Raw genomic sequence first — 40,866 nt, forward strand, 5'->3', positions numbered from 1 at the left:
CTTTTTCTGATCATGTAATGTCTTTAACATACCAAATAATATGGCTACACTCATTTTATCATCAAGAAATCTTGATTTAATAAAACCTGAAGGAGTTATTTCTGTTTTAGGATCAATTGCAATATAATCACCATTATTGATACCTAATGCAAGAACATCTTCTTTAGATTTCACAATCTCATCAATACGAATATGCATTGTATCACAAGTTCTTTCTCTATCTTTTGCATCCTTGAAAACATGAGCTGCTGGTGATGACGAAAGAATTGTTCCCGTATATACTTTATTATCCCTTGTTAATATGCGACAGTATTCTCCATCTAAGGTAGGAATGATAGGACCACCAACATTGGTAAAAGCTAAAGTTCCATCACTATTAATACTTCTTACCATTAATCCCAAAGTATCAACATGAGCACAAAACCCCACTGTATAATCATCATTACCCTCAATATGTATTTCTAAATTTCCCTTATGAGTTTTTGTTGTTTTATAGCCTAATTGCTGAGCTTCCTTTTCACAATATTCAATAACTTCTTTTGTATATCCAGATGGACTATCAATATCCATAATACTTCTTAAAAAATGACAAATATATTCTTTCATTAATTTTCTCCTTTATACATACTATATATGGTGAGCTGACTTAAAGATATGCTCAAGCGTAATTTCTTGAAGTTTTGATTTATATTGTTTTTCAGCAGTATTGAGATAATCAACAATAACTTGTTCGGTTTCTTTTACTTTTAAAGAAGGATCAAATACTTTTTCAACAAGATGTGTTGTTTCAACAAATTTCTCTTTTCCTTCAATTGCTTCAAAAATATCTAAAAAAGATATTTCTTCTAGATTCTTATTTAATACAAATCCACCTAACTTACTCGCTTTTGATGTAATTAATCCAGATATTACCAATTGTCTTGTGACTTTTTTTAAATAAGAATCAGAAACATCTAACTTCTGACTTAATTCATGACTTTTAATAGGTTTTTCGCTTGCGCCTATTAATAATAGTATACAAATTGCTTGTTCAAAACTTTGTCTAATTTTCATATCAATTCACCTTCTTATTCTATTTTAACAAAAAAATTTCATTTTGTATCTAAAAGAGTTGACTTTTATATACTTTTCACTATAATACTCTATAGACATTATATATCCATAGATAAATAATGTCTATAGATAAAATGAAGAAAGAAGGATTCTTATGGTTAAACAAGAATGGAAGAATGTTTTCCATAATGCTTGGATTATAGTTGTAATGGTGGCGGTTATTGCAATACCAAGTATTTATTCATGTGTGTTCTTAGGATCTATGTGGGATCCCTATGGAAATTCAGGAAGTATTCCTGTAGCGGTCGTCAATGAAGATAAAGAAGTCTCATATAATGACTCAAAATTAGGTGTAGGGGAAGAACTTGTTAAGAATTTACAAGATAATGAGTCTATGGATTTCCACTTTGTTAATGAAAAAAATGCTATGGATGGTCTAGAGAATGGTGAGTATTATATGATTATTACTATTCCAGAAGATTTTTCAAAGAATGCAACAACACTTTTAGATAATCAGCCACAAAAAATGATTATCAATTATACAACCAATCCAGGAACAAACTATATTGCTTCTAAAATGGATGACTCTGCTATTGCAAAAATAAAAGCAGAAGTTTCTTCTAGCGTAACAAAGACATATGCTCAAACTATTTTTGATTCAATTGATGTACTGTCACAAGGATTGGGAGAAGCAAGTGATGGAACTGGTCAATTATCTGATGGGGTTCATCAACTTATTGATGGAAATAAAACAATTTCTGATAATTTAAAAGTTCTGGCTTCTAGTTCACTAACTTTTAAAGATGGAGCAGATACTTTAACTCATGGATTAAAAGATTATACTGATGGAGTCGTTACTGTTAATAATGGGGTATATACATTAAAAAATGGGTTGAATACTTTAAACCAATCAACAGGTGCATTATCTCAAGGAGTAAACGATTTAAATGATGGAGCAGTTGCTTTAAAATCTGGTGTTAATGAATACACTAATGGTGTTAATCAAGCTTATGCTGGAACTCAACAATTAGTTTCTAACAGTACTAAACTTGTGAATGGTGTCAATCAGTTATCAACTGGAACACAACAACTGGTAGAAGGGAATCAAAAAGTTGTAGATGGTGTTTCCAAGTTATCAAGTACTTTAAGTAGCAGTCAAGAACAGTTAAATAAGTATCAACAATTAATTGCTGGACTTCAAAAAAATGGAAAAGGTGAATTAGCTCAAAAGATTACTTCAGAAGGATTAAAATTAAATGAGCTTGATGAGGGAACGAAAACACTATTAACAAGGTTTGGAATTACGAATGATTTACCTTCATCATATCAACTCATTCAACAAGTCAGTATAGGAATGAACGATTTAAATATAGCTATTAATGGTGGTACATTATCTAATGGTGATAAAACTGATGGTTTAGTTGCTGGAACAAAACAAGTTCAAGCTGGTTTAGGACAAATGAATGCTAATATTAGTGGTGGAAGTTATATGACTATTAATCAAAAAGGTCAGCCTATGAATGGAAATGTTGATAAAAAGGATTCTTTACTAACTGGAGTTCAGACATATACAGCAGGAGTCAATCAAGTGAATTCAGGATTATCACAACTCGTTGATAATAATAAAAAATTAAAAAATGGTGTTTCTGATTTAGCTAATGGAACTGGAACTCTTGTTTCACAGACACCAACTCTTGTTAGTGGGATTAAAGCATTAGATACTGGAGCAAGCCAGATTTATACAGGAACTTCTCAATTAGTCTCTAATAATCAAACATTGCTTTCTGGAACTAGTCAATTAAATGGTGGAGCAGGACAAATTAGCAATGGTGCACAACAATTATCTAATGGATCTATGACTTTAGGTAATGGACTAAGTGAAGTCAATAAAGGTGTGACAACATTAGATACAAGTTTAAAAGATGGTGCAAAGCAAAGTCAAATGAATACAAATAATTCAACTTTTGATATGGTGGCTGCACCAGTGGATACAACTCATAATGAAATATCTACTGTTGAAAACAATGGACACGCAATGGCACCTTATATGATGAGTGTTGCATTATATGTGACAGCATTAGCCTTTGTACTTATGTATCCAATTAGACATGGAATTAAAAATGCTGAAAATGGATGGAAGTATTGGTTATCTAAAGCAAGTGTTATGTATACAATTTCAACTGTAGCTGCTATTGTTATGATTACATGCTTAAGAATGATCAATGGTTTTGAACCACAACAGTTAATGATGACATATCTTTTTGCAATTCTTGTTTCAGCAGCTTATATGTCAATTGTGATGTTGTTAAGTATGACAACAGGATATATTGGAGATTTCTTATTACTTGTCTTTATGATAGTTAATCTAGGTGGATCTGCTGGAACTTATCCATTAGAAACATCAGGTGCATTCTATAAAACTATCCATGCATTTATGCCTTATACTTATAGTGTCAATGGATTTAGAAAGGTTATTAGTATGGCAACTGCATCATTGACAACAGAAATATGGGTATTTGTAGGAATATTTATTGTATGCTCTGCTTTGACAATTGTTTATTTCCAAGTGAAAAATAAAGAAGATAAACATCTTATTCCTCAAGCATTTGAAAATGTCAATGAAGAAAAATAACATGAATCATTACGATTCATGTTTTTCTATTAATATAGTATATAATTCTCTTAAATCTGAAATGGTATAAGTGATAGGTAGCTGTTTTGTGTTTTCCAGATATTTAGGATTATACCAGCATGTATCAATACCAACATTGATTCCACCTTGTATATCGCTAGATAAAGAATCACCAATGATTAAAGTTTTATCAATATCTAAATTCTTAATTCTTTGAAAACAGTAATTAAAATATTCTTTCATTGGTTTTTGATAACCTGTATCTTCAGATACAAAAATATCTTGAAAATATACATCTAGTCCACTTTCTTTCATACGACTATATTGTGTTTGTGATACACCGTTCGTTACTATATAAAGCTGATAATCTTTGGAAAGTGTTTGAATAACTTCCTTTGCATATGGTAAAAGATTATGACCTAATCCTAAAGAGTTTTGATAATCGTCTTCAAAAGCTATACCATCTGCATGAATTTTGAATTCTTGAAATAGTTGAACGAATCTTGTATAAACGACTGTTTTTTTGTCAATGATTCCATCTTCAAATTGTTTCCATAAAGAAGTATTGATTTTTTCATATGCTTCTTTTAACTGTGATGTAAGAGGAATTTGATATTTTTGAAACGTATTGATTAGTGCTTGTTTTTCAGCTGCATGAAAGTCTAAAAGAGTTCCATCTGCATCAAATAATAAAGTTGTATATTTTGTCATATTAACCTCCAATTCTTTCTTATTATAAACAAATTTGTTATGATTATGAATAAGAAAAGAGGAAAAGTATGAAGAAGTATAATATTATTGTTATATTTGATAAAAATTATCAAAATGTTTTAATGTGTTTAAGAAGAAAAGATCCATTTAGTGGTTTATATAATTTTGTAGGTGGAAAAATAAATGATGATGAAACAAGTGAACAAGCAGCATATCGTGAATTATATGAAGAAACACATATTAATCGTAAGAATCTGACTTTAAAACATGTTCATGATATGATTTATTATTTTGAAGATATGATACTAGAAGTATGGACGGGGAAATTAGATAAATTTATAGAGGTTTATGGAGATGAAAATGATTTGGAATGGATTTCTTTAAGCGAGAATTTTTTTGATGTTCAGCGTTTTGCAGGTTATGGGAATATTGGACATATTCTATATAGTATTCATTTGAATAAAAAAGAGATATTATGATTGGTATGAATTGAAGGACTGTTGCATATAGTGAGTTGGTGATGCAAATGGAAATAAAACCAACAAAAATGACAAGTCATATTTTAGCAACTGTGATTAATGAAAAACCATATGCTTTTGCATATGTCATGGGTGAAAATATAACTGGAACAGTATGTTTTTATCCTTATTTAGCTGGGACTATTATGGTGTATGAAATCATGGGTTTACCAAAAATAAATCAAAGTGGATTTTATGGTTTTCATATTCATGAAGGGAATAGCTGTATCAATGATACAAAAACGGCTTATGAAAAAACCAAAGGACATTTTAATCCTACAAAGCAAGAACATCCTTTACATTTAGGAGATTTACCTCCATTATGTGCTGTAAAGGGAAGAGCATGGGGTATTATATATGTAGATAAGTTTAAACCAAAAGATATTATTGATAGAACACTTGTTATTCATGAAAATGCAGACGATTTTCATAGTCAACCGGCAGGTAACGCTGGTGAAAAAATAGCTTGTGGAGAGATTCAACGTTTTTCTTAGAAAATGTATATTCTTCTATATAATGAGCATGATAATTATATGGAGGTAAGAAAAATGAAAAAATTATTAATGCTTTTATTATGTTTAACAGTATTTACAGGATGTAGTAATGATACTCCAAATAACAATAAGGACAATAATTCTTCTAATAGTAATGTCACTGATAACAGGAATAATACAAATAATCAAAATGATGATTGGTATACACGTTTTGAAAGTGGATTAAAAGATAAGAATATCACTTATTCTTCTAAAAATGTATTAGACGCTGCTTCTATTGGTGGTGCTGAAGGTTATCGCTATGTCACTGAAAATGGTAATATTGATGTTTATCGTTATGAAGATGGTGATGATTATGATCGTATTGTTAAAGAGAAGAAATTAGGAGAAGATGGTCGTAAGGTAGAGGTCAATGGTCATATGATAATTGTTTCTGATGGATTATCTGAAGATGTTTTAGGTATATTTAGAGGTTTAAAATAGGAAAGTTTATCTTTCCTTTTTCTTTTGTCATAGTATAATGAACTTGGTGATAAAAGTGGAAAAGATTAAGGAAGTTATTGTTGTAGAAGGGAAGACTGATACAGCCATTATTAAAAAGTTATTTGATGCGGACACAATAGAAACACATGGACTAGCAATAGATGATAAAATATTGGATTTGATTGAGCAAACTAATCAAACAAGAGGTGTCATAGTATTGACAGATCCGGATTATCCAGGAATGAGAATTAGAAATATGATTATGGAAAGAGTTCCTCATGTTAAACAAGCATTTGTTGATAAAAAAGATGCTATTGGAAAGAAAAAATTAGGAATAGCAGAGGCAAGAGAAGAAGCCATTATTGAAGCATTACAGAATGTTGTAACTTTTACTAAAGATATTCAAACAATTACATGGCAAGAATTTATATCGTTGGATATTATTGGAGATAAAAAACGAAGATTAGAGATATATGATTTATTTCATTTGGGATATGGCAATGCAAAAACTTTATATAAAAGATTGAATATGGCTCATATTTCAAAAGAAGATATTTTAAAGAAGTTAGGGGAATAAGATGAATTATATAAAATTAGGAAAGGAAATCTCTTTTGCATTAAGACACCATCCTGAAAAATACCATTTAGATATGGATGAAGAAGGCTGGGTTCGGGTTGAACAGCTTTCTCATGCTTTAGAAGATAAATATGGAGTATTAACAGAAGCGGATATATTGGATATTATGGAACATTCTGATAAACAAAGATATGAATTAAAGAATCATAAAATAAGAGCTTACTATGGGCATTCATTGAAACAAAAAATTAAAAGGATTCCTATGGAACCACCTAAAGTACTATATCATGGAACAGCAAAACGATTTCTTGATTCAATTATGAAAGATGGTCTTTTACCAATGAATAGACAATATGTCCATTTATCTGCTGATCAAGAAACTGCCATAAAAGTAGGAAAACGTCATGATTCACATCCTATTATTCTACGGATAAATGCTATTGAAGCTTATCGTAATGGGATTAGTTTTTACTTAGGCAATGAAACAGTTTGGTTATCAGATTCTATACCTATACAATATATAAAAGTGCTTGATTCCTAAAAAAGGAATCTTTTTTTATTTTTTTGCAAATAAAAAAAGAAAAATGGAAAATAAATGCGTATATATATAGTAGAGGGGTATTTTTATCATTGATAATTGTTTTCTTTAAGCAATTATTGTATAATATCCTTAAGATATACCTCACAAATATGTATGAATCCTTTAACTATAAAAACAAAAAAGGGAGGTATATGAATGACTATATTAAAAACGAAACCATCGCATGTCTTTGCTGAGTATATTAAGAAGCCTGAAAGGTTTGCTGACTTTGCCAATCTTGTGCTTTTTGGTGGCGAAGAAATCATTAAGCAGGAGTTGCTTTATCCTTGGGATACCGATAGCTCGACAGTCCTCCATGACAGCAATGTCATTGAGTCTGTAGAGCGAAGAAGGGATAACATGATGCTTGCTGAGATTGATGGAATGTCTGTTCTCATTGCGATTGAACATCAGCAGAGGATAGACTATTCTATGTGCAAGCGTGTTCTCACCTATGATCATGCAACCTACAACCAGCAGTTCAACTTATGCGATATAAGCAAAAGACAATCTCTGCATCCTATACCAGTTGTGACGATTGTCATCTACACTGGTGAAGCATACTGGATTAAGCCAAAGACCTTTAAGGACCGTATGTTTATTCCAGAAGTGATTGATGATAAGATTAATGACTGGAATGGGAATATTATGGATATGAAGGAGATGGATACTGTAAAACTAAGATGCAGTGACAATGAGAAAGTTGTTATGGCAGTACAGAGATTCTATGCCTGGGATAAGGATATAAGCAGTGTAGCAGATATGACGTTAAGCAAGGAAGAGGCAATAGTTGTTTCAACTCTTATAAGAGTTGAGGAATTGATTGACTATATAGAAAAAGAAGAAAAGGAGGAAATTAACATGTGTACAGCAATTAGAGAATTTAGAGCAGAAGGTGAAAAGATTGGAGAAAATCGAGGGATTAAGATTGGAGAAGAACGTGGAATTGGAATTGGCGTAAAACTTGGGGAAGATCGTGGAATAAAGATTGGAATTGGTAAAGGTGAAAAGTCTGGATCAATCAAGACATTGGTAGATTTGCTTAAGTTAAAGCTAGGTAAGCTATCACCAAATATTGAAATAGAAATAGGAAGAAGTACAGATGAACAGCTTAATCAGTTAAAGGCTAGAATCTTTAGTATCGAAAAAGAAGATGATATTCTAGATGCATTAAAATAATAGAAAGATTCTATGCTTAGGATATAGATAGTATAAGATATATTGTTGAACAGTTGGTGTTATCGACAGATTTTCTTTTTGATTTTATAGCGAGGAAAATATATTGTATAAAAAAGTAGTGAATTCATAAGTATTTATTTACTTATGACTCACTACTATTATTTTATGCGTTTTTAATAAGATATACAGTTTTTACATTAGCAATATTAGCAATGCTTGAATTTTTAGACAATACTTTCCAAACAACTAAAGAAATAACAAAGTCAACTGAACTATGAATAATTGTGCCTAATCCAACAAGACCAAAGACCATATAGAAGAATGCTTGTACATCCATACCAGCTCCCCAATAGAATGGAATAACAACAACCATTTCTCCAATCGCATGAAGAATAGCAATGGCTAGATTAAAACCAAAAGTCTTAACAGGTGATTGAAATAAATCTGTATTTTTCTGAATATAATAAGCACCAATACCTGCCCAAATAACATGAGATAAAGCACGTAACACAACAATAATAGGGAATCCTGCTAATAAGAAACCTAAAGTTGTTCCTAATGCTACAGCAATTGCAACCACAGGTGAAACAAATAATGCTATCATAATAGCAACATGTGATGCTAAAGTGAATGACATTGGTCCAACTGAAATCTTAATTGGTGAAATCATTGGAATAACAATTCCCACAGCAATCAATAATGCTGAAAGAACCATAGTCTGTATTTTTTTATGTGTATTCATAATACCTCTCCTCTTTACTATATGTTTTACATGTGTCATGACACATGTTATGACCTATTATATACACAAATGAAAGGTTGTCAAGATAAAAATAAAAGATAGCACTTACATGCTATCGAGAAGGTTATTTGGTAAAAAGATATCCTTTTTCATCTAATGTTTTTATAATTCTTTGATAAACATCTTCATTTTGACATTGAATAGTATGAAGATGCAAACCATCTGTTAATTGGCTTAAAGGTTTGGCTTTTCCATGTTCTACCTTTTTAAGAAATTGATCAACATCATAACGTGAAGAAATATGAAGTTTTCCTGTTAGTTGTCCATAAATAGGATGATCAACAATCACATCAATAATAGAACCCCCTAAATCAACAATAGTATACAATTCATCGCCTAAGGATTGTTGATCATGCTTTACAGCAATTGTATAAATATATTCATTATTTTGTTCATCTAGTATATATCCTCTAGGTGTCGCAATAATATTATATCCACTTGCTCTTAATAAAGCGACATCACCTACAATAATTTGTCGGCTGACTCCAAATTGAGATGCTAATTTACTTGCGGAAATGGGTTTATCACTTTTTTTAATTGTTTTTATAATTTTTTCTTTTCTATCCATGGTACTCACCTCTTTTTTCAATTATATATGATTTTTTAATTTTTTCAATGAAGAAGATGTTGTTAATGTCGATTTCTAGTCGTTGAGGTCAGAGGTATTTTCTTTAAAAATTATGTGCGTATAATGAAATTGTAAGGAGGATATTTATATGTATAGAATAAAAATATTTTTAAGTAGTGAAGGTATGGAAAGGTATTTAAACAAGTATGCAAAGAAAGGATATGTGTTGCAATCAATGATACCAATGGCTTTATTTGTTCCGCTTGATATTCAAATTTTGCAGTTTATAAAGGCTCCTCATAAAAATAGAATATATCAGTTAATCAGCAAGGAGTCAGAACAATGGCAACAACTTAAAGAGGAAGAATGGCACAAATTTGTTTCTCACAATAATACAAACTATGATATTATTTACAAAGATACACAAAATCGAAATGATGTTTTTAAAGAAGATATATCTCAGCAGAAACATCAAAATCTTGCAGCGCTTGGGTTAAAAGAAGGATTATTCTTATTGATTATTTATGGCTTTATGACAATCCTTTATCCATCTGCTTCATATAATCAATCATTTATTGGATTTCTTTTACATCATAGTTATTTGATTATTGCATTGATTATGGTTATTGTATCTGGATGGATATATATACGTAATAAATAAATATATTTAAATAGGAAAGAGAGATTGTTTATGGAAAAAATTGTTGGAAGACCAAAATTAAAATCAGCATTAATTTATACCGTTCTTACTCTAGTTGCGGCATGGATTTTATTTGATAGTCATGCATGGCAAGGAATGAGAATTGTTGCATTGGTATTAGTCATCGTTGCTTTTGTAATTATTTTGCCTGGTGTTAGTTATTGTCAAATGATGTGGAAAGTAGATGAACATCATTTACTGTATACTTATCACCATACATTTCTAGATAAGATTATCAGTTTTTATCAGTTTATATGGCATCGTCAACCTATTTATCAAATGAAGCTTTGTTTAGATCAAATAGATTATATTTATGTCACATATAATGGAGTTCCAAGATTTCCTTTTGGTGGTATAGGATATGATTTATTATTTGAAACACATATGTTTGATGGATCCATATATACTTTTGAAGCTTTAGTAACAAGGGATAGAAAATCATTTAATAAAGCTATTGTCTTTATGCAGTCTAAAGGTATAAATTTCAAAGATCCCTACGATATTTTAGAATATTTAAAAACAGGACAGTATTTATCTTATTATTTAGAAGAACTGGAGGCTAGTCATCATGATTAGAACAACAGTCATATCCACAGATAAAATACATTATCAAATCGTCCAATACTTTATAAAAAAGGATATTAAAGAATGCGAAATACAGAAATTTGATATAAGCAGACAATATGATATTTATTTTATAGAAATTAATAAGCAAGAAGATTTTCAAAAATATCAAAATATTAAACGTAATCAGGATACTCTTATTTATATCATTGGACCAGAAGAGTTTTCAATTATCCAAACAAGTTTAGAATATCATATACAATATTATTTTAGAGTTAATCATTTAGAATCTGAACTCATTAAACAAAAAGAAAATATATGTCAACAAATACAGAAACATTTTCGTTTTTATGTTTATCAAAAAGGAACAATGCAAGTTCAAATAAGATTATCAGATATTTATTATATAGAGTCATTACGTCATAGGATTATTATTCATTCTATTAATGGTGAACTGCAAGAAAGAAAAAACTTAAAAGATTTAATGGATGAAATAGGAATGTTTGATTTTATTCAGATTCATAAGTCGTTTGTTATTAATAAACAAATGATTTCAAAGTATGATTCAAAAGTAGTATATTTGAAAGATAGTAGTGAAGTTCCAATAGGAAGAGCATACAAAAATATTTTAATGAATCAACATAATGAAGATATATTCTAATGAGTTTGTTTATGATATAATAGTTTCAGGTGATGAAATGAAAGACATAGCGAAAAAATCAAATACGGTCTATTTATTGGATAAGTATCAGATACAGGCATCTAAGAAATATGGACAGAATTTTCTAATAGACCTTAATACAATTAAGAAAATAGTCAATACAACAAATATTGATAAAGACACATGTGTCATTGAAATTGGTCCAGGTATAGGAGCATTAAGTGAACAATTGAGTTATCATGCAGGACATGTATTATGTTATGAAATAGATACAAGATTAAAAGACGTTTTAGAAGAATCTTTAGGTGAATTTAAGAATATTGAGGTTATATATCAAGATTTTTTAACTGTTGATTTAAAGAATGTTGTTGATGATTTGAAAAAGAGATATCACAGAGTTTGTATAGTCGCAAATCTACCTTATTATATTACATCTGATATTTTAGAACATATTATAACTTCTAATTCACAATTATCAAGTATTCATGCAATGGTACAAAAGGAAGTGGCAGTTAAATTAACTGATCAAAATTATCATAGCCCATTAACGTTTATGATAGAAAGTGTAGGATCTATTTCTTTAGACATGATAGTATCTAAGAATGTATTTTCTCCAGCACCCCATGTTGATAGTGCTATTATTAGAATTGAATTAAATAGAGAATATAATCCTTTATTAAATTTTATATTAAAACCTGCTTTTACACAAAAAAGAAAAACAATATATAATAATTTAAAAGGATTGTTTCATGAAAAAACAAAAGATATTTTAGAAGAATGTCATATTAAAGAAAACAAAAGACCAGAAGAATTAAAAATAGAGGATTATTTAAAACTCACACAATTTTTATAAATTCATATATTAATATGGTGAGTTTATGAAAATTGGAGATTATGTTGTTAGAAAGAAGTATCAAAGGGATATTCTGTTTGAAATTTTTGATATTAAAGATAATGTGTATTATTTAAGAGGTGTTGAACTGAGATTGATTGCTGATAGTGATATTGATGATCTTGAGTTAAGTGAAGTTCAGTCAAGACAAGAAGAAGATTTTACGATTGAAAGACAACCTGTCATAAGAGGAAAAGTATTACATCTTGATGGTGATCAGAAGTATCTGAATATGTGCCAAAAGAAATATGAGGAATTAAAGATAAGAGCAGATTGTTATTACATGCCAGAGGGTGAAATGAAAGATCATGTTGTGGAATTGTTAGAAAAGCATAAACCTCAAATTTTAGTGATTACTGGTCATGATGCGTTAAGAAAATCTAGAGATAAAGCCGATATTAGTCAGTATCAGCATTCTTATGATTATGTTGAAGCAATTAAGAATGCAAGAAGCTATCAGGAAGATAAAGATGCTTTAATAATTATTGCAGGAGCATGTCAGTCATATTATGAAATGTTATTAGCGAGTGGAGCAAACTTTGCATCAAGTCCTAAGCGTATTAACATACATGCTTTGGATCCGGTATATGTAGCAAGTTTGGTTGCTAATGAAAGTGTTAGAAATTATTGTGATATTGAAGGTATTATTAATCATACCTCACATAAACAAAGTGGAATTGGTGGTATTGATACAAAGGGTGTTGCCCGTAAAATATATCCAACGAGAGGATGAAGAAAAATGAAAGTCAGAGCTTATGCAAAGGTTAATTTAGCATTGGATGTTGTCAGAAAAAGAGCAGATGGTTATCATGAACTAGATATGATTATGGCACCTATCACTTTGCATGATTTAATTTATATTGATCGTATTGATACAGGCATTGAAATAACTTCTAATACCTATCGTATGCCTACTGATGAAAAAAACATCATGTATCAGGTTGCGCAAATATTGATTGAACGTTATGATATTCAGTCAGGAATTAAGATTCATATTTATAAGCATATTCCAACACAGGCAGGATTGGCTGGTGGAAGTGCTGACGGAGCAGCTGTATTAAGAGCAATGAATCAAATGTTTCGTTTAAATCTCTCATTAGAAACTCTTGCAGCGATAGGTAAAGAAGTAGGTGCTGATATTCCGTTCTGTATTTATCAGCAAATGGCATTAGTTAGAGGTATTGGTGAAAAACTTGACTTTATTCATCATCAGTTTCATTGCTATCTATTATTGGTTAAGCCAAAAAAAGGAGTTCCTACAAAAAAATCATTTGGTATGCTTGATTTAAATAATGCAGTTCATCCCAATATATTAAAAATGAAACAGGCTATTGAAGATAATGATTATCCATCTGTTATTCAAAGCTTAGGTAATACTCTAGAAGCACCTTCATTAGAAATTGTTCCGGATATTCAATTAATAAAAAAAGAAATGATAGAAATTGGTTTTGATGGAGCATTAATGTCAGGCAGTGGATCATGTGTCTTTGGTATGACAAAAGATAAAAAAGTACTAGAGTTAGGGTATGAATATTTTCAAAATAAATATAATTTTGTCAGAAAGACTGAAATCTTACAGGAAGAGGAAGAAAAATATTGAAAATAAGGTAAGTATTTCTTCTTTCCTCTTTTTTTTTATCTAATATTTGTTAGAATAGTGGCGTTAAGGAGAGAGAGATATGAAAGTATATGCTATTGTATTGGCTGCAGGTAAAGGGACTCGTATGAAGTCTGAGAAACCAAAAGTTGTACATGAGGTCTTATATAAGCCTATGATTAATCATGTTGTTGATGAATTAAGGGCTATGGGCGTTGATGAAACAATTGTTGTTGTTGGACATGGTGCTGAGCAAGTTGAGGCAATTGTTGATGGTGTTACATTTGTTTATCAAAATGAACAATTAGGAACAGGCCATGCGGTATTACAAGCTAAAGATAAACTTGCTGATCAAGAGGGAATGACACTTGTATTGAATGGTGATGCACCATTAATTCGTAAAGAAACTTTACAGGGTATTATTGATTATCATCAGCAAAATCATAATCAAGCAACAGTTATGAGTGCCGATTGTGATACATCTACTCATTATGGAAGAATTGTAAAGGTTGATGGACAGGTTAAAGGTATTGTTGAATTTAAAGATTTGTTAGATACACAAATGAATATTACTGAAATGAATACAGGAGAATATTGTTTTGATAATCAGTCATTATTTAATGCTTTATCTAAAATCACAAACAATAATGCTCAAAATGAATATTATTTAACTGATGTCATTGGAATCATGAATGATGAAGGGTTAAAGGTTGATGCTTATAAGATTAATGATTTTAATGAAGTTGGTGGTATTAATGATCGTGTTGCTTTAGCAGAGGCTACACAGATTTTAAGAGATCGTATTAATAAAGAACATTTATTAAATGGTGTTAATATTGTCGATCCTGCCAATACTTATATTGGAAGAGACGTTATAATTGGTACGGATACAACAATAGAACCAGGATGTATTATTAAAGGAAAGACAGTCATTGGTAATCATTGTCATATAGGTCCTTATTGTGAATTTACCAATATGGAAATTAAAGATGATGTTATTATTAAATTTTCTGTATTAAGCGATTCAATTATTGAAAATGGTGTTGATATCGGTCCTTATGCAAGATTAAGAACAAATTGTCATATTATGGAACATGCACATCTAGGTAACTTTGTTGAAATGAAAAAGGCTGTTTTTGGAAAAGGCAGCAAAGCTTCACATTTGACTTATGTTGGAGATGCTGAAGTTGGCGAAGATGTAAACTTCGGATGTGGAACGATTACTTCTAATTATGATGGTAAAAATAAATCATTAACAAAGATTGAAGATAATGTCTTTATTGGATGTAATACGAACTTGATTGCTCCAGTAACAGTAAGAAAGAATGCTTATATTGCAGCAGGATCAACAATTACAAAAGAAGTTGAAGAAGATGCTATGGCTATAGCAAGAGCAAGACAAGAAAATAAAAAAGGTTATAGTAAAATATTAAAAGAGATTAGAGAAAAAGAATACGAACGAAGAAATAAGAAAAAATAAGGAGAAAAAGAGGTAAACATGAAAAATAACATAACTATTTTTGCTTTATCATCAAGTCAAGATTTAGCAAAGTCAATCGCTGAACAATTAGGTACTGAAGTTGGGAAATGTGATGTTCATCATTTTGCAGATGGTGAAATTTTAGTTGAAATTGGTGAATCAGTAAGAGGGAGAGATGTTTTCATTGTTCAATCTACATCTAATCCAGTAACTGAAAATTTAATGGAAATCTTAGTATTGGCTGATGCATTAAAAAGAGCCTCAGCAAAAGAAATAACAGCTATTATGCCATATTTTGGATATGCTAGACAAGACAGAAAAGCAAAACCTAGACAACCAATTACATCTCGTCTTGTTGCTGATTTATTAACAGTAGCAGGTGTAACAAGAGTTGTGACTATTGATTTGCATGCTGCACAAATTCAAGGATTCTTTGATATTCCTGTGGATGAGATGCAAGCATTACCTCTTATTTGCAAATATTTCAAAAATAAAAATATTGAAGATTTATGTATTGTTTCTCCAGATCATGGTGGGGCAACACGTGCCAGAAAAATGTCAGAAGCTTTGGATTGTCCAATTGCAATTATTGATAAAAGAAGACCTAAACCAAATGTTGCAGAAGTTATGGGTATTATTGGTGATGTTTCAGGTAAAAACTGTATCTTAATTGATGATATGATTGATACTGCAGGAACAATTGTTGCTGGTGCATCAGTATTAAAAGAAAAAGGTGCAAAAGATGTTTATATTGCTTGTACACATGGTGTCTTATCTGGACCAGCAATTGATAGATTAAAAGATTGTATTGCTAAAGAAGTCGTTATTACTGATACAATTGCTATACCAGAAGAAAAGAAATTTGATAATTTAGTTGAAATTAGTGTTGCTGAGTTATTAGCACATACAATCGAAAGTATTGAAAATAATTTACCTGTAAGTGACGTTTTTATTCAATTTGATTTTAAAGATTAAGAGTTCAAAAAGAACTCTTTTTTTCTACTAAAATAATAAAAAAGTGACATAATATATGAAGAATGTCTGTGATTATAGGAATAGTCTACAATCTTAGAGAATATATTCATAATAATGGATAATGTGAATAAATTGTGATAATTATTTGTTAAATGTACAAATAAGTATGGTTCTTATATGATTAAAAAATAGAAAAATGTCGATAAATAGCATACAATTTATAATTATTATATTTAGAAATTTGACAAAGAGATTCATTTCTGTTATTATGCCCTAGGGTGAGAAAAATGTACTTCAATACACATACACATTTAAATAGTGAAGAATTATATCCAAACAGAGATATATTTATCCAACATGCACTAGCAAGTCAGGTAGAATATATTGTTGTAGCAGGATATGATCTGAGCTCATCAAAAAGAGCTGTAGAGATTGCTCATGAGTATCCCTTTGTTTATGCAACAGTAGGCATTAGCCCTAATGATTGTAAGGATACAACAGATGATGATTTAAATGAAATTGAAACATTACTTCAAGACCCATGTGTTGTTGCCTTAGGTGAAATTGGGCTGGATTATTATTGGGAAGATGTCCCACATGATAAACAAAAAGATATCTTTCAAAAACAGATAGATATTGCAAGAAAACATGATAAACCTATTGTTATTCATGCAAGAGACGCCTATGAAGATACTTACAGTATTTTAAAGCAAGCAGCACACCGTGGCATTATGCATTGTTATAGTGGATCAGTTGAAATGGCGAAGAGATATATTCAAATTGGATTTGAAATCTCATTAGCTGGACCCGTGACATTTAAGAATGCAAAAGTACCAAAGAAGGTTGCTACGGAAATTGGTATTGATCATTTAATGATCGAAACAGACTGTCCTTATTTAGCACCTCACCCATTTCGAGGAAAGTTGAATGAGCCAGCAAATGTTGTGTATATTGCCCAGGAAATAGCAAAGCTAAAGAACATGGAGATAGAAGACGTTGCTAGAATCACAACATTTAATGCCAAAAGAATGTTTGGGATTAAATAAGGAGGATATTTATTTATGTTAAAAAAAGCTAAGGAAATCGTTGTCTCGGCGGACAGCCGTACAAAAGGAATTTTAGCTGTGGCTTGTGTTTATGCTATTGTTATGTTAGCGACAGTGTCATCAGGAGCCGTTGAACAAATTAAGAATTTTATTCCAACTGTGGATATCAAGTTAAAAGATGGTGTTCAAGAGGAAAAAGATTATTTGGTTAAGCAGGACACAGTATCAAATGTTTTAAATGAATTAAATATTGAATTAGACAAGAATGATACTTTGAATAAAGATAAAGAGGAAATTGTTCAACAAAATGATTTTATTAAGATTACAAGAGTTGAAACAAAAACAATGACTCAAGTAGAAACATTAGAATACTCAACTGTAACCAAAGGTAGTGGAAGTTGGACAAAAACAGTTGAACAAGAAGGTAAAGATGGAAAAATCAAACGTACTTATTTAATAACTTATGCGAATGGAAATGAAACAAGTCGAAAAGTTATTAAAGAAGAAATTGTTGAAAAACCAGTTGATAAAGTCATAAGATATGGTGGAGTCAGTGAAGGTACAACATTTACAGGACGTTTAACAACTTATGGTGGAGATTGTAACGGTTGTGGAGGAACTTCTTCTACAGGGATTAAATTATCTGCAAAAACAGGTGTTAATGGATCAAATTCCCCATACCTATATTATAAAGGTCGTAAGTATTTTTGTTTAGCTGCTGATCGATCTATTCCATTTGGAACTGTTATTAAGATTTCTAATCATAATCTTAATATCGATAGTACTGCATATGGGATTGTTGTAGATCGTGGTGGAGCAATTAAAGGAAATAAGATTGATATTTTTAAAGGTAGTGAAGGTTCTGGTCGATCATATTTTGGTGGAGGAACTTCATACAATACAAAATTTGAGGTCGTTTCATTAGGTAGTGGAAATGCTAACTTTTGGAGATAGGAATAACTGATATGTTATTCCTTTTTCTTTTAGAATAATAATGGTAACGAATCTCTTTACCAATATTTTTATTTTATAAAAGTTTGGTATAATGGTTAATGAAAGTTAACGAAAGAGGTCATACTATGATAAATCATGTTATAACAATTAATCTAAATAAATGTATAGGATGTCAAATGTGTATTAAAGACTGTCCAGCTAAAAATATTAGACTCGATAATAAAAAAGCAAAGATTATTGATCAAGAATGTATTATGTGTGGACACTGTGTTGCCATATGTCCAAAAGTTGCTGTATCAATATCGGGCTATGAAGAAGAACCGATGACTAAAACAAAAGAAAGTTTATTAAATCCTCAAGATATCTTAATTACAATTCGTATGAGAAGAACGATTAGACAATTTCAAAGTAAAGATATAGATCAGTATATTATAAATAATATTCTTGAAGCAGGAAGATTAACACATACAGCTAAAAATGCACAAGATATTTCATTCGTAGTTTTAGATCAAGAAAAAGATATATTTGAAAAAATAGCAGTACATTTATTTAGAAAAATAAAACCTTTTGCTAATCTATTGAGTTCAATGGCTAAAAGAAATGAAATCACAGATAACTTTTTCTTTTTCGATGCGCCCATAGTGATTATGATTATATCTCAAGATTCTGTGAATGGAGCATTAGCTGCACAAAACATGGAATTTGTTGCAGAAGCATATGGATTAGGTGTGTTATATAGTGGCTTTTTTACGATGGCTGCGAATCATTCAAGACAAATAAAGAAAATGATTGAATTACCAAAAGGTAAAAAAGTTGTAACAACGCTTGTTTTAGGGTATCCTAAAGTGAAGTATCAGCGTAGTGCACCAAGAGAAAAATTAGATGTGAAGTATATGTAGAGGAGATTATTTATGAAAGATGAATGTCAGGATCGCATAGAACAAATTACACATGGATTTCAGAATTGTCAAAAGGCTTTAACAGCAATTGGTGATGAAACAAGACAACTTATATTATTAGTTCTTTTACAAAGTGATTTGAATGGGATAAGAGTTGGTGAAATTGCTAAAAAAGCACATTTAACAAGACCGTCTGTATCTCATCATCTACAAATTTTAAAAGATGCAGGAATAGTTAATATGAATAAAGTGGGAACAAGAAATTATTATTATATTAGTGGCAATGAAACACGATGGAAAGAAATTGCTGATTTAGTAGAACTTATTTATGATGGAATTTTACATATGAAGAAATAGGAGAGAAAATATGATATTATATTTTACAGGAACAGGAAATAGTGCATTTATTGCAAACACTATAGCAAGTCATCTTAATGATGAAGTTATGAATCTTTTTGATAAGATTCGTGATCATGATTATAGTGAATTAAGTTCAGAGCAACCATGGATTATTGTCACACCAACTTATGCATGGAGAATTCCACATATTGTCAGTGATTGGATAAATAAAGTATCATTAAAAGGAAATCGCAATATATATTTCTTTATGACATGTGGAGGATCAATTGGATATGCAGAAAAATACCTAGAGGAAATTTCTCAACAAAAAAAACTAATTTATAAAGGTTGTGCTGAAATTGTTATGCCCGAAAATTATATAGCTATGTTTGAAACAACACCATCAAATGAAGTAGATGGAATGCTTCAAATTGCCAAAGAGAAAACTTTAGAAATTTCAACGTATGTCAAAGAAAACAAATCGATTCCACAAAAGACAATGACTTTAAAAGATAAACTTAACAGTGGAATTGTTAATAATCTGTTTTATCCATTATTTGTGCATGCAAAGAAATTTTATGTTACTGATCAATGTATTTCATGTGGTCAATGTGAACGTGTTTGTCCTTTAAAAAATATTCAATTAAAAGATAGGAAACCAGTATGGGGACATGATTGTACGCATTGTATGGCATGTATTTCTTATTGCCCAACAAAAGCAATTGAATATGGAAAAAAGACAGTTGGAAAACAGAGATATGTATGTCCAAAATATTAAGATATATTGAGAGATATATCTTTTTTTGTTTGTTAATTCAAAAGGTAATTGACATTATGATAATAGAGATGTATTATAATGTTGACATGACATCATTACAATATAAAAAAAGAGGTGAAATAGTGAAACAAATAAAACTAAGAGAGAATGTCTTTATCCCTGAGATTGGGTTTGGGACATGGAAATTAGAAGATCAGGAGCTAGCTAAGAATAGTGTATTGTTTGCATTGCAACTAGGTTATCGTCATATTGATACAGCAATGTCTTATGGAAATGAAGAAGCAATTGGTCAAGCAATTAAAGAAAGTGGCATACCTCGAAGCGAGATATTCCTAACAACAAAGTTGAGTAATGATTTTAGAGGAAGAGATGCAACATTTCGTGCATTTGAACAAAGTCTTCAACGTTTACAAACTGATTATGTTGATTTGTTTTTAATTCATTGGCCATCTCCTAAAAAATATCGTGATCATTATAAAGAACTCAATAATGAGACCTATAAGGCAATGGAAGAATTATATTTTTTAGGGAAAATCAAAGCGCTTGGTGTTAGTAATTTTTTAATTCATCATTTAGAAGAGTTATCGACACAAGTACCAGTAAGTGTTAATCAAATAGAATTTCATCCTTATTTTACTGATTGGGAAACAATTGAATATTGTCAAAAACATAACATGACTATAGAAGCATATAGTCCATTAGGAAGAGGACAAATTTTAAAAGATCCTGTTATTATAAAGATGGCTGAGAAATATCAAAAATCAACGGCTCAAATTTGTATAAAGTATGCATTACAAAATAACATTGTTCCTTTACCAAAGTCTCAAACAACAAAAAGAATTCAAGAAAATCTCAATGTATTTGATTTTGAAATAAGTGAAGAAGATATACAAATATTGAAAAGTTTAAATAAAGATGATGGAAAAATTGGCAGTCATCCTGATTATGCGGATTTTTAAAGGAGAAGAATATGAAAGGTATATTATTAGTAACACATGGTTCAATGGCTCAAGGTATTTATGAAAGTTGTCAAATGATTGTAGGTGAAAAGGAAAATATTTTGACTCTTTCATTAGATGAAGAAGGAGTAGAGAAGTTTAGGTATCAATTAGAAGAAAAATTGATTCAAATGGAATCAATGTATGAAGATGTTATTATTGTGACAGATATTCCTAATGCAACACCTTATAATGAATGTTGTCGCTATATATTGAGTCATCAAAGTTCGATAAAACTTCTTTCAGGAATGAATCTTGCTATGGTGATTGAACTTGCTATTTATGCTGAAATAGATATAAAATCTGAAGATTTATGTCATCAAGTCTTGGAAAGTGCAAAACAATCACTTACAAAATTTGAAAAAAGTATGTAAGCACTTGCAATTTTATGTTGGATGTGCTAATTTAATAGTGTAAGATGTCATGACAACACGACAACACGATAACTTGAGAAAGGAGGAATAGATATGTCATTAAGTTTAGTGAGAGTTGATGATCGTTTAATTCATGGGCAAGTGGTCTTAATGTGGTCTAAAGTAAGACAGGGAGATGCCATTATTCTCTTGGTTGATGATGAATTAGGATATGATGATTTTTTAAAGGAAGTTTTTGTGAATGCTGGAAATGCAATTGGTAAAAAAGTTTATATCTTTACTGTTGAACAAGCAATAGAAAAAATTCCTAAGGCTGTTTCAAGCAAAAAAAGTTATTACTTAATTGCAAAAAAGATTGAACAACTCTATCAGCTGAGTGTTAAAGGTGTTGAATTTGGTAATGAAATCATTTTTGGAACTGCTAGTAAGGCAGAGGGGACGCAGAAGGTTTATAACAATATTTATCTTTCTCAAAAAGATTTTCAATATTGTGATGAATTGACTGCAAAAGGAATGAAAATACATTTTAAGTTGATTCCTGATGAACAAGGATTGAGTTGGGAATCAGTAAAGAATGGATTATTGAAGGGAGAGTAGTTTATGGAAATTACTGTTATACAAGCAATATTAATTGGAGTTGCTTGTTGGCTTGGTAGTGTTGAGAATCCACAACCATTAGGAGTTGCTTTTTCAGATGCTTTATCTAAACCAATAGTTGGTGGAACTATTGTGGGTATGATCTTAGGCGATATTCCTACTGGAGTTACAATTGGTGCAGCCATACAAGCTATGTACTTAGGACAAGTTCTTATTGGTGGAGTTGCAACTGCAGATATGGCATTTGTTTCTTACCCATCTATTGCTTTAGCAATGTTGGCTGGAGCAGATGCAACAGTTGCAGTCACATTAGCTGCTACAGTTGGTGTATTAGGAGCAGCAGTCTTTACAGGTTATGAAATCTTATGTTCTGTATTTTATCAATTAGGTGATAAATATATTGCAGAAAATAATATTCAGAAAATGAAGATGGCTTATATGGTTTTACCTCCAATAACAAGTTTTGTAATCAGATTTGGTTTAACATTTACAATTGTTATGCTAGGAAGTGCTTATGCAGCTGATTTATTAGCTTCTATTCCTGAATTGGTATTACATATTGCAAGTGTACTTGGTGGAATTTTACCTGCAGTTGGTATTTCTATATTGGTAACATATACATTAAAGGATTTCAAATTTATTATTTACTTTTTAATTGGTATTGTATGTATTACATTTTTAGGTTTAAACATGGTAGCAACTGCTGTTATTGGAAGTTGTTTAGCAGTTATGTATTATATGTTTATGGGAAACCAGTCAAGTAATCAGTCTAGTCAATCTGAAGATGAGGAGGACGAATTATTATGAGTGAAAAAATAGATCAAAAAGAAGAATTAGAAAATGGGAAAATAACACTTACAAAAGAAGAAGTCAATAAAAGCTGGTATTCATGGTTTAAATATTGTTTAACAGTTTTTGGTTATGAAAGATTACAGGCTCCTGGTTTTATTCTTTCTATGTTGCCTATTTTTAAGAAATTTTATGGAAATGATCCAGAGAAAATGGTTGAACGTCTCAAATGTCATGCAGTATTCTATAACACAAATCCTGTATTTGGTGCAGTTGTTAATGGTATAGTTGCTTCTATGGAAGTAGAAAGAGGTAATGGGACAGAGATGACTGATGAGTTCATTAACAGTATTAAAGTTGGACTCATGGGACCTTTGGCAGGTATTGGAGATGCAGTTACACAAGCAACACTTCCTCCAATTATCTTAAGTATTGCGATTGGACTTTCATCAGGTGGAAGCGCAATGGGTGCTGCCTTTGCAGTAATTGCTCTCTACGCTGCCAATATCATCCTATCAAGATTATTTTATATGCAAGGTTATAAATCAGGGCGAGAGGCAGTTCATGTTTTATTGGGAAAACAAATGTCTAGAATTCAAGATGCAATGTCAGTTTTGGGTTTAACAGTTGTTGGTGCTATTACTGCTAGTTATGTTAACTTTACAATTACTGCTCAATATGTGAGTGAGTACAGTACGATTAATTTTCAGGAAATATTAGATGGAATTTTTCCAAAACTGATTCCAATGTGTTTAGTATTCTTAGGATATTATTTATTAAAGAAAAAGAAAATGAGTGCTGTCAAATTAATTGGAGTTTATCTAGTAATTGCAATTGTCTTAGGTGTATTAGGAATTGTATAAATGAGGTGAGGGATATGGTTAAAGTGATATTTTGTGATTTAGATGATACATTGTTACAACCTAAAACAAAAGAAATAACTTATCAGGATCAGCAGTCTATTAAAAGATGGTTAGATAGTGGACATTTATTTGTGCTTGCTACTGCACGCCATCATTCCTTCTTAAATAACATCTCAGATAAGTTTCATGAATTTGATTTTGATTGTATTGGCTGGAATGGTGCAGAAATCTATATGAATCATAAAGTCACAAAACTATATCCCTTTTCTTCATATAAATTAGAAGCGTTATATCAAAAGTTAAAGTCTTATCAAGCTATGTTAAAAGTCACAAATATTGAAAACATGTATATATTTGGTGAAATAGATTCTTATGCCTACCATTTGTTTAATAGTGAAATAAAACACCAGTGTATATATCCATATTCAATAAATGAATATTTACGCAATAAAAACAAACCTATTGTTCATGTGAATTATATTTTTCAAACTGCTCAACAAGCTCAATATTTTATAAAAGATTATCAACAGTTATTCAAGGAAGATTTTCTACAATGTAAAGTCACATCACCTACAAGTTTTGACTTAACTATGCCTAATGCAACAAAAGAAAAAGGAATTCAAGCATATTTAGAATACAATAATATACCCATTACAGATGCAGCGGTTATAGGAGATAGTCAAAATGATATAGGTATGATGCAACTTGTACAAAAAAGTTTTTGTATGCAACATGGTCATCCAAAAGCTAAAAAGGCTGCTTATAAAGTTGTTTGTTCAGTAAGTGAAGCAATAGAGTGTTTGGAAGGAGATGAAAAATGAGTGAATGAGAAATATATATTTTTAAAACCGACTTTTTCTACAGCAATATGGGGAAATGGAAAATTAGTCTATCAATATCATGTTGAAAAATATGTTCCTAAAGGTATGCCTATTGATGAAATTACAGGCCTAGGAGCAATGAGTGGATTACCAGAAGATGCAAATGAAATCTTAACAGGTCAATATCAGGGAAGAAAGTTAAATGAATTATATAATGAACATCCTGAATTATTTGGAACGCCTTCAACTTTAAAATGGGAACATCTTCCAGTATCTATGGGAATTGCTCATGCTTGTGCTGATTTAAGTGTACAAGTCCATCCTACAGAAGAATTTGCCATGAAGAATTTAGGAAGACATGGAAAAAGTGAAAGTTGGTATATTGTAGATTGTGACTCTCATGGAGATATTGTTATGGGTCATAATGCCAAAACATTGAAAGAGTTAGAGAATTATATTGATAGGAAAAATTGGCAGGGACTATTAAAACGATATCCAATTATGCCAGGAAGTTTTTATAATATACAAGCTGGAACATTACATGCCATTCAAAAAGGGACAACATTTATGGAGGTGTGTAATCCTTGTCCTATTACATATCGTTTTTATGATTATGATCGATTAGATCGTCAAGGGAAACCAAGAGATACACATATTCAACTTGCAAAAGAAAATATTTTAATACCTTTTGTTTGCCAGGATACACATTATCAATATCGTCAAAATGGTGGTGTTACTGAAATAAAATTAACAGATAATGAAAATTTTTCAGTTTTTAAATATGTTATTGCAGGTGTTGGAGAACTGTCTATGCCTAAACCTTATTTAGGAGCTTTTGTTATTGAGGGTCATGGTGAGATTGATGGTGTTTCTTTAAAAGCAGGAGATAGTTTCCTGATTACAGCCAACACAAAAAAATTATTATGGAAAGGAGAAATGACTTTATTGGCTTATTCTGGCTAATAGAGTAAGTATGTATATGTATGAAGTAGAAGAAAGAAATCCTAACTTTGAATTATATCCTATGAAAAAGATTGATTGTAAATATGTTTTTTCAGGGTTTCAAGCAATTGTTGATGAGTTGAAGAAACATATTGTTAAACCTTCAACTGTCATTTGTATTGATTATTATTATGGTGTCAATCAAACACTTATAGAAAAAGAGATTATAAATGCTTTAAATCCAGATCATGTTATTTGTGTAGATGAAGCAAAATATCCAGAAGAAGTGATATCAAAGAAATTTCATTGCTTTATAACAGATGATAGAGTGAATGGTGTCTTTAGTTTTGCGAAGATACAGGAATTCTTCGATCCAGATAAAATAGCTTTATTACAAAAGCAAATACATGAAGAAGAGGGATTGATTATTGTCTATGGAGTAGGAGCAGGCTTAATACACACAGGTGATTTATCTGTTTATGGTTCAATGAGTTATCAGACAATTAAGAATCGTTTTATGGATGGAATGGATAACTGGGGAGCACAGAATTATGAAGAAGAATATTTACGTAAAGAAAAACGTTTTACTTTCTTAGAGAGCCGAGTTTTAGATAAACATAAAAGAGCGATATTGAAAAACTGTGATTATGTTATTGATTGTAATCGTGATAATGATTTTGTGATGTTAACACATAAAGATTATGACTATATGATTCATCAGTTTGTAACAAGTCCATTTAAACCTATTCCTATTTTTTCTAAAGGAGTATGGGGAGGACATTGGTGTCAAAAGGTCTTGGGAGCAGGTTTAGAATTAGAAAATACAGCATGGGGAATCACAGGATTTCTTGATTGGCAGGCAGTCGCTGCTGAAATTAACCATTGTGTATTTGAGTTTCCTTCGACTGATTTAATTCAGTATGCTCCAAAAGAGTTACTGGGATATAAGATTTGGTATTTATATGGATATCGTTGTCCTTTACATGTTAATTTCTTAGATACATGGGGAGGAGAAAACTTAAGTTTGCAAGTTCATCCAACTCTTGCTTATGCTCAAGAAGAGTTTAACTCCTCTTGGGGTCATTATGAAAGCTATTATTTCTTAGATGCTAATGAGAACAGTTCCGTTTATTTAGGAACTAAGGATGGTGTTCAATTAGATGAATTGGTTGATGCCTTTGAAACGGCTCAAGTAACAGGTCAATTTGATGATGAAAAGTACATAAATAACTTTCCTGTTCAAAAACATGATCATGTTTTTATACCTGGAGGAACAATCCATTCATCTGGAAAAGATACCTTAACATTAGAAATAGATATGTTTTGTTTTACAACTTTTAAGTTATGGGATTGGGGTCGTTTGGATTATGATGGAAAACCACGTCCAATTCATATTGAACATGGAAAGAATGTTATTCAAGAAGAATTTCAAACTCAAATGATAAAAGATCAATTTATATCTCAACATCCTGAGGTGGATTCAGGATATGGATGGCGAAAAGAAAGAAGTGGAACAATGCCATTTGAGGCACCAATGGAAGTCAATAGATATTGGTTTAAGAATGTTATTCATTTTGATACAAATGATTGTATTATGATTCATGTTCTTGTTGAAGGTGAAGAAGCTATTATTGAAAGCTTAGATGAAAGTTTTGAACCTATGGTTATTCATTACGCTGAAGCTGTTTTTGTTCCAGCAGCAGCTGGCCAATATACAATAAGACCATATGGAAAATCTCAAAATACTGAATGTGCTCTGTTAGAAATTTATATGGATATTTAAAAGGAGGATAAAAATATGTATGAAAAAATAAAAACACGCTCACCTAACTTTGATTTGCATCCTGTCTTTGAAATACCTCAGACAACAGCATATTTGGGATACGAGGAGATTTTCAATGTTATATATCAACAAGTTCAAACATTTAAAAAACCATGTGTTGTGGTGATTGATTCATATTATGATGTCAATCACCAACAGCTTAAAAACAAAGTTATTGATTTATTAAATCCACAATTATTTATTGATATGAATGAAATCAAATACAATGAAGCTATGATTCAACAAAGACTAGGACAGTTTATTACCGAAGATCGTATTAATGGTGTTTTTGTAACAGGTGATATTCAGCAATACTTTGATTTAGATAAAGTTGTCTTGGCACAACAGAAAATTCAAGAAGCGACAGGGTTGGTTGTTATTTTTGGAGTTGGTGCAGGAATAATGACTCATGGCGATATTTTCGTTTATAACAATATAACTATTCAACGTATTAAAGATGGTTATTTCTCAGCATTGTCAAACTGGGGAGCACATAATGAGAATGAAGATCCACTAACCAAAGAAAAACGGTTTAACTTTGTAGAATCACGTTTGTTGGATAATCATAAACGACATATGTTTCCTCATATGGATTATGTTATTGATGGGGATGATGAAGATGCTCCTGTTATGATAAGTGGAGATGATTTTAGAAAAGCATTAAATTATTTTGCAAGTCATCCATTTAAGTTAGAACCATTCTTTAACCGTGGCATTTGGGGAGGACATTGGTGCAAAGATGTCTTAAATGGAGGATTGGATAAGGAAAATACAGCATGGGGAATGACAGGCTGGATGAACGCACAAAATGCCTTAGCGAAAATTGGTGATCTTGAGTTTAGAATTGTTGGAAGAGATATTATTCAATATCAGCCATTAAACTTTTTAGGGCACCAAAATTATTTTTGGTTTGGATACAATTGTCCAGTTGGCTGCGATTTCTTAGATACATGGGGTGGAGGAAATTTGAGTTTACAAGTTCACTCTGATATAGCATATGGACAAGAAGTTTTTAATTCTCAATTTGGACATTATGAAAGTTACTATATGCTTGATACGAATGAAAATTCTTGTGTTTATTTGGGAACAAAAGATGGAGTGAAAAAGGATGAAATTGTTAAAGCATTCGAGCAAGCTCAAGAAACTGGAGAATTTGATGATAAAAAATATATAAATTGTTTTCCTATGAAAACACATGATCATATTTATATACCTAGTGGAACAATTCATGCTTCAGGTAAAGATACATTAGTGTTGGAAATTAATCCGATTGGCTTTCAAACTTTTAAACTATGGGATTGGGGACGTATTGATGCTGATGGCAAACCACGACCAATTAACATTGAACATGGAGCAAAGGTTATTCAAGAGGAGTATCAAACTGAATTTGTTAAAAATCATCTAATTTCTAAGAAAAGTGAAGTTGCAAGAGGAAGTGGGTGGCGTAAAGAACACAGTGGAACAATGGAATATGAATTATTAAAAGTAGATCGATACTGGTTTCATAAGCCTATTTTCTTTGAAACAAAAGATCATGTAAAACTTCATGTTTTAGTAGAAGGAGAAGAAGCACAAATCATCAGTCCTTTACAGAAGTTTGAACCTATAACTATTCATTATGCAGAAGCTGTCTTTATACCTGCAAGTGTAGGTCAGTATGTGATTAAACCTACTGATACAAATCAAGAAGAACTTGCAATTTTGGAATGCTATATGGATATGGGAGATGCTTATCATTAAAATCAGGGTATTTTATACCCTGATTTTTAAGAAATATATATATAAACATTATGAAAATTACCAAAAAATGGTATAATTATCAATAAGTAGAAATCAATCAAGGAGATGAATATATGCAATATCAAATAGATAAAAATTTACCCTTACCACTATATTATCAACTTAAACAAATCATTATGAATTCCATAGATGAAGGAATCTATCAAGAGGATACAGCAATTCCTACTGAATTTGAACTTATTCATAAATATGATGTCAGTAGAACAACAGTTAGACAAGCATTGAACGAACTCGTTAATGAAGGTTATCTCTATCGAAAAAAAGGGATTGGAACATTTGTATCACCACAATCAAAAATAGATGAAAAATATGATGCATTTAATACAAGTATCTATAAAATAGATCGCGTTATTAATAGAAATGGTTTTGTTTGTAAAACAGAATTTTTAGATGCAGGTGTGACTCTCGCAACACATGATGTTGCGGCCTATTTAGAAATAGAAGTTGGAGAGGAAGTTTGGTTTATGGATAGAATTAGATATGCTGACAATAAACCCGCTTCATTTTCACGTTCATATTTTGATAAAAGACTCGTTGATAATTTTGATAATGACGCAAAAAAAGCATCACAGCATTTTTATCAGTATTTAGAAAGCAAAGGATATAAAATATCAATTATTAGAGAAAAATTGAAACCTGGATTGCCTGATAAAGATGTGAAGAAAGCATTATCACTAGATGATAAAACACCTATTATGTTAATTGAAGATATTGGTTATTTGGAAGATGGAACACCTATGGAATTTTCTGTATCAGTTCTTGATGTGTCATTTGTAGATTTTTCAGCTACATTTAAACGTAATTAAAGATGAAACCATATATTATATTTGATATGGATGGTGTCATTATAGATAGTGAGACGTGGTATTATAAAATTTTGCAGAAGTATCTAAGAGAAAAACGAATCCTAATATCTGAAAGTAGATTAGAAAAATCTATTGGTTTAAGTACAGAGGATTTCTATCTTCAAAATGAGGATATGATAAATATATCACTTCAAGACTTTATTAATGATTATCATACATATATTAATGAATATGGAATACCACGATATGAAGAACTCGTATTCCCACATATTAAAGATTGTTTTTTTGAACTTTATCAAAGAGGGATAGATATTATTATTGCATCATCTTCATCTAGGCAGACAATTCAAGATGTTTTATCAGAAATAAAACTACAGAAATTTGTTGAATTTTATTTGGGTGCTGAAAATGTTGAGAAGAAGAAACCAAATCCAGAAATATATTTGAAGATAGTTGATATCAAAGGTTATAAACCTTTATTTGTTGTAGAAGATAGTTATTATGGAATTCAATCAGCAAAGGCAGCTAAATTGAAAGTTATTGCATATTCTCAAAATGTAAATAATTTAAATCAAAGTGAAAGTGATCTTATTGTTTATGATCACTTAGAAATATTAAAATATTGTTAATGAGTAATTATAATGGAGGATAATATATGACAAGTGATGAATTAGCAAGTATGTTTGATCACACATTTTTAAAGGCATATGCAACTGATCAGGATTTTGAAAAATTATGTGGGGAAGCAAAGACAATAGGTGCTGCTATGGTTGCGATTAATAGTGAACCTGTAAAGTTATGTAAAAAATTATTAGAAGGGACAAATGTTCATGTAGGAGCTGCTATATCATTTCCATTGGGGCAAACAGCAATAGAAGTAAAGATTGCTGAAACAAAGAAGGCAATTGAAGATGGCGCAGATGAAATTGATTATGTCATTAATGTTGGTAAAGCGAAGATGCATGATTGGGATTATATTGAAAAAGAAATGAAAAGTATTGTATCAGTTTGTAGAGAACACTATGTTTTATCTAAGGTTATTTTTGAAAATTGTTATTTAGAGAAAGATGAAATCAAACAATTAGCTTTAATAGCAAAAAAAGTAAAACCAGATTATATCAAAACAAGTACTGGATTTGGTACTGGTGGTGCATTAGAAGAAGATGTTCGTTTAATGAAGGAAACGGTTGGAGATGAAGTCCAAGTCAAAGCAGCAGGTGGAATTCGTGATTGGAAAACATGTGAAGCGATGATAAAAGCAGGCGCAACGCGTATTGGAACAAGCAGTTCATTAAAAATATTAGAAGAATTTGAGGATGACGTTATATCTGATTGATATAGCGTTTTTTATTTCCTCCTACTTTTTTGTAAAAAGTATATTTAATATCTTCCAAGTATAAATATGTAAATTCTAGAGTTAAATATTACCATTGAGGTGTTTTTGACACTATATTACAATAAAGTTGTAAAAAAACTTAGAGGAGGAAAAGAAAATGAGCTTATTACAAGCACTATTACTTGCACTTTGGGCTGGATTTTGTTCTTACGATGATCAAGGACCCCAAATGTTTCGTAGACCATTATTAGTTGGTCCAATTGCAGGTATTATTTTAGGGGACATTACATCAGGGCTTATCGTATCAGCAACATTAGAATTGATGTGGATGGGATTAGGTAATATGGCAGGATATAAAACACCTGACATGATTATTGGAACAATAGTAGGTATTACAGTATCTATTCAAACAGGAACAGGTACAAGTCCTGAAGGAATTGCTGCAGGAGTCGCTGCTGCAACAACAGTTGCAGTCTTAGCACAACAATTATTATTAGTCTTTGATTTTATTAGACAAGCATTTGCACCTTGGGCAGATCGTTTAGCATTAACTGGTAACTTTCATTCTATTTTAAAGATCAATGCAGTTGCAGTATTATTACAAGCATCTGTAAGAGCTGTACCAACTTTCCTTGTTGTATATTTTTCAAATGGGGTAGTTGAACAATTATTAAAAGTAATTCCAACAAATATTTTATCTGGTTTAAGTGTTGCTTCAGGTTTACTTCCAGCTATAGGTCTTTCTATTTTAATGACAATGATGATGAAAGGTTTCTTCTGGCCATTCTTATTATTAGGATTTGCTTTAGCAACATACTTAGAATTGAATATTTTATCAATTACATTAATCTCTTTAGCATTCGCAATGATCTATTCATTAATAATGGAAGTGAAAGATAGGCAAAATGATATGCCAAAAGCAGTTAATCAAATTGATGATGAGGAAGGAGAATATGATCTATGAGCAAGACAAATGCAAATGAAGTCAAAGGAACTTATCGTATTCTTTCTAAAAGTGATATTAGAAAAATGTTCTTACGTTTACAGCTTTTTGGATTAGGGATTACGGCAACACAATCAGGTTATCAGGCGATTGGATTTATGACAGCTGTTGCACCCGTTTTAGATAAACTTTATAAAGATGCTGATAAAGAGACAAGAAAACGTGCAATGCAACGTCATTTAACAATGTTCTTATCACAAAATACAGCAACTGGTATGATTTTAGGCATTACAGCTGCTTTAGAAGAAACAACAAGTGAAGATGAAAAAGAAGCAGTTGTAGCAGTTAAGGCAGGTATGATGGGTCCATTAGCAGGAATTGGAGATAGTGTTTTTAAGATTACAATTTAAGCAATTGCTGGTTCAGTAGGAGCAGCTTATGCTTTACAAGGAAATTTTATTGGACCAATCTTAATGTTCTTAATTTATAATGTAATTAATGTTGGTATTAAATATTATGGAACGGTTCTTGGTTATGAAAAAGGTGTTGAATATATTAACAGTGGTGAACAGGCCAAAGTTATGCAAAAGATTATTAATGTTGCTACAATGGTTGGAGTTATTGTTATTGGAGCTTTAATTGGATCATATGTTAAAGTGAATATTGGAACAGAATTGAAAGTTAATGAGACAGTTGTCAGTATTCAACAATTATTAGATGGTGTTATGCCTAAATTATTACCATTATTATTAACAGTTGGATTGTATAAAGTGAATACAAAAATGCCTAGAAAATATTTAATTTTCTTAATCTTTGGATTATTAATTGTAGGAACAATCTTAGCTGTGTTAGGAGTGTTGGTATAAGATGAGTTTATATTTATTTGTTGCAAGTCATGGTGAATTTGCAAAAGCTACAGTCGCAACTGCAGAAATGATTATTGGAAATAAACAGGATAATGTTGATACCATCTGTGTGACAGAAGGTCGTTCTTATGATGAATGTTTAGTAGAATTACAAGAGAAATATGATAGAATAAAAGATAGTGTGGATGGTGTTGTGATATTAACTGATATTTATGGTGGAACACCTGCGAATATTGCAACTTATATGGCTTTGTCTTTTGATAATATTCTTGTTTATTCAGGATGTTCAGTTCCACTCTTGTTAGAGTATCTTTTGAGTCATCCACAAACATTACAGGAAGCAATGCAAACGATAGATAATGCTATACCTAATGTTGTTATTAACATTAGTCAAAAATTAAAGGAGGTTAATGAAAATGCCGATAATATCGACTCGTATTGATGATTGCTTGATTCATGGACAAGTTGCTACATCATGGTTAAGCCATGTTGGTGCAACTCAAGTTATTTGTGTTAGCGATAAAGCTGCTAAGAATCCAGTTCAGGCACAAGTTTTAAAAATGGCTGCTCCAGAATATATTGTTCATGTCTTTGGAGTAGATCAGTTTATTAAGATTTATCAGAAAAATCCTATTAAGAAAACGACATTCTTAATTTTAGGAAGTACTTTAGATGCTTTACGTTTAAAACATGGTGGTGTAGATATTGATAGAATCAATTTTGGAGGAATGCGTTCGGCTCCAGAAAGAACGATTACTTATGCCCATGATCTATGGTTTACACAAGAAGAATTAGATGCTATTGATCAGTTATTTGCTGAAGGAATTCAGATTGATTATCAAGTTGCAGCATATGATTCACCAACTGATTTAAGAGAATATATTAAGAAAGCTAAAGGATAGAATTATGAATATTCGCTTTGTTGAAGCTTTTTATATCAATGAATCAGAGAATGAATTGATTATTCATTCTCCTGATGATATATCAAACTATCAAGTCTATTGGACATATGATCAGCATATCCACACATTAAATAAAACATTTCTCTTTGAAAGCAATCAAAAACAAGTCAAATTTAATTTTCAATATCCTCGAGATCGACGTGTTTATTTTATCATTCATTTTGATAATGGACCAACTCTAATCTTTGGTCATCGTATTCTCCCTATAGATGGTCTTTATAACTGTAGAGATATTGGTGGTTATTTAACAGAAGATGGTAAACGTATTAAATGGGGTGTAGGATATCGTTCTGATTATCTTTATTATTTAAAAGACAGCAGCTTAGAATATATGAAGAATTTAGGTGTCCAGACAATCATTGATTTTCGTTCTCAAAAAGAAGTTGAAGATAGTCCTAATCGACATATTGGGGAAAAGCAATCTTATATATGTGATCCCAATGCCCATATTGCAGAAGCAGCAGGTGTTTTACAATCTGGTCATACAAAAGAAAGTCATGTGGCAATGAGTGAAGAAATGAAGCAAAAAATAATCTCTGGTAAATTAACTGGAGACCAAAAAATGATAGATCAGCAATTACGTTTTGCAACTGAAAAAACAAGTCAAGAAGCATATCGTCATACTCTTCAAATATTAGCCAAAGCTGAAAACAATCCAAGCTTACAACATTGTCGTGGTGGTAAAGACAGAACTGGTTTTGGATTAATGTTATTAGAAGGAATACTAGGTGTTTCTAAAGAAGATATGTTATATGATTATCTTTTAACAGCAAAAGCACGAAAAGAAAAAAACAAATTATATTATCAAAGATTTTTAGAAGAATCTCAAAATGAGATTGTTGCTCAATATATGTATTCATTATTTGATGCAAGAGAAAGTTATATTCTTGCATCAATGAATAAAATCTTAGAAGAGTATTCATCAATTCAAGATTATGCTCAAAAAGTTTTAGGAATCACTGATGATGAAATTGAACAGTTAAAGGCAATTTTTTTAGAATCATAGGTAACTCAAGTGGGTTACCTTTTCCCATATTTTCTTGTTTTATGTTATAATGATGATGGTTTAAAAAAGAGGTTATTATGTTAAATTTAGAAACAAGACAAATCCAAATACTATCTATACTTTTAGGGCAGGATTATATCTCCTTAGAACAACTTATCGCATTAGGACATTTTTCGCAAAATACCATTTTATCAGAAATTCATGATATTAATGATGTCTTTAAAAACTCAGATTTTCATTGCCAGATTATTAATCATCGTGGAAAAGGATATACTTTGCAATATGAACCATCTCAAAAACAAATGATTCAAAAGTTAAAAAAACATTGTCACTTATATTTAAGTATACCTAATCATTCTACAGTGTCTAATTACGAAAGAGTTATCTATCTATTAAGATATTTTATATATCAAAGGCAGAATATTAAATCAGAAGGATTAGCTCAAAAAATGTCTGTTAGTCTTGCAACACTCAATAAAGATTTAAGAATTGTTAGAAATATTTTATCGAAGTATCATATTACGATAGAATCTGTACCTTATTATGGTATGCATTTAAAAGGACAAGAACTTTCAATAAGAAGTTGTTTTATAGATTATTGTGATGTATATATTATTAACGAAGAGAATATATTTCCACAATATTTTATGGAACAATTTGATTTGACATATGAAAAATTTTTTCGGATATATGATGATATAAGAACTATTTTGATTCAACAGAACATAGGTGTTGATGAATTTGGTATAAGAAGACTTGCTTTGTATATTTTAACATTACCTATTTTGAGTTATCATTCTCAAGATATTAATGAAATAGAAATTGATTTTCAGCATCCATTAAAATTATTGCTTCATAAATATAATTTACATCTTTCTTTACAAGAAGATACCTTGCTTTCCATTTTCTTTTTATCAGTTCTTGATATTTCTGAAATGAAAGATTATGAGAAAAACTCAAATGAATTCCATAATTGCATTCGTAAACTATATGAAATAAGTGGTCTTTATATTGAATTAGATTCTTCTTTGTATGTGTTTATCAAACAGGTAGTAAATAAAGTTGTTCATTGTTATCAAAATGGTATATACTGTTATGCAGTTCCTCAATTTCTTAAAGAAAAAAATAAGAAGAGAAATAAGCTCTTATTCATTTTCCCAATATATTATTCATTCTATATTACCAAAAGAAACAATGCTTTCATATGATTATCTCTTTTATGAAATTGCTATTAAATTATATGCAATTGTTTATAATGTGAGAAACGAATATTATCCATGTCGTGCTTTGGTTGTCAGTGGGTTTGGTAAAAACTATGCAAAGGTTGCATGTGAGCGACTTAAGAGATCACTTACAAAAGTAGATTATATACCTTGTTATGAATATGAATTAGAGAAAATAGATTTTACCCATTATGATTTTGTTTTGGCATATGATGTGAATGATATAAATCTCAAAAATATTCCTGTTCCTGTCTATGAAGATAAAATGGATAGTATTAATCAATCTTCTATAAGAATATGGTCAGATCATGTTGCGAAAAAGAGAAAAATAAAAGTTTTACGTCCTTATTTAGATTATCCTGTTTATTCTACAATACTGGATTCAGCTCAAATGATAGATATTATTATTGATGCATTTATGAATAAAGGATATATATTACCTGAGTCACGTTCTTCTTTTAAAGGGTTATTATATCAGCTTATATATGATGGGTTATATGATCAATCATCAGGAATAAAAATTATAACATTGTTTACGAATCAGGATATTGGTTTTAAATATTTTGCTTTTAGTTTAAAGGAACCTGTTTTCATTGATGGTGGGAAAATCGTTTTATTACATTTTCTTTTTATGAATACATCAAATGGTTCTATTGTTATTAAAAATGGTGATTCTGAACTTCATAGATATTTTAATTTATAGAAAAATGGGCTAATGCCCATTTTTAGTTTAATGCAGAGTAACCTGTTTGTTCAATTATATATTGACCTTGTCGAGAAAGAAGATATTCTTTGAGTTTCTTTACATTTTCTTTTTGATTAGATTTAAGTGTTACACAGTATAGATAAGTTGATAGAGGGTAAGATTGATTTTTAATATTTTCAGAGGTTGGATAGATACTATCAATAGAAAGAATCTTGACATTATCTTCCTGATTTAAACCTTCTAAGAAATATTTAAAAGTATAGCCGATTGCTCCTTTTTCATTTTTATATTCAGCCACTTCTTCAATAATACCACTCATTGCTGATACCATCTCATAAGTCAATGGTTCCTTTAAAGATACATCGCCCATAAAAGAATTCATCATTGCTTGACTTCCAGATCTCTCTGGTCTTTGAAATGCAATAATATCATGATTCTTTCCATTTAATTCTTTCCAATTCAGAATATCTCCATGATATATATCTTTGATTTGTTGTGATGTTAGATTTGATATGGGATTTTTTTGATTAACAAAGAATACAAAAGCTTCTTTACCAATGGGTGTATAATCAAGTTCAACACCTAATTCTTTAGCTTCATCTAATTGTGCTTTGGAAGGTTTTGATCCAAAAAACATATCTATTTCTTTATTAAACAATCTTGTATAGCCAATAGATGTATTGGTAAAAGAAACAATCTTTCCATTCGTATAAGCATAGTCACTTTTATAACGCAATTCAATTTTATCAATATCTCTGTAAACTGTTTTAGCAATGGCACTATATACGGGATAGCATGCTTCTGCTCCATCAAGATAAGGCATTTCATCTTCAGTTTCAATGATAAGTGTACTTGGTTCATTAAGTGTGACAAGTTTGCTGTTTTTAGCATAAGGTGTATAATCTGTTAAATCAGTACTCGAATATCCATTCATGTATTTGAACTGATGTCCACCTTTGTATTTCACTGAGTTACTATTTAAATAAAGATATGTATTCATAAAAAGTAAACATAAACAAATTGCCATGATTGGTATAAATCTTTTCTTAAAATCAAAGGGTTTCACCATAATATAAGATATAACAGTATTAAAGAGAAGCAGACAAATAATACCAAAATAAAAAGTAAGAAAATCATTAGTAAATATGGTTAATAGAAAAAATGGAAAAGAAACGATTTGAAATAGACTCCAGATTGATGAAGAAAGATATCCTTTAGAAACCCATAAACAAATAACCAGACTACATAAAGCAATCAAAGCCATTGTCATGTTAACATAAACATGTTCCTTCTGAAGTTTGTTTTTCTTATATTTATAATAATAGAAAAACAGAAAAATTGGCATAAAGAATAACCATACTTGACCAAAAACAACTCCAAATAAAGTTAAACAGAAATGCAGCAAAACATATTGAAAAACAAATATTTTAAAATATATAAACATGATTATTCCTCCTCTCTTTTATTATAACAGAATAAAAATTTAGAACACAAAAAAGAGTCATATAAAATAACTCTTAATGTATCATTATTTTTCCTTTGATATTTTTTAAAGCATTAGGAATTAGCTCACAGGCTAATACAAATTGATTAGGAATATCAGAATCATTAATAATGTTGAATTCATTTGTTTGGCGATAACCAAATCTTCCATAATAATCTGGATTACCAACAAGAAATGATGTAGTATATCCCATTTCTAATGCCCTTTTATGAGCATAATGCATTAAAGCCTGACCAATGCCTTGATGACGATGGTTGATGTCTACACATAATGGAGCAACTAATACACCAGTCAATATTCCATCCTCCAGTTGTATAGATTGTTTTGTCATCATAATATGACCAATAATTTCATGATCCTCTTCAGCGATGAATTCTAGTTCAGGAATAAATGTATCACCAGCACGTAAATTTAATACAAAATCTTGTTCAGTTCCATCTTTCACTTCAGCAGTTGAGAAAGCTATTTGGATAAACGTATATAGATTTTGATAATCTGTAGATTTAACAGTTCTTATTTTCATAGAGCGACTACGCAGTCTCAACTAAAACACATGCTAAAATAGGTGTTATTCCTACGTTCTTCATGTATTTTAAGAGTTCATCATCATAAGTATTGGGTTGCATCCATGCATAATGTATACCTAAACCTGTCATTTCATCAATATAATCATAAGCATATTTTTTATTGACTACAAAAACAACAACATCAATTGGTTTTTCAACGGATTCTAATGTTTGATACATATGATCTCCATCAACCTCATTATAAACAGGAGAAATACCAGAAACATCATAACCTCTTTCTTTGAGCCTTTGATAAATTTTATAACCATATTTATCTTTGTTTTGAGAAACACCAATAACTGCAAAATGATAATATTTATTTAAGATATCTTTTGGATTCATAATTTCACCTCAACTCATTATAACATATATGAATTAAAATTGATAATATTATCATTTTGTGCTAAGATGAATGCTAGTCAAAGGAGTGATAGATATGTATGATGTGATTGTTGTTGGAGGAGGACATGCGGGAATTGAAGCGAGTTTAGCTCCTGCGAGAATAGGGAAAAAGACGCTATTAATAACATCTCATTTTGATAATGTGGGATCGTTACCTTGTAATACATCAATTGGAGGACCTGCTAAAGGAATTATTGTTAGAGAAATAGATGCGTTGGGTGGTCAGATGGGAAAAACAGCTGATGCAACTTATTTGCAGATGAAAATGCTGAATACAGCTAAAGGTCCAGGTGTTCAGTCATTACGTGCCCAGGCAGATAAGCAGGCTTATCCTCGCTATATGCGAGATGTTTTAAAGCGACAGGAAAATTTGGATATTGTTGAGGGGATGGTTGAAGATTTAATCATAGAAGATCAGACTGTCAAAGGTGTTGTTTTAGATACAGGTGTTGTTTATCAAGGATGTACTGTTATTTTAACAACTGGAACATATTTAAAAGCAGAGATACTGGTTGGGGATCAAAAGACACCTAGTGGACCAGATCAAGAAAGACAATCTTTATTCTTATCTGATAAATTAAGAAATCTAGGATTGAGAATTCAAAGACTGAAAACAGGAACACCACCACGTGTTGAAATCAACAGTGTTGATTATTCTAAAACACAATTACAGCCAGGAACTGATGAACCATTAGCCTTTAGTTATGAAACAACAAATTATATTCCCATAGAACAACAAACGCCTTGTTATTTAACATATACAAATGAAACAACACATCAAATCATTAAAGATAATCTATCAAAGTGTAGTATGTATTCAGGTATTGTCAAAGGAATAGGACCAAGATACTGTCCATCTATTGAAGATAAGATTGTTAAATTCTCAGATAAACCACAACATCAGATCTTCTTAGAACCTGAATCAAAAGAAATGAATACAATCTATGTCCAAGGTTTTTCAACATCAATGCCCCATGATATTCAAGAAAAAATGATTCGTACAATACCAGGATTAGAAAATTGTAAGATTTTAAAATATGCATATGCAATTGAATATG

The 40,866-nt window shown here is 30.6% G+C and carries 47 protein-coding genes and 1 pseudogene; 40 read left to right on the forward strand and 8 right to left on the reverse strand.

The window, feature by feature from the left end; translation table 11 throughout:
- Together BN350_RS18570 and BN350_RS05495 are read right to left on the reverse strand one after the other, a co-directional pair.
- The coding region (locus BN350_RS18570; protein WP_147573534.1) for a zinc-binding metallopeptidase family protein at nt 1-606 on the reverse strand (606 nt) is incomplete at its 3' end.
- Nucleotides 607-627: 21 nt separating this feature from the next.
- Complete coding sequence (locus tag BN350_RS05495; RefSeq protein ID WP_028042690.1) at nt 628-1,053, reverse strand: Rrf2 family transcriptional regulator; 426 nt, start codon at nt 1,051-1,053, stop codon at nt 628-630.
- A 154-nt stretch (nt 1,054-1,207) separates the two neighbouring features.
- Here BN350_RS05495 and BN350_RS05500 point away from each other — a divergent pair, with 154 nt between their 5' ends.
- Nucleotides 1,208-3,685: a YhgE/Pip domain-containing protein gene (locus BN350_RS05500; protein ID WP_028042691.1), complete on the forward strand. Its 2,478-nt coding sequence runs from the start codon at nt 1,208-1,210 to the stop codon at nt 3,683-3,685.
- A 9-nt stretch (nt 3,686-3,694) separates the two neighbouring features.
- Here BN350_RS05500 and BN350_RS05505 read toward each other — a convergent pair whose 3' ends face one another.
- Nucleotides 3,695-4,396 (reverse strand): YjjG family noncanonical pyrimidine nucleotidase, encoded by a 702-nt coding sequence (locus tag BN350_RS05505; protein WP_028042692.1) that lies wholly within the window; start codon nt 4,394-4,396, stop codon nt 3,695-3,697.
- 68 nt (nt 4,397-4,464) lie between these two features.
- Here BN350_RS05505 and BN350_RS05510 point away from each other — a divergent pair, with 68 nt between their 5' ends.
- The 6 genes from BN350_RS05510 (at nt 4,465) to BN350_RS05535 (ending at nt 8,227) form a co-directional block, all read left to right on the forward strand.
- Complete coding sequence (locus tag BN350_RS05510) at nt 4,465-4,875, forward strand: NUDIX hydrolase (protein ID WP_028042693.1); 411 nt, start codon at nt 4,465-4,467, stop codon at nt 4,873-4,875.
- Between the two features lie 47 nt (nt 4,876-4,922).
- Entirely contained in the window at nt 4,923-5,408 is a 486-nt protein-coding gene (locus tag BN350_RS05515; protein ID WP_044600139.1) for a superoxide dismutase family protein, read from the forward strand.
- Between the two features lie 54 nt (nt 5,409-5,462).
- A complete protein-coding gene (locus BN350_RS05520; protein WP_028042695.1) occupies nt 5,463-5,891 on the forward strand; it encodes a hypothetical protein in 429 nt (142 codons plus the stop codon).
- A gap of 55 nt (nt 5,892-5,946) precedes the next feature.
- Nucleotides 5,947-6,468 (forward strand): ribonuclease M5, encoded by a 522-nt coding sequence (gene rnmV, locus BN350_RS05525; RefSeq protein WP_028042696.1) that lies wholly within the window; start codon nt 5,947-5,949, stop codon nt 6,466-6,468.
- 1 nt (nt 6,469) lies between these two features.
- A complete protein-coding gene (locus BN350_RS05530) occupies nt 6,470-7,009 on the forward strand; it encodes an RNA 2'-phosphotransferase (protein WP_028042697.1) in 540 nt (179 codons plus the stop codon).
- 195 nt (nt 7,010-7,204) lie between these two features.
- A complete protein-coding gene (locus BN350_RS05535) occupies nt 7,205-8,227 on the forward strand; it encodes an Rpn family recombination-promoting nuclease/putative transposase (RefSeq protein ID WP_044600140.1) in 1,023 nt (340 codons plus the stop codon).
- 163 nt (nt 8,228-8,390) lie between these two features.
- On the opposite strand, the gene BN350_RS05540 is transcribed toward BN350_RS05535, so the two are convergent.
- Together BN350_RS05540 and BN350_RS05545 are read right to left on the reverse strand one after the other, a co-directional pair.
- Complete coding sequence (locus BN350_RS05540) at nt 8,391-8,969, reverse strand: hypothetical protein (protein WP_028042699.1); 579 nt, start codon at nt 8,967-8,969, stop codon at nt 8,391-8,393.
- Between the two features lie 124 nt (nt 8,970-9,093).
- A complete protein-coding gene (locus BN350_RS05545) occupies nt 9,094-9,597 on the reverse strand; it encodes a transcription repressor NadR (RefSeq protein ID WP_315968792.1) in 504 nt (167 codons plus the stop codon).
- Nucleotides 9,598-9,745: 148 nt separating this feature from the next.
- On the opposite strand from BN350_RS05545, the gene BN350_RS05550 reads away from it, so the two are divergent.
- The 32 genes and pseudogenes from BN350_RS05550 to BN350_RS05705 all read left to right on the forward strand — a co-directional run bounded on the left by BN350_RS05550 (nt 9,746) and on the right by BN350_RS05705 (nt 37,333).
- Complete coding sequence (locus BN350_RS05550; RefSeq protein ID WP_028042701.1) at nt 9,746-10,258, forward strand: hypothetical protein; 513 nt, start codon at nt 9,746-9,748, stop codon at nt 10,256-10,258.
- A gap of 30 nt (nt 10,259-10,288) precedes the next feature.
- The gene (locus BN350_RS05555) at nt 10,289-10,873 is read left to right on the forward strand and encodes a hypothetical protein (protein WP_028042702.1); all 585 of its coding nucleotides are present in this window, start codon (nt 10,289-10,291) and stop codon (nt 10,871-10,873) included.
- Nucleotides 10,866-11,522 (forward strand): LytR/AlgR family response regulator transcription factor, encoded by a 657-nt coding sequence (locus tag BN350_RS05560; RefSeq protein WP_028042703.1) that lies wholly within the window; start codon nt 10,866-10,868, stop codon nt 11,520-11,522. The genes BN350_RS05555 and BN350_RS05560 overlap by 8 nt, the downstream gene beginning before the upstream one ends.
- A gap of 37 nt (nt 11,523-11,559) precedes the next feature.
- On the forward strand, nt 11,560-12,375 hold the full coding sequence (gene rsmA, locus BN350_RS05565; protein ID WP_028042704.1) for a 16S rRNA (adenine(1518)-N(6)/adenine(1519)-N(6))-dimethyltransferase RsmA: 816 nt from the start codon (nt 11,560-11,562) through the stop codon (nt 12,373-12,375).
- Between the two features lie 25 nt (nt 12,376-12,400).
- Nucleotides 12,401-13,147, forward strand: a complete 747-nt coding sequence (locus BN350_RS05570) for a sporulation peptidase YabG (protein WP_028042705.1) — start codon at nt 12,401-12,403, stop codon at nt 13,145-13,147.
- A 6-nt stretch (nt 13,148-13,153) separates the two neighbouring features.
- Nucleotides 13,154-14,014: a 4-(cytidine 5'-diphospho)-2-C-methyl-D-erythritol kinase gene (ispE, locus tag BN350_RS05575; RefSeq protein ID WP_028042706.1), complete on the forward strand. Its 861-nt coding sequence runs from the start codon at nt 13,154-13,156 to the stop codon at nt 14,012-14,014.
- 79 nt (nt 14,015-14,093) lie between these two features.
- Entirely contained in the window at nt 14,094-15,491 is a 1,398-nt protein-coding gene (glmU, locus tag BN350_RS05580; RefSeq protein ID WP_028042707.1) for a bifunctional UDP-N-acetylglucosamine diphosphorylase/glucosamine-1-phosphate N-acetyltransferase GlmU, read from the forward strand.
- An 18-nt stretch (nt 15,492-15,509) separates the two neighbouring features.
- Nucleotides 15,510-16,466: a ribose-phosphate diphosphokinase gene (locus BN350_RS05585; protein ID WP_028042708.1), complete on the forward strand. Its 957-nt coding sequence runs from the start codon at nt 15,510-15,512 to the stop codon at nt 16,464-16,466.
- Between the two features lie 287 nt (nt 16,467-16,753).
- Entirely contained in the window at nt 16,754-17,512 is a 759-nt protein-coding gene (locus BN350_RS05590; RefSeq protein ID WP_028042709.1) for a TatD family hydrolase, read from the forward strand.
- 15 nt (nt 17,513-17,527) lie between these two features.
- A complete protein-coding gene (locus BN350_RS05595) occupies nt 17,528-18,466 on the forward strand; it encodes a G5 domain-containing protein (protein WP_028042710.1) in 939 nt (312 codons plus the stop codon).
- Nucleotides 18,467-18,591: 125 nt separating this feature from the next.
- Nucleotides 18,592-19,365, forward strand: a complete 774-nt coding sequence (locus BN350_RS05600) for a nitroreductase family protein (protein WP_028042711.1) — start codon at nt 18,592-18,594, stop codon at nt 19,363-19,365.
- 12 nt (nt 19,366-19,377) lie between these two features.
- The gene (locus tag BN350_RS05605) at nt 19,378-19,722 is read left to right on the forward strand and encodes an ArsR/SmtB family transcription factor (RefSeq protein ID WP_028042712.1); all 345 of its coding nucleotides are present in this window, start codon (nt 19,378-19,380) and stop codon (nt 19,720-19,722) included.
- Nucleotides 19,723-19,732: 10 nt separating this feature from the next.
- Nucleotides 19,733-20,482: an EFR1 family ferrodoxin gene (locus BN350_RS05610; protein WP_028042713.1), complete on the forward strand. Its 750-nt coding sequence runs from the start codon at nt 19,733-19,735 to the stop codon at nt 20,480-20,482.
- A 122-nt stretch (nt 20,483-20,604) separates the two neighbouring features.
- Nucleotides 20,605-21,441 (forward strand): aldo/keto reductase, encoded by an 837-nt coding sequence (locus tag BN350_RS05615; protein ID WP_028042714.1) that lies wholly within the window; start codon nt 20,605-20,607, stop codon nt 21,439-21,441.
- Nucleotides 21,442-21,452: 11 nt separating this feature from the next.
- A complete protein-coding gene (locus BN350_RS18575; RefSeq protein ID WP_049945517.1) occupies nt 21,453-21,854 on the forward strand; it encodes a PTS sugar transporter subunit IIA in 402 nt (133 codons plus the stop codon).
- A gap of 93 nt (nt 21,855-21,947) precedes the next feature.
- On the forward strand, nt 21,948-22,451 hold the full coding sequence (locus tag BN350_RS05625) for a PTS sugar transporter subunit IIB (RefSeq protein WP_028042715.1): 504 nt from the start codon (nt 21,948-21,950) through the stop codon (nt 22,449-22,451).
- 3 nt (nt 22,452-22,454) lie between these two features.
- On the forward strand, nt 22,455-23,258 hold the full coding sequence (locus BN350_RS05630) for a PTS mannose/fructose/sorbose/N-acetylgalactosamine transporter subunit IIC (RefSeq protein ID WP_044600141.1): 804 nt from the start codon (nt 22,455-22,457) through the stop codon (nt 23,256-23,258).
- On the forward strand, nt 23,255-24,103 hold the full coding sequence (locus BN350_RS05635) for a PTS system mannose/fructose/sorbose family transporter subunit IID (RefSeq protein ID WP_044600142.1): 849 nt from the start codon (nt 23,255-23,257) through the stop codon (nt 24,101-24,103). The genes BN350_RS05630 and BN350_RS05635 overlap by 4 nt, the downstream gene beginning before the upstream one ends.
- Before the next feature lie 14 nt (nt 24,104-24,117).
- Entirely contained in the window at nt 24,118-24,924 is an 807-nt protein-coding gene (locus BN350_RS05640; RefSeq protein ID WP_028042718.1) for an HAD-IIB family hydrolase, read from the forward strand.
- Entirely contained in the window at nt 24,925-25,887 is a 963-nt protein-coding gene (locus BN350_RS05645; RefSeq protein WP_044600143.1) for a class I mannose-6-phosphate isomerase, read from the forward strand.
- Nucleotides 25,888-25,903: 16 nt separating this feature from the next.
- Nucleotides 25,904-27,649 carry a class I mannose-6-phosphate isomerase gene (locus BN350_RS05650; RefSeq protein WP_147573531.1) on the forward strand — a complete coding sequence of 582 codons (1,746 nt, stop codon included), beginning with the start codon at nt 25,904-25,906 and terminating at the stop codon, nt 27,647-27,649.
- Between the two features lie 15 nt (nt 27,650-27,664).
- Nucleotides 27,665-29,428: a class I mannose-6-phosphate isomerase gene (locus BN350_RS05655; protein ID WP_028042721.1), complete on the forward strand. Its 1,764-nt coding sequence runs from the start codon at nt 27,665-27,667 to the stop codon at nt 29,426-29,428.
- 113 nt (nt 29,429-29,541) lie between these two features.
- Nucleotides 29,542-30,294: a GntR family transcriptional regulator gene (locus BN350_RS05660; RefSeq protein ID WP_028042722.1), complete on the forward strand. Its 753-nt coding sequence runs from the start codon at nt 29,542-29,544 to the stop codon at nt 30,292-30,294.
- Between the two features lie 2 nt (nt 30,295-30,296).
- Complete coding sequence (locus tag BN350_RS05665) at nt 30,297-30,923, forward strand: HAD family hydrolase (RefSeq protein WP_028042723.1); 627 nt, start codon at nt 30,297-30,299, stop codon at nt 30,921-30,923.
- 26 nt (nt 30,924-30,949) lie between these two features.
- Nucleotides 30,950-31,630 (forward strand): deoxyribose-phosphate aldolase, encoded by a 681-nt coding sequence (gene deoC / locus BN350_RS05670; protein ID WP_028042724.1) that lies wholly within the window; start codon nt 30,950-30,952, stop codon nt 31,628-31,630.
- Between the two features lie 157 nt (nt 31,631-31,787).
- Nucleotides 31,788-32,594, forward strand: a complete 807-nt coding sequence (locus BN350_RS05675; protein ID WP_028042725.1) for a PTS mannose/fructose/sorbose/N-acetylgalactosamine transporter subunit IIC — start codon at nt 31,788-31,790, stop codon at nt 32,592-32,594.
- Nucleotides 32,591-33,439: pseudogene (locus tag BN350_RS21260) on the forward strand (PTS system mannose/fructose/sorbose family transporter subunit IID). The gene BN350_RS05675 and the pseudogene BN350_RS21260 overlap by 4 nt, the downstream one beginning before the upstream one ends.
- A gap of 1 nt (nt 33,440) precedes the next feature.
- Entirely contained in the window at nt 33,441-33,881 is a 441-nt protein-coding gene (locus BN350_RS05685) for a PTS sugar transporter subunit IIA (RefSeq protein ID WP_028042726.1), read from the forward strand.
- Entirely contained in the window at nt 33,856-34,341 is a 486-nt protein-coding gene (locus BN350_RS05690; RefSeq protein WP_028042727.1) for a PTS sugar transporter subunit IIB, read from the forward strand. The genes BN350_RS05685 and BN350_RS05690 overlap by 26 nt, the downstream gene beginning before the upstream one ends.
- Nucleotides 34,342-34,345: 4 nt before the next feature.
- Entirely contained in the window at nt 34,346-35,407 is a 1,062-nt protein-coding gene (locus tag BN350_RS18585) for a tyrosine-protein phosphatase (protein WP_049945521.1), read from the forward strand.
- A gap of 77 nt (nt 35,408-35,484) precedes the next feature.
- A complete protein-coding gene (locus BN350_RS05700; protein ID WP_028042728.1) occupies nt 35,485-36,615 on the forward strand; it encodes a helix-turn-helix domain-containing protein in 1,131 nt (376 codons plus the stop codon).
- Nucleotides 36,602-37,333: a hypothetical protein gene (locus BN350_RS05705; protein WP_028042729.1), complete on the forward strand. Its 732-nt coding sequence runs from the start codon at nt 36,602-36,604 to the stop codon at nt 37,331-37,333. Before BN350_RS05700 ends, BN350_RS05705 begins: the two co-directional genes overlap by 14 nt.
- A 22-nt stretch (nt 37,334-37,355) precedes the next feature.
- Here BN350_RS05705 and BN350_RS18590 read toward each other — a convergent pair whose 3' ends face one another.
- From BN350_RS18590 to BN350_RS05720, 3 genes are all read right to left on the reverse strand, one after another.
- Nucleotides 37,356-38,780: a PstS family phosphate ABC transporter substrate-binding protein gene (locus BN350_RS18590; protein WP_231385236.1), complete on the reverse strand. Its 1,425-nt coding sequence runs from the start codon at nt 38,778-38,780 to the stop codon at nt 37,356-37,358.
- Between the two features lie 73 nt (nt 38,781-38,853).
- On the reverse strand, nt 38,854-39,363 hold the full coding sequence (locus BN350_RS05715) for a GNAT family N-acetyltransferase (protein ID WP_028042731.1): 510 nt from the start codon (nt 39,361-39,363) through the stop codon (nt 38,854-38,856).
- A gap of 7 nt (nt 39,364-39,370) precedes the next feature.
- The gene (locus BN350_RS05720; protein ID WP_028042732.1) at nt 39,371-39,748 is read right to left on the reverse strand and encodes a CoA-binding protein; all 378 of its coding nucleotides are present in this window, start codon (nt 39,746-39,748) and stop codon (nt 39,371-39,373) included.
- Between the two features lie 94 nt (nt 39,749-39,842).
- Between BN350_RS05720 and BN350_RS18595 the strand changes: the two genes are divergently transcribed.
- The coding region (locus BN350_RS18595; protein ID WP_044600144.1) for an FAD-dependent oxidoreductase at nt 39,843-40,866 on the forward strand (1,024 nt) is incomplete at its 3' end.

The organism is Candidatus Stoquefichus massiliensis AP9 (assembly GCF_000455285.1).
Lineage (GTDB): Bacteria > Bacillota_I > Bacilli_A > Erysipelotrichales > Coprobacillaceae > Stoquefichus > Stoquefichus massiliensis.

Bases quoted from the DNA above. Each gene is read 5' to 3' on its own strand.
- BN350_RS05495 (WP_028042690.1), bottom strand. From the start codon at position 1,053: ATGAAAATTAGACAAAGTTTTGAACAAGCAATTTGTATACTATTATTA.
- BN350_RS05500 (WP_028042691.1), top strand. From the start codon at position 1,208: ATGGTTAAACAAGAATGGAAGAATGTTTTCCATAATGCTTGGATTATA.
- BN350_RS05505 (WP_028042692.1), bottom strand. From the start codon at position 4,396: ATGACAAAATATACAACTTTATTATTTGATGCAGATGGAACTCTTTTA.
- BN350_RS05510 (WP_028042693.1), top strand. From the start codon at position 4,465: ATGAAGAAGTATAATATTATTGTTATATTTGATAAAAATTATCAAAAT.
- BN350_RS05515 (WP_044600139.1), top strand. From the start codon at position 4,923: ATGGAAATAAAACCAACAAAAATGACAAGTCATATTTTAGCAACTGTG.
- BN350_RS05520 (WP_028042695.1), top strand. From the start codon at position 5,463: ATGAAAAAATTATTAATGCTTTTATTATGTTTAACAGTATTTACAGGA.
- BN350_RS05530 (WP_028042697.1), top strand. From the start codon at position 6,470: ATGAATTATATAAAATTAGGAAAGGAAATCTCTTTTGCATTAAGACAC.
- BN350_RS05535 (WP_044600140.1), top strand. From the start codon at position 7,205: ATGACTATATTAAAAACGAAACCATCGCATGTCTTTGCTGAGTATATT.
- BN350_RS05540 (WP_028042699.1), bottom strand. From the start codon at position 8,969: ATGAATACACATAAAAAAATACAGACTATGGTTCTTTCAGCATTATTG.
- BN350_RS05545 (WP_315968792.1), bottom strand. From the start codon at position 9,597: ATGGATAGAAAAGAAAAAATTATAAAAACAATTAAAAAAAGTGATAAA.
- BN350_RS05550 (WP_028042701.1), top strand. From the start codon at position 9,746: ATGTATAGAATAAAAATATTTTTAAGTAGTGAAGGTATGGAAAGGTAT.
- BN350_RS05555 (WP_028042702.1), top strand. From the start codon at position 10,289: ATGGAAAAAATTGTTGGAAGACCAAAATTAAAATCAGCATTAATTTAT.
- BN350_RS05560 (WP_028042703.1), top strand. From the start codon at position 10,866: ATGATTAGAACAACAGTCATATCCACAGATAAAATACATTATCAAATC.
- rsmA (WP_028042704.1), top strand. From the start codon at position 11,560: ATGAAAGACATAGCGAAAAAATCAAATACGGTCTATTTATTGGATAAG.
- BN350_RS05570 (WP_028042705.1), top strand. From the start codon at position 12,401: ATGAAAATTGGAGATTATGTTGTTAGAAAGAAGTATCAAAGGGATATT.
- ispE (WP_028042706.1), top strand. From the start codon at position 13,154: ATGAAAGTCAGAGCTTATGCAAAGGTTAATTTAGCATTGGATGTTGTC.
- glmU (WP_028042707.1), top strand. From the start codon at position 14,094: ATGAAAGTATATGCTATTGTATTGGCTGCAGGTAAAGGGACTCGTATG.
- BN350_RS05585 (WP_028042708.1), top strand. From the start codon at position 15,510: ATGAAAAATAACATAACTATTTTTGCTTTATCATCAAGTCAAGATTTA.
- BN350_RS05590 (WP_028042709.1), top strand. From the start codon at position 16,754: ATGTACTTCAATACACATACACATTTAAATAGTGAAGAATTATATCCA.
- BN350_RS05595 (WP_028042710.1), top strand. From the start codon at position 17,528: ATGTTAAAAAAAGCTAAGGAAATCGTTGTCTCGGCGGACAGCCGTACA.
- BN350_RS05600 (WP_028042711.1), top strand. From the start codon at position 18,592: ATGATAAATCATGTTATAACAATTAATCTAAATAAATGTATAGGATGT.
- BN350_RS05605 (WP_028042712.1), top strand. From the start codon at position 19,378: ATGAAAGATGAATGTCAGGATCGCATAGAACAAATTACACATGGATTT.
- BN350_RS05610 (WP_028042713.1), top strand. From the start codon at position 19,733: ATGATATTATATTTTACAGGAACAGGAAATAGTGCATTTATTGCAAAC.
- BN350_RS18575 (WP_049945517.1), top strand. From the start codon at position 21,453: ATGAAAGGTATATTATTAGTAACACATGGTTCAATGGCTCAAGGTATT.
- BN350_RS05625 (WP_028042715.1), top strand. From the start codon at position 21,948: ATGTCATTAAGTTTAGTGAGAGTTGATGATCGTTTAATTCATGGGCAA.
- BN350_RS05630 (WP_044600141.1), top strand. From the start codon at position 22,455: ATGGAAATTACTGTTATACAAGCAATATTAATTGGAGTTGCTTGTTGG.
- BN350_RS05635 (WP_044600142.1), top strand. From the start codon at position 23,255: ATGAGTGAAAAAATAGATCAAAAAGAAGAATTAGAAAATGGGAAAATA.
- BN350_RS05640 (WP_028042718.1), top strand. From the start codon at position 24,118: ATGGTTAAAGTGATATTTTGTGATTTAGATGATACATTGTTACAACCT.
- BN350_RS05650 (WP_147573531.1), top strand. From the start codon at position 25,904: ATGTATGAAGTAGAAGAAAGAAATCCTAACTTTGAATTATATCCTATG.
- BN350_RS05655 (WP_028042721.1), top strand. From the start codon at position 27,665: ATGTATGAAAAAATAAAAACACGCTCACCTAACTTTGATTTGCATCCT.
- BN350_RS05660 (WP_028042722.1), top strand. From the start codon at position 29,542: ATGCAATATCAAATAGATAAAAATTTACCCTTACCACTATATTATCAA.
- BN350_RS05665 (WP_028042723.1), top strand. From the start codon at position 30,297: ATGAAACCATATATTATATTTGATATGGATGGTGTCATTATAGATAGT.
- deoC (WP_028042724.1), top strand. From the start codon at position 30,950: ATGACAAGTGATGAATTAGCAAGTATGTTTGATCACACATTTTTAAAG.
- BN350_RS05675 (WP_028042725.1), top strand. From the start codon at position 31,788: ATGAGCTTATTACAAGCACTATTACTTGCACTTTGGGCTGGATTTTGT.
- BN350_RS05685 (WP_028042726.1), top strand. From the start codon at position 33,441: ATGAGTTTATATTTATTTGTTGCAAGTCATGGTGAATTTGCAAAAGCT.
- BN350_RS05690 (WP_028042727.1), top strand. From the start codon at position 33,856: ATGCCGATAATATCGACTCGTATTGATGATTGCTTGATTCATGGACAA.
- BN350_RS18585 (WP_049945521.1), top strand. From the start codon at position 34,346: ATGAATATTCGCTTTGTTGAAGCTTTTTATATCAATGAATCAGAGAAT.
- BN350_RS05700 (WP_028042728.1), top strand. From the start codon at position 35,485: ATGTTAAATTTAGAAACAAGACAAATCCAAATACTATCTATACTTTTA.
- BN350_RS05705 (WP_028042729.1), top strand. From the start codon at position 36,602: ATGCTTTCATATGATTATCTCTTTTATGAAATTGCTATTAAATTATAT.
- BN350_RS18590 (WP_231385236.1), bottom strand. From the start codon at position 38,780: ATGTTTATATATTTTAAAATATTTGTTTTTCAATATGTTTTGCTGCAT.
- BN350_RS05715 (WP_028042731.1), bottom strand. From the start codon at position 39,363: ATGAAAATAAGAACTGTTAAATCTACAGATTATCAAAATCTATATACG.
- BN350_RS05720 (WP_028042732.1), bottom strand. From the start codon at position 39,748: ATGAATCCAAAAGATATCTTAAATAAATATTATCATTTTGCAGTTATT.